The 57,671-nt window shown below is 56.1% G+C and carries 54 protein-coding genes and 1 other RNA gene (1 of these 55 running past the window's edge); 19 read left to right on the top strand and 36 right to left on the bottom strand.

Annotated features, from left to right (window positions below; genetic code table 11):
- The 3 genes from CIK74_RS11810 to CIK74_RS11800 all read right to left on the bottom strand — a co-directional run.
- On the bottom strand, window positions 1-186 hold the start of the coding sequence (locus CIK74_RS11810) for a metal ABC transporter ATP-binding protein (RefSeq protein WP_096256417.1). 648 nt of this gene lie to the left of the window's left edge; 186 of the gene's 834 nt are visible here — the first part of the coding sequence; its start codon is at window positions 184-186; its stop codon lies beyond the left edge, outside the window.
- Between the two features lie 116 nt (window positions 187-302).
- Window positions 303-1,373 (bottom strand): hemolysin family protein, encoded by a 1,071-nt coding sequence (locus tag CIK74_RS11805; RefSeq protein WP_170947859.1) that lies wholly within the window; start codon window positions 1,371-1,373, stop codon window positions 303-305.
- Window positions 1,366-2,688 carry a hemolysin family protein gene (locus CIK74_RS11800; protein ID WP_096256415.1) on the bottom strand — a complete coding sequence of 441 codons (1,323 nt, stop codon included), beginning with the start codon at window positions 2,686-2,688 and terminating at the stop codon, window positions 1,366-1,368. Before CIK74_RS11800 ends, CIK74_RS11805 begins: the two co-directional genes overlap by 8 nt.
- Window positions 2,689-3,118: 430 nt before the next feature.
- Between CIK74_RS11800 and CIK74_RS11795 the strand changes: the two genes are divergently transcribed.
- Entirely contained in the window at window positions 3,119-6,907 is a 3,789-nt protein-coding gene (locus CIK74_RS11795) for a multifunctional oxoglutarate decarboxylase/oxoglutarate dehydrogenase thiamine pyrophosphate-binding subunit/dihydrolipoyllysine-residue succinyltransferase subunit (protein WP_096256414.1), read from the top strand.
- Between the two features lie 167 nt (window positions 6,908-7,074).
- Window positions 7,075-7,680 (top strand): GDSL-type esterase/lipase family protein, encoded by a 606-nt coding sequence (locus CIK74_RS11790; RefSeq protein ID WP_096256413.1) that lies wholly within the window; start codon window positions 7,075-7,077, stop codon window positions 7,678-7,680.
- Window positions 7,681-7,961: 281 nt separating this feature from the next.
- Here CIK74_RS11790 and rsrA read toward each other — a convergent pair whose 3' ends face one another.
- Complete coding sequence (gene rsrA, locus CIK74_RS11785) at window positions 7,962-8,222, bottom strand: mycothiol system anti-sigma-R factor (RefSeq protein ID WP_096256412.1); 261 nt, start codon at window positions 8,220-8,222, stop codon at window positions 7,962-7,964.
- A gap of 2 nt (window positions 8,223-8,224) precedes the next feature.
- Complete coding sequence (locus tag CIK74_RS11780; RefSeq protein WP_170947860.1) at window positions 8,225-8,875, bottom strand: sigma-70 family RNA polymerase sigma factor; 651 nt, start codon at window positions 8,873-8,875, stop codon at window positions 8,225-8,227.
- A gap of 216 nt (window positions 8,876-9,091) precedes the next feature.
- Between CIK74_RS11780 and aroA the strand changes: the two genes are divergently transcribed.
- The 6 genes from aroA to CIK74_RS11750 are packed head-to-tail and all read left to right on the top strand — an operon-like array spanning window position 9,092 to window position 13,782.
- Window positions 9,092-10,459, top strand: coding sequence for a 3-phosphoshikimate 1-carboxyvinyltransferase (gene aroA, locus CIK74_RS11775; protein WP_240520532.1), 1,368 nt, complete (start codon window positions 9,092-9,094; stop codon window positions 10,457-10,459).
- Window positions 10,459-11,553, top strand: coding sequence for a GTPase RsgA (gene rsgA / locus CIK74_RS11770; RefSeq protein WP_096256409.1), 1,095 nt, complete (start codon window positions 10,459-10,461; stop codon window positions 11,551-11,553). Before aroA ends, rsgA begins: the two co-directional genes overlap by 1 nt.
- Before the next feature lie 12 nt (window positions 11,554-11,565).
- Window positions 11,566-12,360 carry an inositol monophosphatase family protein gene (locus CIK74_RS11765; RefSeq protein ID WP_096256408.1) on the top strand — a complete coding sequence of 265 codons (795 nt, stop codon included), beginning with the start codon at window positions 11,566-11,568 and terminating at the stop codon, window positions 12,358-12,360.
- Between the two features lie 2 nt (window positions 12,361-12,362).
- Window positions 12,363-12,986 (top strand): metal-dependent transcriptional regulator, encoded by a 624-nt coding sequence (locus tag CIK74_RS11760; RefSeq protein WP_096256407.1) that lies wholly within the window; start codon window positions 12,363-12,365, stop codon window positions 12,984-12,986.
- Window positions 12,983-13,375 (top strand): CrcB family protein, encoded by a 393-nt coding sequence (locus CIK74_RS11755; protein WP_096256406.1) that lies wholly within the window; start codon window positions 12,983-12,985, stop codon window positions 13,373-13,375. Before CIK74_RS11760 ends, CIK74_RS11755 begins: the two co-directional genes overlap by 4 nt.
- Window positions 13,372-13,782 (top strand): CrcB family protein, encoded by a 411-nt coding sequence (locus CIK74_RS11750; protein WP_096256405.1) that lies wholly within the window; start codon window positions 13,372-13,374, stop codon window positions 13,780-13,782. The genes CIK74_RS11755 and CIK74_RS11750 overlap by 4 nt, the downstream gene beginning before the upstream one ends.
- Window positions 13,783-13,846: 64 nt before the next feature.
- Here CIK74_RS11750 and CIK74_RS11745 read toward each other — a convergent pair whose 3' ends face one another.
- The 16 genes from CIK74_RS11745 to CIK74_RS11670 all read right to left on the bottom strand — a co-directional run bounded on the left by CIK74_RS11745 (window position 13,847) and on the right by CIK74_RS11670 (window position 27,740).
- Window positions 13,847-14,326, bottom strand: coding sequence for a DUF2568 domain-containing protein (locus CIK74_RS11745; RefSeq protein WP_096256404.1), 480 nt, complete (start codon window positions 14,324-14,326; stop codon window positions 13,847-13,849).
- Window positions 14,327-14,873: 547 nt separating this feature from the next.
- Window positions 14,874-15,242, bottom strand: a transfer-messenger RNA (tmRNA) gene (ssrA, locus tag CIK74_RS11740).
- A 106-nt stretch (window positions 15,243-15,348) separates the two neighbouring features.
- Entirely contained in the window at window positions 15,349-15,828 is a 480-nt protein-coding gene (gene smpB / locus CIK74_RS11735) for an SsrA-binding protein SmpB (RefSeq protein WP_096256403.1), read from the bottom strand.
- 54 nt (window positions 15,829-15,882) lie between these two features.
- Complete coding sequence (locus CIK74_RS11730; protein WP_096256402.1) at window positions 15,883-17,346, bottom strand: peptidoglycan DD-metalloendopeptidase family protein; 1,464 nt, start codon at window positions 17,344-17,346, stop codon at window positions 15,883-15,885.
- Between the two features lie 59 nt (window positions 17,347-17,405).
- Complete coding sequence (gene ftsX, locus CIK74_RS11725) at window positions 17,406-18,320, bottom strand: permease-like cell division protein FtsX (RefSeq protein ID WP_096256401.1); 915 nt, start codon at window positions 18,318-18,320, stop codon at window positions 17,406-17,408.
- Window positions 18,317-19,111 (bottom strand): cell division ATP-binding protein FtsE, encoded by a 795-nt coding sequence (ftsE, locus tag CIK74_RS11720; protein WP_096256400.1) that lies wholly within the window; start codon window positions 19,109-19,111, stop codon window positions 18,317-18,319. The genes ftsX and ftsE overlap by 4 nt, the downstream gene beginning before the upstream one ends.
- A gap of 349 nt (window positions 19,112-19,460) precedes the next feature.
- Window positions 19,461-19,586: a putative transporter small subunit gene (locus tag CIK74_RS19065; RefSeq protein WP_096256399.1), complete on the bottom strand. Its 126-nt coding sequence runs from the start codon at window positions 19,584-19,586 to the stop codon at window positions 19,461-19,463.
- Window positions 19,586-21,295 carry a sodium:solute symporter family protein gene (locus CIK74_RS11710; protein ID WP_096256398.1) on the bottom strand — a complete coding sequence of 570 codons (1,710 nt, stop codon included), beginning with the start codon at window positions 21,293-21,295 and terminating at the stop codon, window positions 19,586-19,588. Before CIK74_RS11710 ends, CIK74_RS19065 begins: the two co-directional genes overlap by 1 nt.
- A 658-nt stretch (window positions 21,296-21,953) precedes the next feature.
- The gene (gene prfB / locus CIK74_RS11705) at window positions 21,954-23,069 is read right to left on the bottom strand and encodes a peptide chain release factor 2 (protein WP_096256397.1); all 1,116 of its coding nucleotides are present in this window, start codon (window positions 23,067-23,069) and stop codon (window positions 21,954-21,956) included.
- 48 nt (window positions 23,070-23,117) lie between these two features.
- Window positions 23,118-23,519 (bottom strand): hypothetical protein, encoded by a 402-nt coding sequence (locus tag CIK74_RS11700; protein WP_096256396.1) that lies wholly within the window; start codon window positions 23,517-23,519, stop codon window positions 23,118-23,120.
- 55 nt (window positions 23,520-23,574) lie between these two features.
- Window positions 23,575-24,015 carry a hypothetical protein gene (locus CIK74_RS11695; protein ID WP_096256395.1) on the bottom strand — a complete coding sequence of 147 codons (441 nt, stop codon included), beginning with the start codon at window positions 24,013-24,015 and terminating at the stop codon, window positions 23,575-23,577.
- Complete coding sequence (locus tag CIK74_RS11690) at window positions 24,008-24,424, bottom strand: TadE family protein (protein ID WP_096256394.1); 417 nt, start codon at window positions 24,422-24,424, stop codon at window positions 24,008-24,010. Before CIK74_RS11690 ends, CIK74_RS11695 begins: the two co-directional genes overlap by 8 nt.
- Before the next feature lie 15 nt (window positions 24,425-24,439).
- Window positions 24,440-24,646, bottom strand: coding sequence for a hypothetical protein (locus CIK74_RS11685; protein ID WP_096256457.1), 207 nt, complete (start codon window positions 24,644-24,646; stop codon window positions 24,440-24,442).
- A gap of 81 nt (window positions 24,647-24,727) precedes the next feature.
- The gene (locus CIK74_RS11680; RefSeq protein ID WP_096256393.1) at window positions 24,728-25,669 is read right to left on the bottom strand and encodes a type II secretion system F family protein; all 942 of its coding nucleotides are present in this window, start codon (window positions 25,667-25,669) and stop codon (window positions 24,728-24,730) included.
- Entirely contained in the window at window positions 25,666-26,517 is an 852-nt protein-coding gene (locus CIK74_RS11675) for a type II secretion system F family protein (protein WP_096256392.1), read from the bottom strand. Before CIK74_RS11675 ends, CIK74_RS11680 begins: the two co-directional genes overlap by 4 nt.
- Window positions 26,514-27,740, bottom strand: coding sequence for an ATPase, T2SS/T4P/T4SS family (locus CIK74_RS11670; protein ID WP_096256391.1), 1,227 nt, complete (start codon window positions 27,738-27,740; stop codon window positions 26,514-26,516). The genes CIK74_RS11675 and CIK74_RS11670 overlap by 4 nt, the downstream gene beginning before the upstream one ends.
- A 284-nt stretch (window positions 27,741-28,024) precedes the next feature.
- Here CIK74_RS11670 and CIK74_RS11665 point away from each other — a divergent pair, with 284 nt between their 5' ends.
- Window positions 28,025-31,687, top strand: coding sequence for an FtsK/SpoIIIE domain-containing protein (locus CIK74_RS11665; RefSeq protein WP_096256390.1), 3,663 nt, complete (start codon window positions 28,025-28,027; stop codon window positions 31,685-31,687).
- Here the strand turns inward: CIK74_RS11665 and CIK74_RS11660 are convergent.
- Window positions 31,684-32,088, bottom strand: coding sequence for a hypothetical protein (locus tag CIK74_RS11660; protein WP_141392941.1), 405 nt, complete (start codon window positions 32,086-32,088; stop codon window positions 31,684-31,686). The genes CIK74_RS11665 and CIK74_RS11660 overlap by 4 nt on opposite strands.
- 356 nt (window positions 32,089-32,444) lie before the next feature.
- Here CIK74_RS11660 and CIK74_RS11655 point away from each other — a divergent pair, with 356 nt between their 5' ends.
- Together CIK74_RS11655 and CIK74_RS11650 are read left to right on the top strand one after the other, a co-directional pair.
- Window positions 32,445-32,693, top strand: a complete 249-nt coding sequence (locus tag CIK74_RS11655; RefSeq protein ID WP_096256388.1) for a WhiB family transcriptional regulator — start codon at window positions 32,445-32,447, stop codon at window positions 32,691-32,693.
- A 203-nt stretch (window positions 32,694-32,896) separates the two neighbouring features.
- On the top strand, window positions 32,897-35,149 hold the full coding sequence (locus tag CIK74_RS11650) for a Stk1 family PASTA domain-containing Ser/Thr kinase (RefSeq protein WP_141392940.1): 2,253 nt from the start codon (window positions 32,897-32,899) through the stop codon (window positions 35,147-35,149).
- A gap of 77 nt (window positions 35,150-35,226) precedes the next feature.
- Here CIK74_RS11650 and CIK74_RS11645 read toward each other — a convergent pair whose 3' ends face one another.
- Both CIK74_RS11645 and CIK74_RS11640 read right to left on the bottom strand, forming a co-directional pair.
- Window positions 35,227-36,618 carry a 3-deoxy-7-phosphoheptulonate synthase class II gene (locus CIK74_RS11645; RefSeq protein WP_170947857.1) on the bottom strand — a complete coding sequence of 464 codons (1,392 nt, stop codon included), beginning with the start codon at window positions 36,616-36,618 and terminating at the stop codon, window positions 35,227-35,229.
- A gap of 96 nt (window positions 36,619-36,714) precedes the next feature.
- Window positions 36,715-37,389, bottom strand: coding sequence for a lysophospholipid acyltransferase family protein (locus tag CIK74_RS11640; protein ID WP_096256386.1), 675 nt, complete (start codon window positions 37,387-37,389; stop codon window positions 36,715-36,717).
- A gap of 126 nt (window positions 37,390-37,515) precedes the next feature.
- Between CIK74_RS11640 and CIK74_RS11635 the strand changes: the two genes are divergently transcribed.
- The 3 genes from CIK74_RS11635 (at window position 37,516) to CIK74_RS11625 (ending at window position 40,620) form a co-directional block, all read left to right on the top strand.
- A complete protein-coding gene (locus tag CIK74_RS11635) occupies window positions 37,516-38,274 on the top strand; it encodes an alpha/beta fold hydrolase (protein WP_096256385.1) in 759 nt (252 codons plus the stop codon).
- Window positions 38,271-38,702, top strand: a complete 432-nt coding sequence (locus tag CIK74_RS11630; RefSeq protein ID WP_096256384.1) for a hypothetical protein — start codon at window positions 38,271-38,273, stop codon at window positions 38,700-38,702. Before CIK74_RS11635 ends, CIK74_RS11630 begins: the two co-directional genes overlap by 4 nt.
- Before the next feature lie 106 nt (window positions 38,703-38,808).
- Window positions 38,809-40,620: an AMP-dependent synthetase/ligase gene (locus CIK74_RS11625; RefSeq protein ID WP_096256383.1), complete on the top strand. Its 1,812-nt coding sequence runs from the start codon at window positions 38,809-38,811 to the stop codon at window positions 40,618-40,620.
- Here CIK74_RS11625 and CIK74_RS11620 read toward each other — a convergent pair.
- A complete protein-coding gene (locus CIK74_RS11620; protein ID WP_096256382.1) occupies window positions 40,593-41,138 on the bottom strand; it encodes a hypothetical protein in 546 nt (181 codons plus the stop codon). The genes CIK74_RS11625 and CIK74_RS11620 overlap by 28 nt on opposite strands.
- A 213-nt stretch (window positions 41,139-41,351) precedes the next feature.
- A complete protein-coding gene (locus CIK74_RS11615) occupies window positions 41,352-44,804 on the bottom strand; it encodes a pyruvate carboxylase (protein ID WP_096256381.1) in 3,453 nt (1,150 codons plus the stop codon).
- A gap of 348 nt (window positions 44,805-45,152) precedes the next feature.
- Here CIK74_RS11615 and CIK74_RS11610 point away from each other — a divergent pair, with 348 nt between their 5' ends.
- Window positions 45,153-45,968 (top strand): ParA family protein, encoded by an 816-nt coding sequence (locus CIK74_RS11610; RefSeq protein WP_096256455.1) that lies wholly within the window; start codon window positions 45,153-45,155, stop codon window positions 45,966-45,968.
- 75 nt (window positions 45,969-46,043) lie between these two features.
- Here CIK74_RS11610 and CIK74_RS11605 read toward each other — a convergent pair whose 3' ends face one another.
- From CIK74_RS11605 to CIK74_RS11590, 4 genes are all read right to left on the bottom strand, one after another.
- Window positions 46,044-46,634 carry a MerR family transcriptional regulator gene (locus CIK74_RS11605; protein ID WP_096256380.1) on the bottom strand — a complete coding sequence of 197 codons (591 nt, stop codon included), beginning with the start codon at window positions 46,632-46,634 and terminating at the stop codon, window positions 46,044-46,046.
- 200 nt (window positions 46,635-46,834) lie between these two features.
- Window positions 46,835-47,317 (bottom strand): bifunctional nuclease family protein, encoded by a 483-nt coding sequence (locus tag CIK74_RS11600; protein WP_096256379.1) that lies wholly within the window; start codon window positions 47,315-47,317, stop codon window positions 46,835-46,837.
- Window positions 47,318-47,357: 40 nt separating this feature from the next.
- Window positions 47,358-48,113, bottom strand: coding sequence for a MerR family transcriptional regulator (locus tag CIK74_RS11595; RefSeq protein ID WP_096256378.1), 756 nt, complete (start codon window positions 48,111-48,113; stop codon window positions 47,358-47,360).
- Window positions 48,114-48,190: 77 nt separating this feature from the next.
- Window positions 48,191-48,643 carry an FHA domain-containing protein gene (locus tag CIK74_RS11590; RefSeq protein ID WP_096256377.1) on the bottom strand — a complete coding sequence of 151 codons (453 nt, stop codon included), beginning with the start codon at window positions 48,641-48,643 and terminating at the stop codon, window positions 48,191-48,193.
- 175 nt (window positions 48,644-48,818) lie between these two features.
- Here CIK74_RS11590 and CIK74_RS11585 point away from each other — a divergent pair, with 175 nt between their 5' ends.
- Window positions 48,819-49,403: a permease gene (locus CIK74_RS11585; RefSeq protein WP_096256376.1), complete on the top strand. Its 585-nt coding sequence runs from the start codon at window positions 48,819-48,821 to the stop codon at window positions 49,401-49,403.
- Between the two features lie 14 nt (window positions 49,404-49,417).
- Complete coding sequence (locus CIK74_RS11580; protein WP_096256375.1) at window positions 49,418-49,777, top strand: DUF488 family protein; 360 nt, start codon at window positions 49,418-49,420, stop codon at window positions 49,775-49,777.
- Between the two features lie 220 nt (window positions 49,778-49,997).
- Here the strand turns inward: CIK74_RS11580 and CIK74_RS11575 are convergent, their stop codons facing one another.
- The 3 genes from CIK74_RS11575 to CIK74_RS11560 form a co-directional block, all read right to left on the bottom strand.
- Window positions 49,998-51,887: an FAD-binding monooxygenase gene (locus CIK74_RS11575; protein ID WP_096256374.1), complete on the bottom strand. Its 1,890-nt coding sequence runs from the start codon at window positions 51,885-51,887 to the stop codon at window positions 49,998-50,000.
- 1,032 nt (window positions 51,888-52,919) lie between these two features.
- Window positions 52,920-53,771 carry a PhzF family phenazine biosynthesis protein gene (locus tag CIK74_RS11565; RefSeq protein WP_096256372.1) on the bottom strand — a complete coding sequence of 284 codons (852 nt, stop codon included), beginning with the start codon at window positions 53,769-53,771 and terminating at the stop codon, window positions 52,920-52,922.
- Window positions 53,772-54,077: 306 nt separating this feature from the next.
- On the bottom strand, window positions 54,078-54,572 hold the full coding sequence (locus tag CIK74_RS11560) for an ImmA/IrrE family metallo-endopeptidase (protein ID WP_096256371.1): 495 nt from the start codon (window positions 54,570-54,572) through the stop codon (window positions 54,078-54,080).
- Window positions 54,573-55,113: 541 nt separating this feature from the next.
- On the opposite strand from CIK74_RS11560, the gene CIK74_RS11555 reads away from it, so the two are divergent.
- Window positions 55,114-55,332 (top strand): transcriptional regulator, encoded by a 219-nt coding sequence (locus CIK74_RS11555; RefSeq protein ID WP_096256370.1) that lies wholly within the window; start codon window positions 55,114-55,116, stop codon window positions 55,330-55,332.
- A gap of 55 nt (window positions 55,333-55,387) precedes the next feature.
- On the top strand, window positions 55,388-55,792 hold the full coding sequence (locus tag CIK74_RS11550) for a hypothetical protein (protein ID WP_096256369.1): 405 nt from the start codon (window positions 55,388-55,390) through the stop codon (window positions 55,790-55,792).
- A 54-nt stretch (window positions 55,793-55,846) separates the two neighbouring features.
- On the opposite strand, the gene CIK74_RS11545 is transcribed toward CIK74_RS11550, so the two are convergent.
- The 3 genes from CIK74_RS11545 to CIK74_RS11535 form a co-directional block, all read right to left on the bottom strand.
- Complete coding sequence (locus tag CIK74_RS11545; RefSeq protein ID WP_096256368.1) at window positions 55,847-56,197, bottom strand: hypothetical protein; 351 nt, start codon at window positions 56,195-56,197, stop codon at window positions 55,847-55,849.
- Window positions 56,198-56,363: 166 nt separating this feature from the next.
- On the bottom strand, window positions 56,364-56,720 hold the full coding sequence (locus CIK74_RS11540) for a hypothetical protein (RefSeq protein ID WP_096256367.1): 357 nt from the start codon (window positions 56,718-56,720) through the stop codon (window positions 56,364-56,366).
- 78 nt (window positions 56,721-56,798) lie between these two features.
- On the bottom strand, window positions 56,799-57,548 hold the full coding sequence (locus CIK74_RS11535; protein ID WP_141392938.1) for a peptidoglycan-binding domain-containing protein: 750 nt from the start codon (window positions 57,546-57,548) through the stop codon (window positions 56,799-56,801).
- Window positions 57,549-57,671 lie beyond the last annotated feature (123 nt).

The raw sequence follows: 57,671 nt of genomic DNA, 5'->3' as shown, positions 1-57,671 counted from the left end.
GGTCCCGGAATTCAGCGCGGTGGTGCCCAGCATGGTGTTGATAAAACTGGTTTTGCCCGAACCGTTGGGCCCGAGCACCGCCAAAAATTCCCCGGGCCGCACCTGCAGGTTCAGCTCTTGCCACAGCACCCGCGAGCCGAAGGCCAGGGTAGCTGCGTCGAAGGTGACGATCGGGGATGTACTCATGAACCGGCTTCCACATGTAAAGAAAAACTTAAAGAAAAACTGCGGCATCGTGGGCACGATGCCGCAGTTAACTCTACCAGTTGCGACTGGTTCGCAATACGCGTTTGTTTGTGAGGCTAGTTGCCCTGTTGCGAGCTCGGCGGGGCGTGACGCTTCTGCGTCGAATCGCTGATCTCGCCCACCAACACCTCGATAATGTCCTCCAAGAACAGCACACCGATGGTGGCACCGGCCTCGTTGACCACTGCCGAGAGGTGATTGCCCTCCTGACGCATGCTCTCCAGCGCCTCCTCGATTTCGGTATCCTGCTTCACCACACCCAGTGGGTGCAGCGGCAAATCCCGCAGCGGCGCGGTGGAGTGTGCATCGTCGATCAGCATCACGTCCTTCACATGCCAGTAGCCCACCGGCACGTCCTCGCGGGTGATCAGCATGCGCGAATAACCGGTCTTGCCGACCTTCTTTTCAAATTCGCGCGCCGTGGTCTGCCCCCACTCTAGGGTGAAAAGCTTGTCAACTTTCACCATGCAGGAGGCCGCCGAGACGGTGGAGAACTCCAGCGCCTTGGTCAGCCGCAGTGCGTGCTTGTTTTCTAGCGTGCCCTCCTGCGAGGAGGTATCGATAATCGAACGCACCTCGGCGGCGGTATAGGAGCTAGTCACCTCGTCCTGCGGTTCCACACCGAAGAGCTTCAGGAACAGGTTCGCCGCGCCGTTAAGCATCGAGATGATCGGCTTGAGCACCTTGGAGACGCCCACCAGCGGCATCGCCAACAGCATCACCGCCTTGTCCGCGACGGACACCGAAATGTTCTTCGGCACCATCTCGCCGAAGGTCACGTGCAAGAAGGTCACCAGGACCAGCGCGATCAGGAAGGCGGCGGTGTCCCCAACCTCGACCGGCATCCCCAGTGCCATCATCGGCACGCCGAGCAGGTGGTGCAGCGCAGGTTCGGAAATGTTCAGGATCAGCAACGAGCAGACGGTGATGCCCAATTGGCAGACCGCGAGCATGATCGAGACGTGCTCCATGGCGAACAGGGCAACCTTCGCGCGTTTATTTCCCTCATCGGCCAGCGGTTCAATCTGTGAGCGGCGCGCCGACATCACGGCAAATTCGCCGGCCACGAAAAACGCGTTGATCGCCAGCAGAATGAAGAGCCAGGCGATTCCCATTAGGTCACTCATGGGTGTCCTCCGCTACGGCCGGGGCAGGTTCAAAACGTACCTGCGCGATTCTTCGGCCATCAAGTTCGGTCACCGTGAAGGTGCCGGCCTCGGTGTGCACCGTGTCGTTCAATTCGGCCAGGCGTCCAAGCTGCGAAAGCATAAAGCCGCCGATGGTGTCGTAGGCCGAGTCATCGGGGATCACATCCGTGTCGAAGTGCTCGTTAATGTGGTCCGGGCGGTTCATCCCGGGGAACAGCCATTGGCCATCGGGCTGGGTGACCGCTTCTTCCTCGTCCTCGTCATGCTCATCGGAGACTTCCCCGACGATCTCTTCGACCAGGTCTTCCAGGGTCACCAGTCCGGCGGTGCCACCGTATTCATCCATCACGATCGCTACCTGGAATTCCGCGGCGCGAAGTTGTTCGAGCAATACATCGAGGTGAATGGTTTCCGGTACGTAGAGCGCGTCGCGCGCAAATTCGCCGACCTGCAGCGCCGCACGACGTTCGCGTGGCACCGAAACGACGGCTTTGACGTGGCAGATGCCCTGAATTTCGTCGCTGGAGCCCTCGGTGACCGGGAACCTGGAGAACCCGGTATCCGCGCTCATTGCGATCAGTTCGGACAGGTCCGCCTCGGATTCAATGGTGGCCATCGAGGTGCGCGGGGTCATCACATCGGCCGCGGTGCGTTCGGAAAATTCAATGGTTGATTCCACAAATCGCGCGGTCTGAATGTCGAGGGTGCCAAGTTCCGCGGAACGGCGAACCAGCGAGGCAAGTTCTTGGGCACTGCGGGCGGCGGAAATTTCTTCCTTCGCTTCGAGGCCGAAGAACCTGCGCAGGATCATATTCGAAAAACCGTTGAGCAGCACGATCGCGGGCTTAAAGATGGCGGTGAATACCAGTTGTGGGCGGGCCAGCATTTTGCCGACGGCCATCGCCTTGGCGATCGCCAGGTTCTTGGGTACCAACTCGCCGATCAGCATCGACAGCAGCGTGGCCACCACCATGGAGATGACTACGGCGACCGCGGTGGCGCTGCCGCCGCCAATGCCGAAGTTTTCAAGCACCGGGGCGAGCAGCTTACTCATCGCCGGTTCAAGTACATAACCGGTGAGCAGCGTGGTCAGCGTGATACCTAGCTGACAGCTGGATAGTTGTGTGGACAGCGAGGTCAGGCACTGCAGTAGTGGTTTTGCGCCTGCTTCGCCGCGATCGATGGCCTGCTGGACCGTGCTCTTATCGAGGGCGACGAGCGAAAACTCGACCGCCACAAAAAAGCCGGTGCCAAGAATAAGCAGTACACCGAAAAGTATGAAGATCCATTCCATGGGCGGTTAGCCACGCCCCTGGAATCGTTGGGTCAGAAGGCCTCTAGTTTGCTCTAAGCGGCAACTAGAAGGCTCCAATCGGGAGGCAGAATCTGCCAGGCGTTCGGTGTGATGGCCGGTGCTGCGCCCGCGGGCGACGGACCGGCTTGGAGAATGAGATTCCATAGTGCGATTTAGTCTAACGAAAGATCGCCGATCGCGCACAATATTCTCCGACGCGCGATATACGGTAGTTAGCTCAGGGTAAATGGTAGGTGTTTAGCGACACTTTCGTGATATTCCCGACGACTCGTGGCAAAACCTTGCAACATGTCACTAGACTGGAGCGCAGGTCTAGAAATCTTGTGAGTATCGGTGGCCATTTTCACGTCCTCGGGCTACCACCGGCTCAAGCTAGAACAACGTAGAAATCAGGGAAGAGGCGTTGCACGTGCCAGAGCAAGCACACCACCGACTTACTGAAGAGTTTGGTGGAAACGAGTGGCTAGTAGACGAGCTGTACCAGCAGTATCTCGTCGATAAGAACTCGGTCGATAAAAAATGGTGGGATATTTTCGAGTCCCTCACCACCGAAAACAATGCATCGGCTGCCCCCGCGGCACCTACGGCGAAGGCGGAGCCAAGCGCACCACCGGCGCCAGCACCCAAGACTGCCCCGGCAGCACCGGTAGCGTCGAGCAATGGTCAGGGTGCACCGCGCGCCGCGGCCGCGGCTCGCACCACCGAATCCGCGCCAGAAGCACCGGCACCGGCCAAGGCCGAAGCGGCTCCGGCGAAGGACGCAGCACCGAAAACCGCTCCGATCCCGGCACAGGCCCCGAAGCCTGCCCCGTCGACCGAGCTCTACGGCGAGGAAAAACGCACCCCATTGCGCGGGCCAATGAAGGCCATCGCCACCAATATGGATGCCTCGCTCACCGTGCCCACCGCGACTACCGTGCGTGCCGTACCGGCGAAGGTGATGATCGACAACCGCATCGTCATCAACAACCACCTCAAGCGTGCCCGCGGCGGCAAGATCTCCTTCACCCACCTGATCGGCTTCGCCGTGATCCGTGCGTTGAGCCAGATCCCATCGATGAACGTCACCTACGACGTGATCGACAAGAAGCCAACCGCGATCCAGCCGGCGCACGTGAACTTCGGAATCGCGATCGACATTCCCAAGCCTGACGGCTCGCGGATGCTCGCGGTACCAAATATTAAGGCCGCGGAGACCCTGAGCTTTAACGAGTTCTGGACCACCTACGAAGACCTGATCAAGCGCGCACGCAATAACAAGCTGACCGCCGACGATTACTCGGGCACCACCGTATCGCTGACCAACCCAGGCGGCATCGGCACCGTACACTCGGTACCTCGCCTTTCCAAGGGCCAGGCCGCCATCGTTGGCGTCGGCGCACTGGAATACCCAGCGGAATACCGTGGCTCCTCGGAAAAGACCGTCGCCAATTTGGGCATCGGCAAGCACATTACGCTGACCTCCACCTACGATCACCGCGTGATCCAGGGCGCGGGTTCCGGCGAATTCCTGAAGCTCATTGAATCCCTCTTGCTCGGCGAGCAGGGTTTCTACGACGAAATCTTCGAACAGCTGCGCATCCCTTACGAGCCGGTACGCTGGGCCATCGACAACCAGGTCGACGTCGACCTGGTAGTCAACAAGGTCGCGCGAATCCAGCACCTGATCAACTCCTACCGCGTGCGTGGCCACCTGATGGCGGACACCAACCCGCTGGAATACGTGCAGCGCAAGCACCCGGACCTGGACATCCAGACCTATGGGCTGACCCTGTGGGACCTGGATCGCGAATGGGTTGCCGGCGGATTGGGCGGTAAAAACCGTGCACTGCTCCGCGACATCCTAGGTATCCTGCGTGACGCGTACTGCCGTACCACCGGTACCGAGTACATGCACCTGCAGAACCCGGTGGAGCGCGAATGGTTCCAGTCGAAGCTGGAATCCGGGTACGCGAAGCCATCACGCGATGAGCAGCTGCGCATCCTTTCGAAGCTGAACGCCGCCGAAGCGTTTGAAACCTTCTTGCAGACCAAGTTCGTCGGCCAGAAGCGCTTCTCCCTTGAGGGTGGCGAATCGCTGATCCCACTGTTGGACGCGATCATTTCCGACGCCGCCGACGAGCAACTGGACGAGGTCGCCATCGGTATGGCGCACCGCGGCCGCTTGAACGTGCTGACAAACATCGCCGGCAAGACCTACGCACAGGTGTTCCGCGAATTTGAGGGCACCGCAACTCCGGGCTCGGTCCAGGGTTCGGGCGACGTGAAGTACCACCTGGGCACCGAGGGTTCCTACACCTCGGATGCCGGCAACCAGACCAAGGTCTACCTGGCTGCGAACCCATCTCACCTAGAAGCCGTGGATCCGGTGCTCGAGGGCATCACCCGCGCGAAGCTAGACCGCATGGATTCGAAGAACAACGTGCTGCCAATTCTGGTGCACGGCGACGCAGCATTCGCCGGCCAGGGCGTAGTTTCCGAGGTTCTGGCGATGAGCCAGCTGCCAGGTTACAAGACCGGCGGCACCGTGCACGTGATCGTGAACAACCAGATCGGTTTCACCACCGCTCCAAGTTCTTCGCGCTCTTCCGTGTACGCCACCGATGTGGCACGCACCGTGCAGGCTCCAATCTTCCACGTCAACGGGGATGACCCGGAGGCCGTCGTGCACGTAGGCCAGCTGGCCTTCGAGTACCGCCAGAAGTTCGGCAAGGACGTGGTCATCGACCTCATCTGCTACCGCCGCCGCGGCCACAACGAGGGCGACGATCCGTCGATGACCCAGCCGATCATGTACAACCTGATCGAGGCGAAGCGCTCCACCCGCAAGCTATACACCGAGGCCTTGGTGGGCCGCGGGGATATCACCGCGGAGGAAGCCGAGAACGTGTTGGCCGAGTACAAGGGGAACCTGGAACGGATCTTCTCCGAAACTCACGCCGCACAGACCTCGCCGATCCCGATCATCACCCCGGGATCGACCATCAACGACCTGGAGAAGCCTTTCGCTCAGGCCGCCGACGAGAACACCGTCGACGGCGCACGTGGCTCGGCGATCACCGAGTCCACGCTGGCGAAGATCGGCGCGGCCCACCTGGCCGTGCCAGAGGACTTCACCATGCACACCAAGCTCAAGGCTTTGCTGGAGCGCCGCGAGAAGATGTCCCGCGAAGGCGGCATTGACTGGGGCTTCGCCGAGCTGGCTGCGCTGGGATCGCTGTCCATGGAAGGTGTGCCGGTTCGTCTGGCAGGCCAGGATTCACGCCGCGGCACCTTCGTACAGCGTCACTCGGTCTTCCACGACCGGGAGAACGACAACGAGTGGTACCCGCTGCACCACCTGTCCGATGACCAGGCCCCACTGTGGATCTACGACTCGCTGCTCTCCGAATACGCGGCCCTAGGCTTCGAATACGGTTACTCGGTGGAACGCCCAGATGCACTGGTCATGTGGGAAGCGCAGTTCGGTGACTTCGTCAACGGCGCGCAGACCGTGATCGACGAGTTCATCTCCTCGGCCGAGCAGAAGTGGTCCCAATCCTCCTCGCTGGTCATGCTCTTGCCGCACGGCTACGAGGGTCAGGGTCCAGACCACTCCTCGGCACGCATCGAACGCTTCTTGCAGATGTGCGCGGAGAACAACATGGTGGTCGCTCAGCCTTCCAACGGTGCAAACCACTTCCACCTGCTGCGTCGCCAGGCTTACGCCCGTCCACGCAAGCCGCTGATCGTTTTCACCCCGAAGCAGCTGCTTCGTTTGAAGGCCGCGGCAACTCAGGTGGAGGACTTCACCACCGGTGGTTTCCAGGAGGTCATCGGCGATTCGACGATCACCAACAAGGATGCCGTCGAAAAGGTGCTGCTGGTTTCCGGTCGCCTGTATTACGACCTGATCGCTGCGCGCACCAAGGCGCAGGACGAGAAGGTCGCGATCGTGCGTGTTGAGCAGCTCTACCCGGCACCTGTGAAGCAGATTGCCGACGAGCTGGCCAAGTACCCGAACGCCAGTGTTTCGTGGGTTCAGGACGAACCTGCGAACCAGGGCCCATGGCCGTTCTTCGGTCTGTATGTGGCCCCTGAGCTCGATGCGAAGGTTAACCTCGTATCGCGTCCGGCCTCGGCTGCGACCTCCGCGGGTAACGCGAAGCGTCACGAAGCCGAAGCTGCGGTGCTGCTCAAGGCCGCGTTCGCACGCTAAGCGACACGCTCGTCTCTGCATAAACTACAGCCGGCGAACCTGATCCTCTCACCACGGAGTCAGGTTCGCCGGCTGTGGTCTTTAACCCGCTCTTACCTCCCCGATCTGGCAACTGGACACTGCTAAGGTTGACGAAGATTTAGTTTTACCAACGAAAGGTCGCCAAGTTGGAATTTCGCACCATCCGCATCACCGCCATCGGCGATGAGTTACTTGCAGGACACGGCGACCCGCGCGCACTGGGCTGGTTCGGCCGAGTGATGGCTCGAACCCAAGACCCCGCACTACGTTTGCAGTCCTTCGTGCTGGCCGCTCCGGCAGAAGGCTCCGAAGCACTAGCCGAACGCTGGATGGGCGAAGCCTCCCGGCGCTTTGGCGATCAGGTCGAGAACCGTCTGGTCATTGCCCTCTCCGATCGTGACGTGGACTTGGGACTGACCACCGCGCGCAGCCGCTTAAACCTGGCCAATATCCTCGATTCGGCCTCGCAGATGAGCATCAAAGCACTGTTGGTGGGTCCGGCTCCGGGGTTAGATGACGCACGCAATGAGCGCGTCGCCGAACTGAACCGGGTCTACTCTGATGTGGCGCTGCGGCGCAACCACCATTACATCGACACCTTCACTCCGCTGCGCGCCCACTCGCAGTGGCGCAGTGACCTGACCGCTTCCGGCGGCGTGCCGGGTCAGGCCGGTTATGGTTTGATGGCCTGGCTGGTGCTGCACCGCGGCTGGTATTCCTGGTTGGATCTGCCCGAACCAGACGCCAGCTAGAGCCTTAGAATCGTCGACTCACCACCGGCGCACCGGTTAGGCAATGGTGCCAAGGTATGAAAGACTATTAGCCGGCCCGAGCATTCGGGAAGGCAATTATTGATCCCGCAAAGGAGTCACCATGTCGAAGCGTTCACGTAAGCGTAAAGATCGTAAGCGTGGCGGTGCCAACCACGGCAAGCGCCCAAACAGCTAAGCGATTTGAGCACAAAGAACCCCGTACCATTCGAAGTAACTTCGAAGGATACGGGGTTTTCTTTTTGGGTCTTTGAACGCGTGGCTTAGTGCCCGGATTCGGTGCGGATCTGCGAGATGCGCGTAATAATATTCATCTTCAGCTGCTGCGGGGCAGCCTCCTGGCAGCTACGGCGCACCACCGATCGAATGATGCACTCCAGATCGTACTGCTCGGTGCATTCCGGGCAGTGATCAAGATGTGCTTTAACATCTTTTAGGTCGCCCAGCGTCAACGCGCCGTCGAGGTACTCATAAATGCGTACCATGCGGTCATCGGCGCAGTCCCCCAATGAGTTACAGTCCATCGCTACTTCTCCGCTTTCTTCGCTGTGGCCTTGGTGCCTGGCCCGGCGGCTTTGATGCCACGGTCTGCGGCGTAATCGGCCAGTAGTTCGCGCAACGACTTACGTCCGCGGTGCAACCGTGACATCACGGTTCCGATCGGCACCCCTAAAATTTCGGCGGCTTCCTTGTAGCTGAAACCCTCGACGTCCACGAAGTAAACCGCGAGCCTGAAATCCTCACCGATAGACTGCAAGGCAGCCTTCACATCGGAATCTGGCAGGTGATCAAGCGCCTGGACTTCCGCGGAGCGCAACCCGGTGGGACTATGTTCCATCGCCGCGGCCATCTGCCAATCCTCGATGGTGTCCGTCGAGGTGCGCAGCGGTTCGCGTTGGCGCTTGCGATACAGGTTGATGTAGGTGTTGGTCAGAATTCGGTACAGCCAAGCCTTCAGGTTAGTCCCGGGCTTGTACTGGTGGAATGCCGAGTAGGCCTTCGTGAAGGCCTCCTGCACCAGATCTTCGGCGTCGGCCGGGTTACGCGCCATGCGCAACGCCGCCGAGTACAGCTGGTCGACATAACCGAGTGCGTCGTGCTCAAAACGCGCACGACGTTCGTCCTCGGTCTCCTTGCTCACATCGGGCAAGTCCGTGTCCACGGTGTTATCAGTCATCACCGACGAGTCTACGCGCTTGACCCGGCTAGTGGACAGGGCGCGGCTCACACCGGGCCGAGCCTTGCATGGTGTCTGTGTCTGTGTCTGTGTCTGTTCCATCGTCGTCACACATATTTCAACCGCCGACTGCTGACGGTTATTCCCGGCGCGCTCTCGGCTAGAATTAGGCAAAGAGTTCAACGGCCGATTTAGACGGGAAGTGCGATTATCTCTGTGAGCGCTCATGGATGCGAACTGAACTGGTGGGAGGCACCTTTTGCCTCCGGTGCGCTGGATGCGACGGTGCACGTGCCGGCCTCAAAATCGCTGACCAACCGGTATCTGCTGTTGGCCGCGCTGGCCGACACGCCCTCCACGATCCACAACACGCTGATTAGTCGCGACACCGAGCTGATGCTGCGTGCCCTGCAAGCCTTTGGCGTGCAGATCAGCCGTGAGACTCAGGATGATGGGTCAACCACCGTGGTGCTGCGCCCCGCCGATGCGCAAGCGCGCAGCGCGGCCAGGGCACAGACCTTGCACGTCGACTGTGGGCTAGCCGGAACCGTGATGCGTTTTGTGCCGGCGCTGGCTGCGGTCACCGGGGCACGTGTGCACTTTGACGGTGATGAGGCCGCTCGGGCACGTCCGATGGCCCCGGTGCTTGATGCCCTGGCGGAGCTCGGGGTGGAGTTTAGCTTTGCTGATCAGCCAGGGCTAATGCCCTTTACGCTCGATGCGAGCTCGGTGAGCGTGCGCGATACCGTAAGCATCGATGCGTCGGCCAGTTCGCAGTTCATTTCTGCGATGCTGCTCATCGCCCATGCGCTGCCGGGCGGTTTGCACCTGCGTGCGGCGCCCGGGCATATCGCGAGCCCCGACCACATTGTGATGACCGTGGCGACGCTGCGCGAACTCGGTGTGCAGGTGGCTACGGACGCCGACGGCCGCGGCTGGAAGATCGCACCGGGCCGGTTGGACGGCTTCACCGTCACCGTCGAACCAGACCTTTCTAATGCCGGACCGTTTTTGGCTGCCGCGCTCGCCTCGCAGGGCACCGTGCGGGTACCGTTCTGGCCCGCGCAGACCACCCAGGTCGGCGGTAAATGGGTACAAATCCTTTCAGCCATGGGCGCTCACGTGTCCTTGGACGAGGACGGGGTGCTCACCGTAACGGGTACCGGCACCATTCGCGGGATCGATTATTCCGATGCCTCGGAACTCGCCCCGACGCTGGCGGCCCTGTGCGTGCTGGCCGATTCGCCGAGCACGCTGCGCGGCATCGGGCACCTGCGCGGACATGAAACCGATCGGCTGGCGGCGCTAGAAACCGAACTGAGCAAGGTCGGTGCCAGCGTGCGCGCCACCGGCGACGGGCTGCAGATTAACCCCGGCCAGTTGCGTGCCGCGGATCTGCACAGCTATGAAGATCACCGGATGGCGACCGCGGGAGCGCTATTGGGCCTCGCCATCGACGGGGTTCGGGTGGAGAATATTGCGACTACCGCTAAAACCATGCCCGATTTTCCCGCACTGTGGGAGCAGATGGCCGGAACCGCCAACATTTCAAGCACCTCAAGCACTCCAAGCCAGGCAGGCTAATGCGTTATAGCGACTACGACGAATCATCGGTGCGGGTACGCCCGAACAAGAAGGGCACCCGTCCGCGCACCAAGGACCGTCCCGCCTACGACAAGGCAGTGATCGGGCGCATTATTACCGTGGACCGCGGACGCTACACCGCAATTCTGGATGAGGATACCGCCCAAGAGCGCATCGTTATCGCCGCCCGTGCCCGCGAACTGCGCCGCCAGGCGATCGTGCCCGGGGATCTGGTAGCGCTGGTGGGTGACACCAGCGGCAAGCCCGACACGCTGGCGCGACTAGTGCGCATTCAGGAACGCAGCACACTGCTGCGGCGCAGCGCCGACGACACCGACGCGACCGAGCGGGTGGTGGTGGCCAACGTGGACAAATTGGTGATCGTGGTCGCCGCCGCGAACCCCGAACCACGCACCGGCTTTGTGGATCGTGCGCTGGTGGCCGCCTACGATGCGGGCATTTCCCCGGTACTGTGCGTGACCAAGGCCGATGTGAAAGACCCGGCCGAATTTTTGAAACACTATGAGGGGTTGCCGCTGGAAGTGGTGATCTCGCGGACCACCGACTCGGAAGCCACCGGCGTGGATGCGCGCGGTGCCGACGGCTCCAGCGCACGCCTAGCCGTCGGCGCATTAGATGAGCTCGAAGAACTCTTGGCCGGTGGTGTTTCGGTAGTCATCGGGCACTCCGGGGTGGGTAAATCCACGCTGGTTAATGCGCTCACCGGCTCCACCAGAGCCACCGGACAGGTGAACTCGGTAACCGGCCGCGGCCGGCACACCTCCTCCAGCGCGCTGGCCTTGCGCCTGGGCGAAGCACCCGGCGGCTGGCTGATCGACACCCCGGGTATCCGTTCCTTCGGGCTCGGGCTGGTTGACCCGGATAATATTCTGGGCGCCTTCGGCGAGCTGGCGCAGATCGCGACCGGCTGCCCACGCGGTTGCAACCATCAGGCCAACGCCGCTGGCTGCGCGTTGGAAGCCTGGGTGCAAGACCCCGAGACTCCACCGGCCGCAGCCTCCAGGCTCGCCTCGTACCGCCGACTGATCACCACCGAAGACCTCTCGCACGAAAAGGAGCTGGGCGCACTCTAGCGCCACTACCCCATGGCCGAATACACCTTGCAACAGGACCTCGACTTCGCCCTGATGATGGCGCAGCGGGTCGATGAACTGACCCTGGCCCGCTACGGAGCCAACGATCTGCGCGTGGATACCAAACCCGACATGACCCCGGTCACCGATGCTGACCGCGGGGCAGAAGAGCTGATCCTAGCGATGCTCGCCGAACATCGCCCGGAGGACTCGGTGCTTGGCGAAGAATTTGGGGTGCACGGCAGTGGATCGCGGCGCTGGGTGATCGACCCGATCGACGGAACAAAAAACTTTGTGCGCCACGTACCGGTCTGGGCGACACTGATCGCGCTGGTCATCGACGATGAACCGGTAGTGGGTGTGGTCTCGGCACCGGCGCTGTCCCGGCGCTGGCACGCCGCCACGTCGTTAGGCGCGTATGTCAGCGAACCAGGGCTCGATGCCCCACGCAGACTGCACGTTTCACAGGTCACCGAACTGGCTGATGCTTCGCTGTCCTACGCTTCACTCAACGGCTGGAAGGCGCTGGGCAAGCTCGATGATCTGCTCGAACTGCTCGATCAGGCCTGGCGCACCCGCGGCTACGGAGACTTCTTCTCCTACGCACTGCTCGCCGAGGGCGCGGTAGACGCGGCCTTCGAACCGGAACTAGAACTCTACGACATGGCTGCGCTGGTCCCACTGGTTCGTGAAGCCGGCGGAACTTTCACCTCGATCGCGGGCGTCGAAGGCTGCCACGGCGGTAATGCGCTGGCCAGCAATGGCGCGCTACACCCGCTGATCCTGCCCTACCTGAACCGCGGTTAACCATGCCAGGCCTGCACCCGCACAAGCTGACCACCAGCGAGGAAGACTACCTCAAGGCGCTCTACCTGCTCACCGAATGGGAAGATGAGCCAGTGGGCACCGGAGCGTTAGCCGATCAGCTGGGGCTCTCCCCCGCCTCGGCCACCTCGATGGTGCAAAAGCTTGCGGTTAAAGGTCTGGTCGATCATGTTCCGCGTGGCGCCATCTCGTTGAGCGACATCGGGCGACGCGAGGCGCTGCGCATGGTGCGCCGACACCGGATTTTAGAAACCTTCCTGCGCGATGAACTCGGATATGACTGGGACGAGGTGCACGATGAGGCTGAGGCGCTTGAACACACCGTCACCGACAGATTCATCGATGCCTTACACGCCCGGCTGGGACACCCCGAGGTCGATCCGCATGGCGACTCGATCCCCTCGGCCGCGGGGGTGCTAGCTACCCGCGATGCGCAGCGCCTCGATCGGTTCCACGGCGCGCAGGCGATCGTGTGTCGCGTGAGCGACGAAGACCCCGAGTTTCTGCGTCGCGCCAAGAAGTTAGGAATTGTGCCCGGGGCAATGATCGAGCTTCCACACCAGCTGAACTACATCGAAGCCTCGCTGGTCTGGGTCTGCGCTCCATGATCGATCGAGCTCAGCTCGCTAAATTCCTGGCGGTGGCACTCGGCGGAGCCTTGGGCGCGCTGGCCCGAGTAGCCATTGACATGCTCACCCCGGCCAACGTCTGGGCCGCCTCAACCTTGATCGTCAACGTCCTTGGTTGCGTCGCTTTGGCTGCGTTGAGCGCCTATGCTGCACGCAGGCCGCTGGCACCGCTGCTGCAGCTTTTTGCGGGCACCGGTTTTTGTGGTTCCTTCACCACCCTTTCGACGGTGCTGCTGTTATTTACTAGTTTGAGCGCTGCCGGATACATCGGCTACCTCTTACTCAGCGTGGTGCTCTGTCTAGCTGCCGTCTTCTTGACGCACACGTTGCTGGACCGACACCTAGCTCGCCCGCAGGAGCTGTCGTGATCTGGCTGCTGTTGCTCGCTGGCGCAATCGGCGCGATGATTCGTTACCTCTTGGACCGTTCGCTTCCTGCAACACACGATTTGGCGCAGGGCCTGTTCGCTGGCTGGCCGCGCGGAATCCTGCTTGCGAACATTCTCGGTAGCTTTGCGTTAGGCGTGGTGCTCGGTTACGCACGCAGCCACCAGTTGGATCTCACGCACGAAAACTTTGTGCACACCATACCTGCAGCCGATCGGCTCTGGCTGCTGGCCTCTGGGGTCTGTGGCTCACTGACTACCGCCAGTACCCTATTTGTCGGGTTCCGCCTGATTTATGAGGTCAACAAGGCCCGCGCAATCGTGTATCTATGCTCCACCTTCGTGATTGCCGGCGGCGCTGGTGCACTGGGTTGGCTGATGACTAGATAGTCCAACGTGGGAAAATTATGGGTACGACCAATTGGCCGTACCCATAATTTTTACTTTAAGTTTTTTAGCGTGCCGCGCGGCGTCCGCGAGGTGCATTGCGTGTCGCATCCTTAGACTGGCCTGGCGACTGCGGAGTTCTCTTTTCTCGGTCGTGTGGCACCACGTATCCGCCCGTGGCTAGAACCAGGATGGCGCTTATACCCGTCAGAGCAAGCATCGCGATCGCCCAGATCTGGGACTGATCGGTAAATGAGTGATCAACGCTCAGCCACAACACGTAGGCACCGACGAGGTAGATCAGGTGCAGTAGCGTCAACCTAATACGAAGACGCAGACGGAACTTGGCTTTAGGTGAGAAGAAGAGTGCCCAAATAATTAGTAGCGGCACTACCACCACGAGGATCGACGGGATAGTTGGCCATGGCACGAAGGCGATGGCGGCCAACGCTGCCGCGAAAATCAGACCAACTTCGAGGAGGAATGCGATCACAGCATAGATAGCCGAAATAGCCGGTGATACCCGCTGGGAACCGTTTTTACCCATCGTTTCTGATCTCACTCCGTTTCAGCAATCTGGCCGTCTGCTTAGCCGTTCAATTCCAGTCTATGTGGTAAACAGCGACCTCGCGACATGACTCGCGCGCAAGGCACCGTGTTACCTAGTGTGGCCATCATCTATCTACGCGCCAAGATCTGCCCTAGGCCGTCCATGCCCGGCCTTGACACTTCGGCCCGAGGTACGCACCACGCGCCAATGAGAACCCAGCTAAGAACCGGATTTACCAACGAACCGCTGTCTCTGCAACCTCGGTAGCGCTCCCCTGCATTCAACATCTGAAGTCCGTTCGGGCAGAGGCAACCGGATCACGCTCACGTACTCACTTCGGGTAAGCCCCAAGTCCCAAAGGATTGAGCAGACGACTAATTCAAGCAGAATCTCTATGTCCCAAGTGTCTGCCATTCGCCAACGCCCCGAAAGTTCTAGCGAATCTTTATCAGAAACTGGGATCGCTCAATGCGCAATAGGTCGTATACCGCACATAGGTTAACGACAGAACCCCCGAGATCATAAGGATCTCGAGGGTTCAAATACGTGGAGATGGGGAGAATTGAACTCCCGTCCGATGTGGTGTTGCCAGGTCTTCTCCGGGCGCAGTTTGCTGCGGAATTTCTCTGCCCCAACCATCACGCAAACATGTGGTTGATCCAGGCACAGTTACCTAAGTATGTGTTCGGTAGCGGTAACGTCCGCCGAACACAGGGGCTACCTAAATGACGTTAGGATCAGGGGCGATAGCATCCCCTGGCTAACGGACTGTCTGGCTGCTTAGGCAGCGAGAGCGAAGTCAGTGCGCTTTGATTCGGCACTTATTGTTTTGCAAAGAGCGTTTACGAGATAACTTTGCATCCTCGGCCCGCTTCATCTGTCGCGACTCACACCGTCGAAACCGATCATCCCCGTATTTTGTTGTCAGTCCCGGTTTCCCGGGTACAACCACACCAAAAGGCGTGTTGAATAATCATAGCGCAATCTGCTCTGCTAACCCAACGAGATTCACGCCACGCCTAGGCTTGTCCGCGATTACGTTCACGCATGGCACGCAGTGCCTCACGGTTATCCTGCTGCTCGCGCAACGTCTGACGCTTGTCATACTCACGCTTACCGCGAGCGACACCGATTTCAATTTTTACGCGACCTGACTTGAAGTAAATCTTCAGCGGAACAATAGTCAGGCCCGCTTCGGAGATCTTACGTTCAATTTTCAGCAGCTCTGCACGGTGCAGCAATAATTTACGACGACGACGAGCGGTGTGGTTGGTCCACGAACCGTTCAGGTACTCCGGGATGTAGCAATTCTCAATGAACAGTTCATTGCGGTAGAACTGACCAAAGCCATCCACTAACGAAGCCTTACCTTCACGTAGCGACTTAACTTCGGTCCCAGTCAGCACCATGCCCGCTTCGAAGGTATCTAGAATCTCAAAATCGTGGCGCGCCTTGCGGTTGCTCGCGATAATGCGATCTTCTTGGTTCTTCTTAGCCATGACACTCCTTGCATGTCGCGGGCGGATTCCCGCGCACAACTACCAAGTCTAGCGTTAGAGCAGTCCCAATGGATTCACATGCGAACCGTTGATGATCGTTTCGAAGTGAAGGTGGCAGCCAGTGGAGTTACCGGTGGTGCCCACATACCCGATGACCTGGCCCTGTTTTACGTGCTGGCCATTGCTCACAGCGATGCGTGACATGTGGTGGTAATTGGTTGCTAGTGCCTTGCCTTTTACGACGCCGTGCGACACGGTCACCTTGTTACCCGAGGAACCGCCCCAGCCGGCGAACCAAATTTCTCCGCTGGCAGCCGCACGAATCGGTGAGCCACACTGGCCGCCGAAGCCCCAGTCGACACCTGCGTGGACGTAGCCGCCCTGTCCCGAGTAGTCAATCGTTCCTGCAGGAGTTGGACGCCATCCAAAGCTGGAGGTAATTCGCGCGCTGCTCGTGGGCTTGACCAAGCCCCAGCTGCTTGGTTCCGAGTATGTTTCGGTCTTTGGCTTCGCTTTAGGAGCCACGTACTGCTTTTTCTTGTAAGTCTTCTGCTTGCGCTTGGCTTCCGCTGCCTGACGCTCCTGCTCGGCTTCGTAGGCGGCTTTTTCCTTGGCGACGCGCTGACGCTCCGCTTCGGCTTCCTTACGGGCCTTCTCCTCTGCCTTACGCTTACGTTCAGCGGCTTCTTTGATCAGGCGTTCTTGGCGTTCTTTGATCTGCTGGTTGATCGAAGCAGATTCCTGCTCTTGAACTTTTAGCTTCGCTTGAATCTGCGGCTTTTTTGCTTCCAATTCGGCGCTAAGAGATTCGGTGCTTGCAACCAAGGCATTCAACTCATCTTTGGCAGACTGGGCCGCATCACGGGCGCTTTGCTCTTGAGCTAAAGCTTCTTCAGCCTGGCCCTTGAGCGAAGAGATTTCATCCTCGACAGCAACCAAACGCAGTTTGTTGCTCTCGTCGGTGGCTTTTTCTTGAGCTAGATCGTTATATGCGGCGTTCTGTGAATCCATGGCACGGTTAGCCATGTCTAAGCCATCAGCCATTGCGGTCGCCGAATCCATATTCAAGATCATGTCTAACCCACTGGACACCCCTCCGCGCTTATACGCTTCGGAGGCGATCTGCGCCATGGTGTTTTCCGCTTCTGCAATCTTGGCGGCGTTCTCTTCGATTGCCTTAGCAACCTTGTCCCTCGTGGCTTGAGCGCTGATCAGCCGGTTCGTTAGATCCGCGACAGTAGCTTGTGCATTGGAGACACGGCTTTGGGCATCTGCGAGAGCTGCCTCGGCAGCTGGAACCTGAGCTTGTTGGGCCCGAAGTTTCTTATCTGTGGCAACAATATCCGAATCAAGAACTTCCATGTCCTGTTCCAAATTGTCGATGTTTTTCTCGACGTCAACCTTACGGTCATCGAGTTCATCGGCAATAACAATCCCCGCAGGCAAGGTAAGTGACAATGCTAGGGCTCCACCAATGGTGGCGCGCAGGAACTTACGTCGCACGGCGTTGGATAGCATACTGCTCCTTAAAGATTTTCGTGCTTCAGGCATAACCGAACACTCAAGATAACGATTGGCTATACCTTCAGGTAACGCTTCAACGTTACCACTGAAGAAATTGTGGCCAAAACGATACCAATAATCAAGAGCCCGGGTGCAACTAAGAGAACTTCATTGGTTGAAATGAAGGCCACGCCAACATTTTCGCTCGCCAATTTGTCTTGAACTAGGAACTTAACTAACAACCACAGTGTGCCTGATGCAAGGACACCACCGATAATGGATGCGATCACACCCTCGATGATAAATGGCAACTGAATAGTCGTTTTTGATGCGCCAACTAGTCTCATGATGGTGGTTTCTAGCCGTCGATGCATGGCCGAGAGTTGAATAGTTGTGCCTGTCAGCAACACGGCACAGGCAATCATCACAATTGCCACCACAGCTGCGGCGGCGGAGGCCACTCGCACTAGCTGGAAGACCTTCTCCAAGAGTTCGCGTTGGTCCACGACCGAATCAACGCCCGCTACGGTCGAAAAAGCTTCATTGATAACGGGATACTTCTCGGGGTCTACTAGACCGATACGGAACGATTCTGGTAGCTGATCTTCGGTAACCTGATCAACCAAGGAAGAATTCTTGTACTGTTCCTTAAAGTTTTTGAGTGCATCGGCTTTTGACTCATACGCGAATTCCTTGATGTATGGAGCCATCTCATCTGATTCGAGCAGTTGCTTGATGCTTGTGCGTTGCTCGTCGGTGACGCCTTCACCCGCGCAGTTTGGCGCAGCGGTGTTGTCGTCACAGAGAAAGACCGCAACTTCCATGCGGTCATACCAGTAGCCCTTCATCTGGTTGATCTGTAGTTGCAATAGTGCCGAAGCACCAACAAAGGTCAGCGATACGAAGGTCACCAAAACCACGGATACGACCATGATGATGTTTTGACGAAGGCCCTTCGCAGCCTCGCGGAGAATAAATCCTAATCTCACTGGCGCTCGTCCTTCTCTTCATTCATTGCAGCTTCACTAGATGCTTCCATGGCGGCCTCACCAGTTAGGAGCTCACGTGAACCGTCCTGATTGATCACGGTCGTCATTGCGGTGTACTGACCATCAGCTTCGTCGCGCACAACGCTGCCTTTGCTCAATTCAATGACTCGGTGGCGGAACTCGCTGACGAGTTCGTGAGCGTGAGTGGCCATCAGCACGGTGGTGCCGTTTTGGTTAATGCGATCGAGCACATTCATTACCTCGACGCTGTTCTTGCGGTCGAGGTTGCCGGTCGGCTCGTCGGCCAGCAGGATCGAAGGCTTGTTAACGATCGCTCGGGCGATGCCGACACGTTGCTGCTCGCCACCGGAAAGTTCGGTGGGCTTACGGCGGGCTTTATCTTCCAAGCCCACCATACGCAGCGCGTCAGGCACACGATCGCGAATCTGCGCGCGTGAAGCACCAATAACTTCCATTGCAAAAGCAACGTTGTCGAACACGGTACGTTCACGTAGCAGACGGAAATCTTGGAACACGAAACCTATATCACGACGCAGTTTTGGCACACGTCGGCTCGGTATACGGTTCAGGTTTTGCCCTGCGACGTAGACCGCACCATTTGTGGCGCGCTTTTCGCGCAGGATCAAGCTGAGAAAAGTAGACTTTCCAGAGCCAGATTCTCCGACTAAGAAGGCGAACTCGCCACGGTTTACCTCGATGCTTACGTCGTTCAAAGCAGCATTGCGCTGCTTTGGCTCGTAAACCATCGAGACATTTTCGAATTTAATCATGTCTTCAATCGCTAGTTGCCGTCGGGGCGCGACCCACGGAAACTCAGGTCGAGATCGAACGTTTTTTGATGCGCCAGTCTTCCAAACCTTATAGGGGCAACATGTACAACAGGTACCGATAGTGTGGTGTGTTGCCACATTCATGCCGTTTATACAGACTCGGCACTGAGCAAGGTTAGGCATTGACGTGCAAGATTTTGGCTACCCCAAAATCTCTTGGTGAGCTTTCGCACAGCAGTAAAAGCTTCTGCGGTCCGACAATCATTTCCGCGCGCTCAAGTCGATACCAAAGCCTGAATTCGAGGGTAAGCAGCGGCGCAAACCGGTGCTTACCCTCACAATTCATGACTTATATCAGTGGCTCACCATTGCGTTTCGCTTCCCGTGCTTCGGAAATGAACGCCCTGGCAATAAAGAAGGCAACGCCCGCGACAATGACGGGCCAGGCTAGTACATAGATGGTCAGCGCCAACATTATTCATTCCTCTCTGAGTTGTTCGAATTGTTGCTGTGAGCGGCACCCTTAGTCGCACTGGCGACAATTTCTTCAATGGGGTCAAAATCTCCGGCTCGTTCTGCGATGACTGAGAAGTCAAAGTCCATCTTTGAACGGAACGACATGAAGTAACAGATCAATGTACTGACCGAATAGGCGACAAGTGATGCTGATAGCGTCGTGTAGTCACGCAGGAATCCGAAGCAGAACGGTGCAGCTACCAGCGTGGCTACTGTGCCAACGATAAGTGCAACGCGAAGCCCGAAGAATCCGAATGACATCAGGCCCAATACGATTCCTATACCAAGAATTGCCAGCAGCTCGATGATTACCGCGGTAAAGCCGGTCATAGGGATCAGCTCGAAACGAACCGGAATGAACACAAGTAGAGCTACCAAGACAGCAGTCGTGAATGCCTTGTTCGTAACCTTTTTCCAATAGAAGCTTGCGAGCACTGGGAAAACTAGTGCCCCCCATAGGGCCCCGACGAAGACCAAAAGATCCAAGATGTTTAGTTGCAAACTGGCTAAGCAGACAGCAACCACGGTTGCGATGATCATGGTCATACGTCCGACCAGCAGCATGGTCTTTGGATTAACCTTCTTCTTGCCCGCAACGTTCTGGCCGTATACATCGGCCATCATGATGGAAGATAGCGCCGCAAGATCCGAGTCAGCGGTGGAGGAAAGCGCACCAATGATCATGATGAAGAACAACGCCAGCAGGATTCCAGGCAGGTAACTCATCGCCATCTCAGGGATGATGTTGTTCTGGTCCCCGCCTGTAGGTTCAAACCCGAGGTACAGGGCAAGTACGCCGATCATTCCTACACCGATCACCATGGCGCCGTAGCCAATGGTGGCGGTGATGAAGGTTGGCTTAATTAAGTCTTCACGGACCGCAAAGAGCCGCTGCGCGATGGTTTGGTTACCGATCGCGTAGGCCAAAACCGCGGCGATATATGGTGCACCCTGGTTCAAGAATGCGTCTGACGAGAAGAAATTCGACTGCTGGGCGGTAAGGTTCCCTGCTCCGGTTTCGAATGCGGCTGGGAAACCCGCTGCGAAGAAGATGAACGGAACAATAATTGCTACCGCTCCGAGCATTGCCATGACCTGCATGAAGTCAGTCAAGACCGAAGCCCGGAATCCCGACCAAAGGGTGTAGAGCAATACGCCACCGGCTACCGCCAGCACGCCCTGGATGAAATTGAATGGGGAGAGCATCGAGATAAGCACGCCACCGGCAATGAAGTTAGACATCAATGAGATGACGGAACCGACCACATTGGAGCCGGCCAGCATTAACTGGCTGGAACGTCCATGTCGCACGTGCATGACCTCTGCGAGGGTGTGCGCCTTCGGAGCAACTTTTCGGATTCTCTTACCGAATGGGTAAATGAACAGAATCATCAGTGCACCCCAGAGGCCGTAGTGGATAGGTCCACTGATGCCATAGGTGTAGCCCGAAGACGCCGAGGCGTACATTGATGAAGCCCAAATCCACGTTGCGGTCATACTGGCCGCGGAGATTCCGAATCCGATTTTGTTGCCAGCGGTCATGTAACCGTCAGCGTTTTCATTTTTCTGGCCGATCTTTGTGGACACAAAAAATGTTCCACCATAGAAAAGGACCAATAAAAGTATGATGACCAAGGCGCTGAAACCGACCGTTTCCGGGTTGTTCACACGCCACCTCCTTCAAACGACGTAGTTGAGAATTGGCATCGTCCAGGTCTAACCTGAAACTCTTGATGCGTGGTTCGCACGTCTCATCCCGGGGAATACTCCACGAGGATTCGTTTAGCCGACGTACCTAAGCTCTACGCCCATCAACCACTTCCTTCACTCCAGTTACGTATCGTTTTATCTAGGCCGCATTTATCTCCCGGCGTGCAAAGTGCTGCCCCTTCTTCAGGACAGCACCGCCGTATGAATGCGTTTTTTCATTGACGAACTGAATTTCCATGAAAAATTACATTTAGAAATTCACGATTACTTAAAGGTTCACGTTCGTTCATTTGCCGTCTTGTGATCATCAAAAGATGTATCTAATTTTCAAGCGAATTTACAGCTATAAGTCGTGTCATCGGCACAGCGGCAACAGAAAAATTGCCTACATCATGCGGGTCTGACACGGAATGATTCGCGAAAACTGGAGGGCACAGATCATCCAACGACTTAGTCATCCTAGCATGTACCCAGTTTTCGAGTCTATAAGTCCCTCGATTCGTACTCGAATTCAGGTACTCAATCGACGGTTTATGCTGCAAAATTATGATAAATTTGGCGTGAAAAAAGACCTGAAAACTTTCAGTTTTCAGGTCTTTTTGAGAGATTCTACGGATTAATTCGAGGGGCGCCGATTACCCGCGCGCCATCGAATTCCTGCATCAATAAAGTCGTCAATTTCTCCATCAAGCACGGCTTGCGTATTTCCAACTTCGTGGTCGGTGCGCAGATCTTTAACCATTTGGTACGGGTTAAGAACATAGGACCGCATTTGATCGCCCCAGGAAGCCTTAACATCCCCAGCGAATTCCTTCTTCTGTGCGCTCTCTGCTTCTTTCTTCAGCAAAAGCAGACGTGACTGCATAACGCGTAAGGCCGCGGCCCGGTTTTGAATCTGGGACTTCTCATTCTGCATCGAGACCACAGTGCCGGTAGGAATGTGTGTCATGCGAACAGCAGAGTCGGTGGTGTTCACGCTCTGTCCACCAGGTCCAGAGGATCGGAAGACGTCTACGCGCAATTCCGACTCGGGAATCTCGATGGTGTCGGTCTGCTCAATCAAAGGCACAACTTCCACGGCTGCGAACGAAGTTTGACGACGTCCTTGATTATCAAACGGTGAAATACGCACCAAACGGTGGGTGCCAGCTTCCACCGACAGCGTGCCGAAAACGTAAGGAACATCGATTTCGAAAGTTGCTGATTTTAAACCGGCTTCTTCAGCATAGGAAGTATCCATCACGGTAGCTTTATATCCGTGTTTTTCAGCCCATCGCAGGTACATGCGCAGCAACATTTCTGCGAAATCTGCCGCGTCTACGCCACCTGCACCGGAACGGATCGTCACGACGGCACCACGTGAGTCGAATTCACCATTGAGCAAGGTGACGATTTCCAACTCTGCGAGGGCCTTCCGAATGGAGATCAACTCCTTGTCAGCTTCGGCGAGGGTCTCATCATCGTTTTCCATCTCGGCTAGTTCCACCAGCACTTCAAGATCTTCGATTCGTGTACGGATCTTGTTCAAGCGTTCAAGTTCCGATTGTCGGTGAGACAATTTGCTGGTGACAATCTGCGCGCTGGCCGGGTCGTCCCATAGGTCCGGCACGCCGGCCTCTTCGGAGAGTACGGCGATGTCGGCCTTAATTTGAGCAACGTCGCTCACGTCCTCAATCGCGGAGAAAGTGGATCGGAGCGAACGGATTTCAGCGGGGAAGTCAGTTTTTGCCATGGTTATCTAAGCCTACGCCATGCAGCCTAACGGCTTAAGTTCACGAAGCTAGCGACTCAGTACGGTGCGAGCGGTTGAGTTCACCTGAATGCTCACCCCAGACGGCACGATCCAACCAATAATTGGTGGTTGCACCGAACCGGTGAGTAAGAGCGTCGCACCCTGACCGTCAGGCAGAATCTGGACGGAACCGATCCGGAGGTTATCAATACGCTGTCCGGCATCCACATCCTGCAGGTATCGCTGAACTGCGGCCTGAACCTGTGAATGATTCAATTCAATACGTGGTTGGCCTCCGTCGCCGACGAACTCGAATTCGTCTACTGCCGCGACGATAGCGCCATCGGCAACCGATAAGAGTTGGCGTGCTTTGAGGTTGACCGCGCTCGCTGCGAGAACGACCGAAATTGTCAGTAAGGTGATCGCACACAGCCCAATCGCAAGTACCAAAGACTGCCCGTCCTCGGAACAAAACTTGCGGATTAAACTCGCACACCGGTTTCCGCTAGCCAAAACGATCAATTCGTTGGGTCGACGAAGCATCGACGGTGAACACGGAGGCATCTAGATACTCTGAGATAAAAGGTAGCTGAACACGTAAGGAGACTCGGACCGTGACCACGCTGCCTGGGCTCAGGCAGGTTTTGTCACAGGAAATACTTGTGTTGGCTCCCGCTAATCCAAAGTTATTCATCGCTCGCTCGACGACTTGGTGGGCGTTCGAACGTGCTTGCACCGGATTTTCTGCTACCGCAAAAACCTTGGCTGCTTGGTCTGCGGCGCCGACAACTGCATATGATCCTGCTTGAAGCTGTCCGGCGGCAAGGATCAGATAGATCATGGGGATCAGCAACACCGTAGAGGCGAAAATGAATTCGACGATGGCACTGCCTTTTTCGGCTTCACCGGCTCTTGGCACTGCCCGTGCCTCAACAGTGTCAGTCATAGCGCACCGCATCACCATGCACAGTTAGGTCCCACCCGTTAGGTAGCAGTCCGATTAGCGGGACACGGGTGCTCACGGTGACGGAGACTAATTGCCCCTCCCCCGCAGCGCTAGTTGATACCTGCACATTGCGGGCAAACCCACTGTGCAAAGATTCGGTGATCAGTGTGCTGGTACGTCCGGCAGCGTCCCCGGGTGAACGGTTGGCTAACGCACCATAATGCGCTCCGTTGGCGGCGGCATCGATGAGGGTATTGCGCACATGAAGCACAAGCGTCAATTGAATCAAGGTCACCGCGATGACGATCAGCAAACTAGTGATCATGACAAATTCGGCCACAGCCGAGCCTGCCTCTTCTGGTCCCAGCTTCCAGAAGCGGCGGGCATTGGCGTGTGTAACCCGATTCATTTTGAGAACACCGGCTTAGCCTAGGCCGGATACTCGATCGATCGCCTGGTTGAACAGGTCTTGCAGACGCGGGCCGGCTATGGCCAACAGCGCTGCAACAAGCAATGCTGACATCAGTGTGATCATCACCCATCCGGGGACATCGCCACGTTCGTCACGCAGTTTCGTAGTGAGCTGCTGCCAGATTCTATGTCCTGCTTCGAGCAGGCTTAGGGCTGTCATCATGAACCAAGTGTGGATGCTGGACATCGGAATTCTTCCTAACTTTTGCGGAGTGCAGATATTGTGAAGGTGGGTTAGCTGTCAATAGCTCATCTCCAATAAGGCCAATCCAGGGAATACCGCAAAGACAATCGTCAGTGGAAGCACGCCGAAGACTATGGGCACGAGCATGCCAATTTCCCGTTTACCGGCTACTTCCATCAGCTCACGTTTTGAGGCGTCGCGGACATCTTGTGCTTGGTCACGGAGCACTTGAGCCAGTGGTGTACCACGTTCGGTGGCGACCACGATGGCATCAACAAAGCGCGTCATTGCACCGACTTGGATGCGATCGGACATATTCTGCATGGCTTGGATCATGGAATTTCCCGAGTGGATATCGTTCAGTGTTTCGGTAAATTCCTCGCCGATCACCCCGTGGCAGATGCGTGAAATGCGTTCGATTGCCCCGGTGGTTGACTCTCCAGCGCCCACCGTCAGCGCCAGAACCTCGGCGACTGTTGGAAATTGAGTCAGGACTCTGCGAGCGCGACGTTGAATTTGCTCGTTCAGCCACCAGCCCCGCGCAAGAAATCCGAAGATCCCGCAGCCAAGGACCACGATGAGGGCAAACGCGAAGTTCGTCGGGCGACCCAGTGCGAAGAGCGCCATCAGGCCAGCGCCAACAAGCAGTCCCAACAGCGCGCAGATGATCTCCTGGGAACGGTAGTCCACAACGTTTATTTTCAGTCCGGCCGCACGCAGGCGTTTGCGGACGGTCCCGGTGCCGGGGTTGTGCAAGCTGGCCAAGCGTTTGATCTGTTGCAGGACCGGGGCCGCAAACTGCACTAAGGCCGGACTGCGCGATTCGGCACGCCACGAATCTTCGAGCATCCGGGAGGAGCGTTTTCCTACCCGGATATGCGGGGCAACCCGTTCGGCAAAAGACAGCGGGCGCCACGCTGGAAGGTTCACCACGATCATCCACAATCCCAGACCCAGTCCGAAACCGCAGAGCACCGCCAAGGGGACCAATGAGTTCATGCCAACACCCGTTCTTCCACAGGCAAGTTCCCTAGGCGCAACATCACTCGGTAGCACAGCAACGAAATCACCAGACCGGCGGCAAGCACCACGACTCCTGCGGGGGTAAGGTAGGCATTTTTTGCGGCTTCTTGAGTCCCTAGGACGAGCAGCATAATCCAGGGTGCCGCCACCGCCAATCTGGCAGCGGAAACTATCCATGACTGGCGGGCCGCGAGTTCTCCACGAGTACGTACATCATCACGCAAAAATGCGGCCAGTGTGCTCAGCGTCTGGCCAAGGTCGGTGCCGCCAACTTCCCTGGTGATGCGCAGTGTTGCGAGGATCTTGTCGGAAACCGGGTCGGCGAGCCGGTCACCTAGTTGTTCGAGCGCCAACGAAAAGTTTGAAGTGGCCCGGTAATCCAGTGCAAAATCGCGAAAAGCAGGACGCAGCAGTTCCGGCCCCATACTAGAGAGCTGGCTTAGGGACTCTGGCAATGACAGTCCGGCTCGGATCGCGCTTCGCAGATGATCGACCACCTCGGGCCATTGCTCGTGCAAGGCGGCTTGGCGTTTAGCTGCTTGATGACGCAGATAAACCCACGGCGCCCAGAAGCCAAAGAGCAAAAATACGGAGGCAAATAACCATGAACCGGTCAAGGCCAGCGTGATCAGCACAAAAACTATTCCGCTGGCGGCACAGATAGCCACAAATTTTGCGGGGCTGAGATTCACGATGCCTGCGCGCAATAGCGATAGTCGAATGAGCGACTGCCGTTTGGGCTTTGGCGGACTGGGGTCAAAAAGCAGCCAATCCACCACGAGGGCAACGCCCAAGCCACCGAGTAAACCGCACAAAGCGATCATGACCGCTCCATGAGCAATTGTGCGACGTTGATACCGGCGAGCGCGAATTTGTCATGTGACCAATCGGCTCCTGGTGCTTGGCTCAGCTCACCATCGGTGTAGTCGAACAGCGTGGAGGTTTCGAACTGACCGTCTTCAACGCGTCCACGCACGCTGAGGATTTCTTGCACGTAGCGTTTTCCATTGGGGTCGCGAGTACAGTGGACCACCAGATCAATGCAGGCTGCCACGGTTCGCACGGTGAAATCACTGGTGATATTCGGGCCTGCCAGTAGCGGCAGCGTACAAATTTTGGTGATTGCGTCGCGAGCAGAGTTTGCATGGAGAGTACATAGGCCGGCGATTCCCGAGTTCAGGGCGATCAGCATGTCTAGCGATTCTGCTTCGCGTACCTCCCCGACGATGATCCGATCGGGCCGCATGCGCAGTGCTTCCTTGACTAACCGGCGCATCGTGATTTCTCCGGTACCTTCCAGATTTGGTAGCCGTGTTTGCATACTCACCACGTCGCGCAAGGCAAGGTTCAGTTCAAAAATTTCTTCAATCGTGATGATACGTTCGCGCGAACCGATGGAGGACGCCAAACAGTTGAGCATCGTCGTCTTGCCTGCCTGGGTGGGCCCGGTAACCACCACGTTGAGTCCCGCACCGATCGACCAACCTAAAAATGCTGCTGCATCCTCGCTGAGTGATCCTAGTTCTACAAGGTCTTCGAGTTTATTGGCGCGAGCGATAAATTTGCGGATATTCACCGCCCAATGTTCATGGGTGATATCTGGAATGACCACGTGTAACCGAGAGCCATCGGGAAGTTGGCAGTCCACGAAGGGCTGAGAAAGATCCAGTCTGCGTCCTGAGGATTTCAGCATCCGTTCAACCAGCGCTGCCACTTCAGCACTTTCAAGACGAATATGGGTGAGTTCACTTTGCCCGCCACGAGCGCAAAAAATCTGATGAGGCGAGTTGATCCACAATTCCTCGACGGTGGGGTCATCGAGCAATGGTTGTAATGGCCCAAACCCTGCCACGTTGTCATACACCTGACGGCGGGCTTCGTCTAACGGACCGATGGAAGGCACTGCGCCGAGTAATGCTCGTTCGTCGTAGTCGCGCAAGACATCGTCAATCAAAGAGCGTATGAGCACCGGTTGCTTGCCGGGGTCTAGCCCGCGTCGACGGACTAGCTCACGTACTTCGTCTTCCACGATGGATAGGGCGTCCACGTCAAGTCCTCAGCCGAAACTATGAAGATATTCCCGAATGATCGAGGTACACCGGCCACCGAAGCGCCAGCACAACATCGTGCCACCCATTTTTGCTCGTGTTCTGGGCGAAGTGGGTATGTGATGGGAGCCTAGCCCCAGAATCGTTGTCTTTCAATACCCAAGCGGAGATGTGGATAAGCCGAAGGCAACGTTCTCCACATCCGGTGAAGCACCCAGTTGCGCTGTGACCAGTAGATGCTGAAGTACTCATAAGTGGCGGGTCCGATTGAGGAGGAAACATCATGGTGCGTTATGAGCTGTTGCTTGTTTCGCGATCTTTTGCACAGCCGCGCCAGTTTCACCTGCAGGTTTCCGCTGCCCTCGATGGTCAGCAATTGTCCGAGATCTTAACCGCAAGTTTCGGTGCAACGCGCTGGTTCCTCGGACCACTCGCCTTGGAAGAATCTGCGGAGCTGAGCTCGCGCACACACTTGTTGCTAACAGACCTTCCGCGTCCGGTTCTACCGCGCGAGCACCAGATGCCTTCGGCCTTGCAGCTCTTTGTCGCTTCCGGGCCAGATGCAGGCGCGAGCTTACTACTGGTTCAAGGCACTCATGATGTAGGGCGTTGTGCTCCCTTATGGCTGCAAGACCCGCAGATCGCGCGGCGTCATGCGCGCATTCGAGTGGATCAATCCCAACTGTTGCTGACCTGCGAATCATCCAACACGCTGCGAATTTCTCCACAACGGCCCGCCAATGAGTCGCTGAGCGAACTATCTTTGGAACGCGGCACTCGTTTCTGGCTGGGTGATACCGAGTTATGTGTGGGTGATCCGGTGATGCTTGATAACGCACAGTCGATCAATGCCGAGCAACTTCACTGGGCACTACCGGATAAGCCCGAACTTCAACGCCTGATCGCCCTATGTTTAGCAGCCCTTCTGCCGATGCTTTCCGGAGTGATGCTGGCGGTATTCACCGGATCAATGTTGTTTCTACTACTCAGTGGCGCCTCAGCGCTACTTGGAATTTTCCCTGCTATCCAGTTGATTGGCGAACGTCGTCGGTGGAAGGCCAAAGCGGTGGTGTACCGCGAAAACATCATCAATGCCCGAGCAGCCTATGCCTCGCCCCTGGGAATTAGCACCCTGGCAGGATTGGCACGCGCCGAATTACAGATACCGACAGCCAGTTTGCCTCCTCTGGTCTTTGGCCAGGGACTGTGGGCCCCGGCCGCCGAAGAACCTTCAGCTAAGACTAAGCGACGTAGAAAGTCGCGTACTTCCTTGGACGCCCCGTGCCCGTCACCGGTGTTCTCCCCCAGTGTGCCGGGTGCTTGGCAGATCGTTGGCGCGCAGGACAAACCAAGCACCGAACTGCTCTTCGCGATCTTGGCCCGCTATCTCCCGGCGGTTTTATGTGGACGCTTAGAACTGGTACTCGATCCGAGATTGCAATGTCTCCCGGCGAGTCTACTTTTGTTACCCGGAGTCAGCACCGGACTGCCACCGTTGGCGGTCACTCCCACCATGCTGGAAACAAAATCAGACGGCTTGGTGCGTACCTTGTACGTGGTGTCTACCCCTGCACAGACTTGCGACCAGTCGTTAGTGATCGGCATGAGTCAAAACCCAGTACCAAACGGCACACGGTGGGTGAATCCGCGAACTCCCGAGGTCGCACTCGAAGATACACAGCTGACGCTGCACACTGCACTACGGCTCAGCGTGCAACGCTTCGTTCGGCTAATTGATCGCTGCCTCAGCTTGGCCGAATCCCAAGCAATGCGAGGCCGCACAGAATCCAACGAATTAGCACCCTGCGATCCAGCTCGTGCCTTAACGGCGCTTATTGGGGCTACCGATCAGCAGGATCCCATTGTTCTCGACTTCGGCGCTGACGGACCACACATGCTGATCTGTGGAACGACTGGTTCTGGAAAGTCTGAAGCACTTCGCCGGATCGTGAAGCAATTGGCCAGCGACTATTCGCCTGAGCAGGTGGCCTTTGCGCTCGTCGATTTTAAAGGCGGTGCAGGTCTATCCGTATTCGCACAGTTGCCCCACGTTCAGCTGTTCGCCAGTGATTTGGACTCAGCGGCCGCTCAACGCGCGTTGGCCCAGTTGGAAATTGAAGTGACCCGGCGTGAGGAGTTGTTAGCCGAATATCGTTGTAGCGACTTGCTCGAATACAGACAGCTAGTTCAGCCTGGTCCTGCGCTTCCGAGCCTCGTAGTGGTGATTGACGAATTTCGGGTGTTCAGTGAATCCATCCCCGAAGCCAACCCACGAATCGACCGTCTCGCTGCGGTTGGTCGGGCGTTGGGCATACACCTATTGCTCAGCACCCAGCGACCGGCCGGCACCTTAACCGGACAGACCAGAGCCAACCTCAATACTGTAATAGCCCTACGCGTCAATGACCCCGGCGAATCCATCGAGCTAGTCGGCATTCCTGACGCCGCAACACTGACAAGCCCAGGACAGGCAGTAATTCACTGTGCCACACGGTCTACCCGTAAATTTCAGTTTGCACTCGCCTATGATCCACCACCCCATGGCGAGTTAGCCGAACGTGGCCCGCGCGATCTCACCGCCAAGCAGGTGTGCACCTTTGGCAGGCATCCCACTGCGCACGAGAGTATGCAAGCACTGCACCGACAGATCGCTGTCTTGGCCTTAGAATGGCAGTCGTTCACCATGGGCCGCTCGCCGTTTGCTGAGGCGTTACCGCAAACCCCTACGCCCCCTAGAACACCATGGATGTCCGGCCAAACAGAAGAAATCTGGTGTGGGCTTGTGGATCGACTCGATTGTGGGACGTTGGAACCCTTACTTATCGGGGGGCAAGCCGGTCATAGCATTCTGGTGTGCGGACTGCCAGAAGCTGGCCCGCGACAGTTGCTTACCAACTTGTGCCAATTACCTAGAAAGGTTCTAAGTTTTGGCCCGGAATTACTCATCAACGCGGCGCAATTTCCTCACTTGCTGCAGGTCACTGGGCAAGATACTTACGACTTTCTTGACGCCGTCGATTATCTTAATGAACCACGTGAAGATGAGGAGTTGTTAGTACTCATCCACGGAGTCGGCCAATTGCAGTCGTCCCTGCACCCACAGCAATTTCAGCATTTTGATGAGGTCCTTGGTGCACTCCTGCGACGCGGTGGCTTTGGGCCAACCGTAGTCATAGCTGTCGATCGAGATCAAGCACTGCTCAAAGCTGCTGGTTTGTGCACCGAACAATGGTATTTTCCATTCCACGCCACCGACTCATTAAAAATGGCTTGGCCACGAATACCGGCCGTGGCCAACCACGTTGGACGTGGAATTCTGATGAGCGGAACCGACGTTGCACGCAGCATTCAACTAGGTGCTGCACAATCGCTCTCTATGACTGATCGTCCTTGGTCCGCGGGCAACTCAGATTCTCAGAACGCCAGCTCCCCTGGATTACTCCGACTAGGAACACGATCTTTGGAGGATACCGTCATTTCGTTGCCCGCCACCGCGATGTCCTTAGTAATTTGCGCCGACACCACAATGCGACAAGAACTGAGCCAGGTTTTGTGCCAGCGGTGGGGCATCGAGCGCGTGGAAAGAATCGAAGACCTCGAAGCGTTACTAAACCGTTCAACCAATCGAGGTGTCGGGCTGGTTCTCGAACATACGAATGACCCGAGGCTTGCCCCGTTGCTTAATTCCGCAGTGAGCCGTGCAGTGATTCCCGTGCTTTTCGTTCCACCTTCAAGCCGGCTCGCTTACGAAGTCGGTGCACCAGGGATGGCTCTCGACGATCGATGTGTGGTGGTAGTTGAGGCCCATCACCCACACGATCTACAACCAATGCCTTGGGAACCTTTGGGTCCTACTCAGACTCTGGATGCTAAAAACCAATGGCGCGCGATAGCAAATTCTCATGGACTACCACGCGCCGTTTTGATCGATAAAGAAAGTATTTAGGACTGTGGACGATCGCCGAGGAAAGCCGTTGTTTTCGGAGCAAATAACATCACGATAGTCACGGCGGCCACCACAATCGCAGCAATGGCGACGCCGGTAAATGGTCCTTGCATGAATGAGAACGAGAGGATTAGTTGGAAGAGTTGCCACACGATAAGGGGGGCGCGGGTGAAAGCTTTCCCCTTGAAGAAGTTCAGCGAAACACTAACCTGCCAGGCGCCTGCGGCTAGGCACAGCACGAGCATGAAAATACGCCCGCCCATATTGAGGTTTCCCTCGTCCGAAAGATGCAAAAGGTAGTTCGCTGCGTAGACCAGAACTGCTATTGCTTCGAGCATCGTTAGTGCTGCCACAGTTAAAACGCTGGTGGGACGGGGTACCGAAGATTCGTTGTTGCTCACGAGACCAATTTTCGTGCAAGTGTCTCAGGAACTCAAACGGGTGTTGTCCTAGGGAAAGATCAGCTCTGCCTAGCGTTCGTCAGATAGCGCAGAGGGCACCGGAAAGCCATGTGAGAAAGCACTCAGGGATTCAGCCACATTTCACTTCCATGACTCTTGTTTACTTTCTCGTAACATGAAAACCTAATGTGGTTGGTTAAATGAACATCTCAGTTCGTACCTGACCGACTCCTCGAAGATGATTTCAGTACTCACAACGTAACGCACCTGCTTTTCCAATTCGCAGTTGTTTTCTCTTTGTGACGTTTTCTGGAGGGCCTTCGTTTCCCCAAATATTTCAAGGAGCATCAATAAGCATGGATTGGCGTAGCCGCGCGGCGTGTCTGGAAAAGGACCCGGAACTTTTCTTCCCGGTGGGTAACACCGGTCCGGCCCTCTTGCAGATCGAAGAGGCCAAAAGCGTATGCCGTCGATGCGACGTCACCGAAACCTGTCTGCAGTGGGCCATCGAGTCCGGACAGGACGCTGGCGTATGGGGCGGTATGAGTGAAGATGAGCGTCGTGCCCTAAAGCGTCGTGCTGCTCGGGCTCGTCGCGCTTCTTAGAGTAAAAGCTGCACCCGAGGTAGATCTCGCAACCCGGGATGCTGTCTGAAATCCGCCAGTGGGAATCCTACTGGCGGATTTCGACTTTAACTCGTGAAACACTCAGGCCAGCTGGGTAACCTACACTTAGTATCTGTGTTCGAAAGGAGCCGTGCAGTGTCTCAGACCCTTCAACTGTGCTCCCCTGTGGCAGGAGTTTGTCCTTGATAACCCCTGAACGACCAGACCAGCTCGTAGGACAAGTGCTCGGTCACCGGTACCGGTTAGATACTCTCATCGCTTTAGGTGGAATGTCTCGGGTCTACCGGGCCATGGATCTCAATTTGCACCGTTCGGTGGCAGTGAAGGTGCTGGACGAAAACTTCGCTAGCGAATCACTCGTTCGCGAACGTTTTGAGTCTGAAGCCATTATCGCCGCGAATATATCTCACCCGAATGTGGTGTCCATTCGCGATCATGCAATTTCGGGCAGTCACGTGTATCTCGTAATGGAATATGTGCGTGGCCAGAATCTTGCCGAGGTCATCGAAGAACGCGGACGTTTCACTCCACGCCAGATGCTCAGCATTCTAGAGCGCATCTGCAGTGGACTTCGCGCGGCTCATCTCGAAGGCATCGTGCATAGAGATATGAAGCCCGCCAACGTTTTGCTCTCAGACAACGGCGAAATCAAAATCACCGACTTTGGCTTAGCCCGGGCAGCTAGTGCCCATACCCAGTCCGCCACACTGGTTGCGACACTTTCCCATGTGTCCCCCGAGCTGGTTTCTGGCGCTCCTTCCGACTCACGTAGCGATATCTACGCAGTGGGCATCATGATCTATCAAATGCTCACCGGACAATTGCCCTTCCCCATGACTAATCCGGCAGCCATGATGAAGCATCACCTCGATTCGCCCATGCCAATGCCTTCTAATTTGGTACCAGGGCTGAGTGAAGATCTGGACGAACTGGTGCGCTATTGCACCGAAAAGGATCCTGAACGGCGTCCCCAAAATGCTGGATTTTTACTTGATGATGTCATCCAGATCCGATCAACGTTAACTGACGACGAGCTGGATCTCGATGCCGAGTCCTTAGGTGACGTTTCAGATCTTGCGCCTCTCGCAGCGGCTGCAATGCCGACCACGGTCCAGCAGCGACTCGATGAGTGGCAGCGTCATCGCGATGAACAACGTCAACCTTGGTGGATGGACGAAGATACCCTCGGCGAAACCGCAGCGACATCGTCCGAAGATTACTCTGCCGTGCCAGAGGACGACGCCACCACAGTAATCAGCACCTCCGATGCCACCGAAGTACTGGACCTGCGTGAGGCCCACACCACGACGGTACCCCGCATGGCCAATGAACACGAAGCCCCGGAGCCCTCGTTTTCCTCGGCCACTGCTGCTTATTCGCGAGAAGACTTGGACCAATTCGAGGATTCAGCTCCCACAGCAACCGACCTTGCGGTCCCAACAGTTCAAGACAAAGTATCGGCCCGTGCACTGAAGCAAGAACAAAAGCGGGCGGCCAAGGAATGGCGCAAAACTGCGCAGGTTCCAACCCACCAGCTGGTGAGACCTAAAACTGGTGGGCGTCGGGCGATGATCACCGTGGTGCTAATCTTCGTCGTTGCCTTAGTCGCTGCCTGCGCATGGTTCTTCGGCCGTGGCCCGGGAACAATCATTCGTGTCCCGTCGCTCACCGGAATGCTGCAAACTCAGGCAGTCTCCCAGTTTGATAGTCAAGGTGTCCCGGTACGTGTGAACTCGGTCTACGACGATGAAATCGCCGTCGGCAGAGTTGTGCAGTCCAAGCCAAACACCGGCGAAAGTTTGATGAAATTTCAGGGCGTCAACCTGCTAGTTTCCCGTGGCCCTGAACTTTTTGAAATTCCTGCACTGCAAGGTTTGAGCCAAACTGAAGCAACTTCCCGCCTCGCCGATAAGGGTTTGACGAAGGTAAAGACGAGTCAGGAGTATTCATCCTCTGTTGAAGATGGCAAGGTTATTTCCAGCTCTCCTGCCGCGGGTGAAATGGCTAGCCGGAAAAACACCATCTCGCTGACTCTCTCCCGTGGCCCGGCCCCAGTCCAGGTGCCGAATGTTCTCGGACTGACCCATGAACAAGCAAAACAGAAATTTAACGATGTAGGACTGAAACTGGTTGTCGGCGAGAAGCAGTATTCTTCTGATATCGCCCCCGAATTGGTGGTAGCGCAAAGCACGCAGAATCAGACGGTCCCCTACGGCAGTTCCGTTACGGTGAACCTCTCCAAGGGGCCAGAACTCCTCCAGGTCCCCTCTGTCCTTGGCCAGAGTCTCACGGAAGCCACCGCCACTCTTGAAGCTGCCGGGTTTACCGTTTCTAATCGATCGATGCTCGGCGGCTTCTCAGATACCGTACGCATGCAAACCCCGCTGAATCAGCAGGCCGAGCGTGGTAGCGAGGTCAGTCTGTATACGTTCTAGTTTTTTGGTTTGTGGTAACAAAAAATCCTGGCTTCTCTCACTACGAGAGAAGCCAGGATTTTTGTGCGTTGGACGGGTTAGCGTCGGCCGCGGCTTTGCAGGGCACCAGAAACGAGGAACGCCATTTCCAGTGACTGCTTGTGGTTCAGTCGAGGGTCGCAGACCGACTCGTAGAGATCGTCGAACTGCTCTTGACGGATCGGATCGGCGCCACCGAGGCACTCTGCTACATCGTCACCGGTCATTTCCACGTGCAAGCCACCCGGGAAGGTGCCAAGCGAATCGTGGACTTCGAAGAAGCCGCGGACTTCGTCCATAACATCGTCGAACCTGCGGGTTTTGTAACCGTTTTCGCTGGTGACGGTGTTGCCGTGCATTGGGTCGGTGACCCAAAGTACCTGCGCACCGGAAGCGGTAACCTTCTCGACCAGGTTTGGCAGCTTCTCGCGAATGTTCTGCGCACCCATGCGGGTAATGAAGGTCAGGCGTCCTGGCTCGCGGTTCGGATCAAGTTTCTCGATCAATGCCAGCGCGTCTTCTGGCTTGGTATTCGGGCCAAGCTTCACGCCAATTGGGTTGCGTACGCGCGACAGGAAGTCCACGTGTGCGTGATCCAGCTGACGGGTACGCTCACCGATCCACAGGAAGTGTCCCGAGGTGTCATATGGCTGCCCGGTACGTGAATCAGTTCGCGTTAGTGCGCGTTCGTAATCCAGCAACAATGCTTCGTGGGAAGCAAAGAACTCGGTACGCTTCAGTGCTTCGAAGTCGGCTCCGCAGGCATCCATAAAACGGATCGCCGAGTCGATTTCTCCGGCAAGCTGCTCGTAAGCCGAGTGTGCTGGGTTCGCCATGAAACCTGCGTTCCACGAGTGAACGCTGCGCAGGTCAGCGAAACCACCCTGGGTGAACGCACGAATCAAGTTCAGCGTCGCCGAGGAGGTGTTGTAAGCCTGCACCAGACGCTTAGGATCGTGAGCACGGGTCTCTGGAGTGAAGTCATAACCGTTGACGATGTCGCCGCGGAATGCCGGCAGAGTCACGCCGTCTCGGGTCTCATCGTTAGAAGAACGTGGCTTGGCAAATTGCCCAGCCATGCGTCCCATCTTGATGACCGGCATCGAAGCGCCATAGGTCAGCACAACAGCCATCTGCAAAATCGTTTTCACACGCGAAGAGATCTTGTCTGCGGTCGCTCCGTCAAAGGTTTCGGCGCAGTCGCCACCCTGAAGGAGGAAGGCTTTGCCCTGTGCCGCGGCTGCAAGACGTTCACGCAAAATGTCCACTTCACCAGCAAAAACCAGTGGCGGACGTGAACCCAGTTCGGAAATTGAAGCGCTATAGTCCGGGTGCTCACGCCAGGTGGGCTGTTGGGCAATAGGCAGATCACGCCACGCATCAAGTTGAGGGTCGGTGGCGGGGCCGGCTACAGAGGAGCCAGGCAATGGGGTTCGGTTTTCTTCGCTCACCCTAAAGATTCTACGTGTGAGAGCCTCAAAGCACCGCGATGAATGTAACAACTGGGCGTAACACACCGAATCTGGACACTGCCGAGCATCTCTGTACTAGCTATTTTTAGTTTTTTTCGGAGCGTATACGTCTACGTAGTTCTGACCGGAGAGCTCGTTGATGGCCTTGCGAATATCATCGGCCACCAGGCGCAAGATCTGCGGGTCATCAGCTTGGCCAGCGTACTGGCTGAAATCCAAGGGGGTTCCCAGATGTATGCCGATCCGCCCAGGTTTGGGGATCCCTCGCCCAATGGGCTGGACTTTGTCGGTACCGATCATAGCGATAGGGATAACGGGCGCACCGGATTCAATGGCTAGTTTTGCGACACCAAGTTTGGCGCGGTAAAGCCGACCGTCTGGCGAACGTGTTCCTTCTGGGTAGATACCCAGTAACTTGCCTTCTTTTAATGCGCGGTTGGCGCTAGCTAGCGCTGCCGCTGAACCTTTACCGCCGGAACGGTCCATCGGCAGCTGATTAATGTTGCGGAAGAACCACGCGACCAATCGTCCTTTGGGTCCTTTGCCTTTAAAATAATCGTCCTTGGCCAAAAAGATCACCGGGCGTTCGAGGCTGGCCGGTAGGAATACCGAATCACTTACCGAGAGGTGGTTTGAGGCAAGAATCGCCGCGCCCTGTACGGGAATGTTGTCGATACCTTGAAGATCGATCTTGAAAAAGATACGCAACAAGGGCCGAACCGCGAACCGTTTGAGAAAGTCGTAGAGCACGGGGTGGCATTCCTTCGTTTTGTCTTCGAACGTTTATGCGTGGGTTCGCTGCTGCGTGCGTTGATTCCACTCCATACAATTGTGCACTACGCTCGACTATGAACCGTTAAATTATTAGGGGTGCACATGATGAAAGACGCTACTTCGATCTCAGGGACCACGTCGGACGTGGATTTTGCTGTGCTGTTAATCCATGGCTTTACCGGCTCCACTACAGCTATGCGCCCCTGGGCTGACTCCCTAGAAGAGCAGGGTGTGCCCACCAGCGTTCCGATACTTCCCGGTCATGAAACCCACTGGCAAGACATGATTGGACGTCCTTATCACCAGTGGATCCAACGCACCGAAGATGCCTACGATGAACTCGCAGCAACACATCGAAGAGTTTTTGTCGCCGGCCTGTCCATGGGTGGCGCTTTGGCGTTACACCTTGCCACACGCAGAAACGTCGCTGGTATGTCATTGGTTAATCCCGGATTGGTCATCGATTCACAGGTGGCACCTTACGCGGGATATTTGCGCCGAGTCGTTCGTTCGGTCGCTCCAATCAGCAATGACATTGCGCTGCCAGGAGCCGATGAAAATGCCTATCCTCGCACGCCGGTAGCCGCCGTACAAGAGTTGTATAAGCTCTTCGCACAAACCCGTGCCCGACTTCCCTTGGTGGGCGCACCGGTTCAATTATTTCGTTCCGCTGTGGACAACGTCGTTTCGGATGCATCCGTACACGAATTGCTCAAAGGACTGGAGCCGGGAATTCTTCGCGAACGTATCGCGTTGTCACGCAGTAGGCACGTGGCGACGTTGGATTATGATGCGCCGAAAATTTTCAAAGAATCACTGCGTTTTTTCACCGATGTGACAGCGCGGGAAGAGGCTAAGTGAATCCGGCAGAGCAAGAGCCATCAAACACCGAAGATCCCCGCTGGGATGAGTTGGTGGACAACTTTAGAAACCTAGAGGTGCCCGCTCCGCGTGAGCCGAGCGCAGAAGAGCGCGCTGCCGAATTAGCAAAATTGTTTAATACCGGACCGCTGGCACGCGGTCCGCGTGATTACGTGGCCGATGAAACACCGGAAGAGTTCATTCCCGAAGAACCTGCCGCCATAGGCAGCGGCGACCCGATGCTCAACCTAGCGTGGGTTGGCGCCGTGGGCGGTCCCTTTGGACTGCTTTTTTGTGTAATCTTCTTTCGAAGCGCTCCAGGCTTTATTTATCTTGGCCTAGCGGCCGCCGCGATCATCGGTATTTTTTACTTGCTGCGAAGACTTCCGACTCAGCGAGATCCGGGAGATGATGGGGCTAAGGTCTAACCAACTTGGAACACTTCCATAGCTACGTTACTATCAAGTAATATAGATGTGACACAGCTTACGTATTGTCATAGCCCGCACACTTAGCACAGGAGATGAGTACCAGATGCGCGAATACAGCTCGCCACTTCGCATCCACTCGCCGGAAAATTCGAACATTACCGATCTGCTCCTAAGGCATGCTAATTCAGCAGCCAATCCGGCGCTCTTCTCGGTACCCGCTGCTAATGGGGATTGGCAGGACATCACCGCTTCACAGTTTGCCGCCGATGTCTCGGCAATCGCACGTGGATTTATTGCTTCGGGTATTGAGCAAGGTTCGCGTATCTGCCTAATGGCGCGCACTCGCTATGAGTGGACCCTCGTTGACTTCGCAATCTGGTACGCCGGTTGCATCACCGTACCGATCTATGAAACTTCCTCCCCCAGCCAGGTTGCCTGGATCATTGCCGACTCTGGCGCGCGCGCGGTGGTAGTGGAATCTGCCAACCATGAAAATGTTGTCCGTCAGGCGGCCCATCAAGAATCCTTAGACGAGCTGGACGAGGTGTGGCAATTTGACGCTGGCCTTGATGAGCTGCGCGAGCTCGGGAAAAACGTGAGCGATGAGCAACTCGAAGCGCGTCGATCCGCGGCTACGCTCAATGACGTAGCCACGGTAATTTATACTTCCGGGACTACCGGGCGCCCCAAGGGCTGCGAATTGACCCACGGCAACTTCGTTGAGCTTTCTGACAACGCTGCCGCGGAACTTCCTGAATGTGTCTACCCCGGCGCAGCGACCATCATGTTCCTGCCACTAGCGCACATCTTCGCCCGCTATATCTCGATATTGGCCGTTTCCGTTGGCTGCCGTGTCGGCCATACCCCAGACGTCAAAAACCTGCTGCCTGACCTCCAGTCATTTCAACCAAGCTTCATTCTCGCCGTACCCCGTGTGTTCGAAAAGGTATACAACTCAGCCATGCTGAAGGCCGAAGACGGCGGTAAGGGCAAGATCTTCCACGCTGGTGTTGACGTCGCAGTTGCTTATTCTCGCGCGCTGGAGAACGGCAATGTTCCACTAGTACTCAAAGCCAAGCACAAACTCTTTGATGTGTTGCTCTATAACAAGTTGCGCACCGCTATGGGTGGAAAAATTCGCTATGCAGTCTCCGGCGGCGCACCCCTGGGCCAGCGTCTAGGACACTTCTTTAACGGAATTGGCGTGACAATTCTCGAAGGTTACGGCCTGACCGAAACCACAGCTCCAATCAGCGTAAACACCCCCGGCAAGATCAAGATCGGCACCGTCGGTCGCCCATTGCCTGGCAACGCAGTCCGTATTGCAGAAGACGGCGAGATCCTGACCAAGGGTATTTGCGTGATGCGCGGTTACCACAACCGGCCAGATCTCGAAGCAGAAACGTTCACCGATGGCTGGTTCCGTACCGGGGACGTTGGTGAGCTCGATTCTGACGGGTTCTTGAAAATCACCGGCCGTAAGAAGGAAATTATCGTTACCGCCAGCGGTAAGAACGTTATTCCAGCACTACTCGAAGATCAGATTCGTGCCGACGCATTAGTTTCACAGTGCGTCGTCCTAGGTGACGGTCGCCCGTTCATCTCGGCACTAGTCACGCTGGATTCCGAGTCACTACCGGGCTGGCTGGAACGCAACAAGTTAGATAAGTCATTGACTATCGAACAAGCTGGAGAACTCGACGTGGTCAAGACTCATATTCAGTCGCTGGTCGACAAAGCGAACAAATCTGTGAGCCGCGCCGAAGCGATCAAGGCGTTCCGCATTGTGCCCACGGATTTCACCGAGACCTCCGGTCATTTGACCCCTTCGATGAAGATCAAGCGTGCTGTGGTGTTCAAGGACTACGAACAGGTCATTGACGAAATCTATTCGGCAGCCAAGCCAGTCGCATAGGTTAGCACCGCATCAGCAAGTGCCCACTGATCGTGGGATGAAGCGGCCCAGGGAAACCTGCGGCCGCTTTGTTGTACCCGCTCAGCAAAATCTAAGGGTAGGATCACACGTTCAAAAACTGGTGCGACAGTCCCTGATTTAGTTGATCCCAACTGCGCGTAAAGTAAGTTTTCTGCCAAACTTGTTTGCCCATTGAGCAAGAGCCATTGCACTAGATCCATGAGCGCGGGTTCTGCTTTCGCGGAGGTATCACCCAACACAACCAGAACGTCTGCTTTGGTAAAGTGCCCGGTCAACGCCGCTTGAACTCGTTCGGGGCCTGCTGCCCGAACCTGCGAAGACAACGAGAGCTCTTGAAATTGGGCTTGCAGGAAACCCGCGAGTGTTTCTGCCGGCAACGATGAGTCTAGGGCGAAAACACTAACGTTCAGGGATGCTCGTATTTTTCCTGCGGCGAGAGCTTTCGCCCGTAGCATTGCTGGTTTAAGTGTTACGTCCTGCTTGCGTGATAAACGCATCGCTCTCCTTGCCCAAGATTTGAGTTTAAACCGTTTCCTTGACGATTTCGAGGCCACCAGTGAGCATCGTTCCATAGATGCCCCAAGTGTTCCAGTTTGCTAGCCCGCAAAGTTGTACAAACATTGATATGTCATAACAATGGCGTGGCACCTAGGGAGCAATCCCTAGGTGCCACGCCATTGCAGTTTGGTAAACGCTACCTATACCGGCGTTTACTTAGGTTCAATAACCAGGAGCAAATCTCCACCCTGAACCTGGCTGGTTCCCTCGAAAGTCACCTGAGAAACGACGCCTGACGCATTAGTAGTAATGCCAGCTTCCATCTTCATCGCTTCGATGGTGGCTACCGATTGTCCGGACTCGACCAAGTCTCCGACCTTAACATTGATCGTCACCGCGCCAGCGAATGGCGCTGCCACGTGACCGGAGTTCTTCGGATCGGCCTTTGGCGCGCTCTTTACCGTTGATTCAACGGATTCATCGCGAACCTTAATCTGACGAGACTGACCATTGAGCGAGAACACCACAGTGCGCAGGCCCTTTTCGTCGGCTTCAGAAACCGAAATCAGCTTGACCAGCAAGCGGACACCGGTGCCAAGCGAAACCACGCGCTCCACGTCCGGGCTCAGCCCGAAGAGGTAATCACGGGTGTGCAATACCGAGAGGTCGCCGTAGTTCTCCACCGACTTTTCGAAGTCGCGAGTTGGACCAGCAAACAATAAGCGGTTCAGCGTCGCGCGGATAGTCTCGTCGTCGCTAGTCAGCGCCGCCAAGTCCTCATCCGAGAGCGCCTCTACGTGATTGCGCACAGTACGACCCTGTAATGCCTTGGTGCGGAACGGTTCTGGCCAGCCTCCAGGAGGGTTACCCAATTCGCCCGAAAGGAACTGGATGACCGAATCTGGGATGTCGAAGTTCTGCGGGTTGGATTCGAATTCAGCAGCCGGCACGCTGGAGCCGACGAGCTGGAGCGCTAGATCGCCAACCACCTTGGATGATGGGGTCACCTTCACTACGTTACCCAGCATGTCGTTGACCGACGCGTACATGGACTCAATGGCTTCGAAGCGTTCACCCAGTCCCAATGCAATGGCCTGCTGGCGCAGGTTTGAGAGCTGACCCCCAGGGATTTCGTGCTGGTAAACGCGTCCGGTGGGAGCCGGTAGTCCGGATTCGAATGGCTTGTACATGGCGCGCACAGCTTCCCAGTAAGGCTCTAGGGAGGCAACTGCAGCCAGTGATAGGCCAGAATCGCGTTCGGTGTGCTCCAAGGCAGCGACCAATGCCGAAGCCGATGGCTGGCTGGTAGTGCCTGCCATCGCTGCCGAGGCAACGTCTACCGCATCCACGCCAGCCTCGATGGCTGCCGTAAGGGTAGCCATCTGGCCACCAGCAGTATCGTGGGTGTGCAGGTGAACCGGCACGTCGAAACGTGCTCGCAAGGCGGTGACAAGCTTCTTCGCCGCAGCAGGACGAAGCAGGCCGGCCATATCCTTGATGGCGATGATGTGTGCGCCAGCATCGATGATCTGCTGAGCTAGATTCAGGTAGTAATCCAGCGTGTATAGCTTCTCATTGGGATCAAGCAGGTTGCCGGTGTAGCACAAGGCCACTTCTGCGACCGCGGTTCCGGTTTCACGGACCGCCTTGATAGCCGGAGCCATCTGCTCCACGTCGTTCAGTGCATCGAAGATACGGAAGATATCGACGCCACTCTTAGCTGCCTGCTTCACAAAGGCATCGGTCACCTCAGTTGGGTACGGAGTGTAACCAACGGTGTTACGACCACGAAGAAGCATCTGCAATGGAATATTCGGCAGTTCGGCGCGCAGTAGCTCCAAACGCTTCCATGGATCTTCACCTAGGAATCGCAGCGATACATCGTAGGTTGCCCCGCCCCAGACCTCCATGGAGAACAACTGCGGCACGGTGTGTGCATACGCAGGAGCGGCCGCAAGCAGATCACGGGTACGAACACGTGTTGCTAGCAACGATTGATGGGCGTCACGGAAAGTGGTGTCGGTGATACCCACCGCGGTTGAATCGCGCAGCGCCTTGGCAAAGCCTTCAGGACCCAGGTCGATAAGTTTCTGGCGCCAGCCAGCTGGCGGTGTTACCGACTTCGAAGGGCCATCAAATGGCGAGCGCTCAGGCTCTGAGGCTTTGTCGCCTGGGAAACTTGGAAGCTTTTTACGAGGATCAATGCCATCGATGCGTTCGCCGTTGGGCTTATTGACAGTTACGTGCGCCAAGTAGTTAAGCGCCTTGGTACCGCGGTCCTGAGATTCATTACCGGTCAGCAGGTCCGGACGCGAGTCAATGAAGTCTGTGGCGACATCGCCGGCGATGAACTGCGGATCGTTCAAAACGTTCTGAATGAACGGGATGTTGGTCGCAACGCCACGTACGCGGAATTCAGCGAGAGCTCTGCGTGCACGTGCCACGGCAGTGGCGTAATCGCGGCCACGGCAGGTGAGCTTGACCAGCATCGAGTCAAAGTGCGGTGAAACTTCAGCACCGGTGTAAATCGTGCCGCCGTCTAGACGCACGCCAGAACCACCGGCAGAGCGGTAAACAGTAATTGTTCCAACGTCCGGGCGGAATCCATTAGCCGGATCCTCGGTAGTGATACGAGACTGGATGGCCCAACCACGAACTTGAATGGTGTCCTGGCTGATATCCAGGTCGCTCAGGGTTTCGCCTGCGGCAATGCGCATCTGGGCCTGGACCAAGTCAATATCGGTGACTTCTTCAGTCACCGTGTGCTCTACCTGGATACGTGGGTTCATTTCGATGAACACGTGCTGTCCGGCACGCTCACCGACGGTATCCACCAAGAATTCCACGGTACCGGCGTTCTGGTATCCCAGAGCCTTAGCGAACTTAACCGCATCGCGGAATAGAGCCTGCCGGATCGAATCATCGAGGTTTGGAGCGGGCGCAATCTCCACAACCTTCTGATGACGACGCTGCAAGGAGCAATCACGCTCATGCAGGTGGACCACGTTGCCCTGTTCGTCGGCGAGGATCTGAACTTCAATGTGACGCGGACGAAGTACTGCCTGCTCTAGGAAAACTGTGGGATCGCCGAAAGCCGTACCGGCTTCGCGCATTGCCGCGCCCATCAGCTCTGGTAAGTCTTCGCGCTTGTCCACACGGCGCATACCGCGCCCACCGCCACCGGCAACTGCCTTGACGAAGATTGGGAAACCAATACGGTCAGCTTCGGCTAATAGGAAGTCCACATCGTCGCTTGGCTCCGAGGATTCCAGCACGGGAATGCCTGCCTTGCGTGCAGCCTTCAGCGCTGCGACCTTATTACCAGCTAGCTCAAGAACGTCCGCCTTTGGACCAATGAACTTAATGCCGCTTTCTGCTGCCTTGCGTGCCAGGTCTGGGTTTTCCGAGAGGAAACCATAGCCTGGGTAAATAGCATCTGCGCCGGCTTCTTTGGCGACGCGAATGATTTCGTCAATGTCCAGGTAAGCGCGAACAGGGTGTCCCTCTTCGCCAATCTGGTAGGCCTCTCCAGCCTTCTGCCGGTGGATCGAGTTTCGGTCTTCATATGGGTAGACGGCAACCGTTTTAGCGCCGAGTTCGTATCCAGCGCGGAAAGCACGAATTGCAATCTCACCGCGGTTGGCGACCAAGATCTTCTCAAACATATTTTCCCTACATCGATTCAGCACACCCGTTTGGGTTCGGATTCGCGTCCACATATGGACGCTTCATCTCGTATTACCCGGGTGCGGGGCTTCGCATAACGGATATTTTTAACCGCTGCTGTGGATACCCTACCGTGATCGGGTACACAATTACCAAACATTTCGCCCTGTGGTCTGACCACAAACTTAACTAGACAATTTATGGATCTTTTTTGGCATAGGTACATTCGTGCTAAAAATCCCACGTTGCGGAGTCGGGGAATTACCGCTTGGCACACTATGATAAAGGGAGACTAAATATTCGGTGGGACACATAATCAGCGAACAGTGAAAGGCGTGGTCTGGTCCGTGCATGTAGTGAGCATCAGCAGCCTCAAGGGTGGCGTAGGAAAAACCTCCGTAACACTCGGATTGGCCTCAGCAGCACTCGCAGCCGGAATTCCGACGCTCGTGATCGACTTAGATCCGCACGCGGACGCGAGCACTGGCTTGGGAGTACGAGTAAACGGTAAGCAGCCAATTGGGCAAATGCTCAAGAACGTTCGCCGTGCACGCCTACAGGACAATGTCGCAGCAAGCGCATGGCAGTCCAAAGCGGCCGAAAAGAAATCGCGGACACGTATTCCTGTACTAGATGTTGCCGTCGGCGATGCCTTTACCGGAATTTATGACCGTCCGGATTTACGTACTCGTGACTTACGCCGTCTGTCCCAGTTATTGAGTCGCACTAGCGGTTACCAGCTTGTTCTTATCGACTGCCCACCTTCGCTAAACGGTCTAACCCGCATGGCATGGAGCGCGTCGGACCAACTATTGCTCGTTGCCGAGCCAAGCTTATTCTCCGTTGCGGGAACGGAACGAACCCAGCGTGCCTTGGAACTATTCCGCCGCGAATTCGCTCCATCGCTAGGCCCCGTCCGTGTTGTCGCGAACCGAGTGCGTAAAGACTCCGCAGAGCATACATTCCGTCTCAACGAAATGCGTCAAATGTTCGGCGACTCAATGGTGAAGCCGGAAATTCCTGAGCACCCTGAGTGGCAGCAGATCCAGGGCGCCGCTTATTCGGTGCATCAGTGGCCAAGTAAGGCCACTGCGCCCATGCTTGGCCAGTTCGATGCATTACTCAAGGAACTCATGTCGGCTGCACCCACGCCAAACAGCTAGAGACACCACTTATACATAAAAAGCTTCGGCTCTAACCNNGGTTAGAGCCGAAGCTTTTTGTTTCTAATTAAGTATTTAGCCGACGTTCCGAGCGGCCTTTGCCGCACGGCGAGCAGAGAGCTCGTCGGTAGCCAATTGATCACTGGTACTTTCGGACGGAAGCGCCGCCAATGATCCCTCGACCTCACGCCAGACTCGGCCCACAGCAATGCCGAAGACCCCTTGCCCAGCTTGAACCAGGTCAATTACTTCATCGGCACTGGTGCATTCGTAGACCGATGCTCCGTCACTCATCAAAGTAATTTGCGCCAGATCTTCAACTCCACGTTCACGAAGATGGCTGACTGCGGTCCGAATTTGTTGCAAAGAAACCCCGGTGTCCAAAAGTCGCTTGACTACTTTCAAGACCAGAATGTCGCGGAAGGAGTAGAGTCGCTGTGTGCCCGAGCCTTTGGCACCGCGCACTGCTGGTTCAACCAGACCTGTTCGGGCCCAGTAATCAAGCTGACGGTAGGTAATCCCGGCCGCCTTGCACACTACCGGTCCACGGTAACCAGCATGTTCATCGAGTTCAGGTAGATCATCGGTGAAGAGCAAGCCTTGAGTATTGGATCGCTGAACGCCACCGGTGGTCCCAAGACGAGGACCGGTCTGGCTAGACTCCATCCAAATACTCCTAGTGTGTAAGCAAAATCCATTGAGAGATGAGAGATTTCCAAGCGACTGATAGGTGCGAGTGATGGCGAACCATGGATCGGTCAACAGGAATTTTCCCTATGCTTCGACGGTACGGCCATAAGGGGCTTTGGTCAAAGACCTTCAAGCTTAACTTTAAGGCGTGTCGCTTTTGAGACTTGCATGCTGGGTTAGGCGGAGAAATCCTCAGGATCAATATTGTCCAGAAACTCCCTGAATTCACGCATTTGCGCTTCGGGCAGCTCTTCATCTTCCGACTCAATTTCAATGGCTACTCCCGCAGATTCCATGACCTCTTCGGTGCAAAGAATCGGGCACTGAGCGCGGACCGCTAAAGCAATGGCATCCGATGATCTAGAATCCACACGTTTGCCATTTGAGAGCACAAGTTCCGCCGTGAAAATCGCGTTTTGCACCGAGACGATTTCAACTCGCTGTAGGCTCACTTCGAGCGCTTCCAGTAAGTTGATCAGTAAATCATGTGTCATCGGCCTTGGCGGCGTTAAGCCCTGTTCAGACATGGCTATCGCAGAGGCTTCGGGTGCCCCGATCCACAGCGGAAGATAGAGATTCTGTTCATGACGCTTTAACAGCAGAAGCGGCTGGTTCGAAGGAAGTTGGATTCGAATCCCGGCAAACTCTAGTTCAAGCATGGACTCCCCCTAGTGTTGCGAACTCGTTGCTAAGCTCAGCCTAGCGATCAAGTTGTGAAATCGCACGCTGCACCAGCGCCTCATGCAATTCAAGGCACTGACGAGATATTTCTTGGGCCTCTTCAGCGGCTCTAGCACGCGCCGAAACTTCAGGCTTTTTCAAGTCCGCACCAATGATTGATTCGATGAGCGAGAATTCGCGCTCGGCAGCCGTACGGAACTGTCGCAGGTGACGTGGTTCAATTCCGTGATTTGAGAGCTCGACGGCAGACTTCGTGACTCGCACGCTATGCGAATCGAACCGACCCGATTCCGGCTCTATCAAGCCAAAATTAACTAGTTCGTTAACTAGTTCCTCGCTCGCAGCGGTCAGCCCGCACAACTCAGCTAGCGAAACCGGACGGGAATGCCGATCGATTGCTTCAGCCATCTCGCTGTTAACTGCCTGTGGTGCTGCTGGAGCGCCTCCTGGAAGCGCTGCAGGAGCTTCCCCGCGATCGATCGCGTCCAGGTGATCTTTGATGACCTTCAATGGCAGGTATTGATCCCGCTGGACCGAGAGGATAAAGCGCAGTCGGCTGACATCTGAAGCTATGTACTTACGGTATCCCGCCGAGGTGCGTTGCGGAATAATCAAACCTTTGTCCTCTAAGAAACGAATTTTGGAGGCAGTAACTCGAGGAAACTCATCTTTTAGCTCGGAGAGCACTTCGCCAATGTTCAGTGCTGCCGTTCTCACGTTCTCGTGGCGAACTGCCTCGAGTCGTGGGCTACGGGCTGCATCAAAGACTGGCAAAGGAGAGGCTCCTCAAATTGTTAGGTTGAAAGATAGCCCGAACCGCAGGCCACCAGGAAACTAGTTCAGTACCTAGCTTAAACGTTTGGCACGCTCTGGTAGAAATTGAGTCGGAATTTACCGATCTGCACCTGTACCGCATTGGCTAGAGTCACCGAATCAATACGATCACCATTGATGTAGGTTCCGTTTAGCGACCCAATGTCGCTGAGCGTAAATCCCTGGCCAACGCGCTCAAATTTTGCATGACGACGGGAAACAGTCACATCATCTAGAAAAATATCGGCATCCGGGTGACGACCAGCGATATTCGAATCCGTATCCAACAAGAAGCGCGCACCTTTGTTTGGCCCGGTATGGGCAATCAACAAGGCGGATCCCGCAGGAAGAGCTGCGACCGCAGTACGTTCATCATCCGACAATGGATAGATTACCGAGGGCTCTGCAGACTTGTGAGCCGCCGGCAAAGAGATATTGGTCGTTTCGGAGGCAGACTCGATATGCGGGTCAACCGGCCCATGTTCAGACATTTGGGGTCCTCCAAGAAAATTTGCTCTCAAGCTTGCGCTTGACGACCTTTAGGTAAACGGGTGATCAATGCTTTACACCAGACTATCTCCAGATTAGCCTACTCAGCGCCCAAGAGATAACACGATATTACAAATTTTTGAGGCTCGGCATGCTCAAACGTGCAATGATTCCTGCATGGAAGAGAAAACGCGCTCTGCGAGTGGCCCAACAAGCAATGAAGCCAAGACTCCTAGACCACGCTCAAATTGGAAAGTTCGATTGCTTCTAGGCGTAATTGCACTTGTCACCCTGCTAGTCATTTACGCGATCGCTACGATTTTCATGCCTGTTTGGTGGGCTACTAAAATTTCCAGCCATAATGCAGGTTCCGCGACCGGAGGCTGGATTTCAGGATTCTCCATCGGCTTCGTTTTTACGTTAATTCCAATTCTGGTACTTTGGCAGGTTCGTTACCGGAAGTTGAGCTGGCGGTGGCGCGGGGTAATCGCAATATTAGCGGTTGTTCTCGCTTTACCTAATTGGCTCACCCTTGGGATCTTCTGGAATCCCTCGGATGCGGCGCAGAAGGCACAGGCCATCTTGAATACCGGGGCAACTTGGTTCGGCGGCGCCACGCTCGTTGGTGCGATAAGCGCCGCGGTCATCGCTATGATCCTTGTCATTATCTGGCTGGTCTTCCGTCGACGAGGTGCACGCATCAGAGTTCTAGAAGCGCAACAGAAGTCACCGCTAGACTCCACAACTCATGACTACGACTAAGGAGAGGGACGACAATGACTGAAATTCGACTCAAACGTGCCTATGTAGCTGCTGAAGAAGCTGACGGCTACCGGATCTTGGTTGATCGCTTATGGCCACGAGGACAGACCAAAGAAGTACTCAAGTTGGACCGTTGGGCAAAAGGCATCGCACCTTCTAGCGAACTGCGTAAGGCGTGGCATCATGATGCAGACAGATTTCCGGAATTTGCGGAGCATTATCGTCAAGAGCTCAACCAGAATCCTGCTGTCGACGAGTTCTTAGAACTTGTCGAAGTGCAACCGATAGTCACCCTCGTCTATGCGGCCAAAAATGTAGAAATCAACCATGCGATGGTGCTTCGTGACTTTCTGCGTGAACAGCTGACTCAGTAGCTTCATCCGTTGTTTTCGTTAGCGGAACAAAACAGACTCCGTCAACGCAGGCCATCTCGGATTCCGAGACTTGTTGAAGATCAAATTTGAATTCCATGAGTTCTCCTCTAGGGCTACTTCCTACCCAAGTAGAACGACAAAATAGCCTCTGGTATTCCGCAAGCCAAACAATTACCCTGCCACAAGAATGCGTGACAGGGCAATTGAATAACGTTCGAGACTAGATTTGCGGGAGCAAGACTGCGTCAAAGAAAGTTGCCAGATCGGTGCGAGCATCTAATGGCAAAACATTAGCTACATACTGGTCTGGACGCACGATTACAATCGCACCGTTCCGCGAGATCTCACGCTGCTCGTAGATATCGTTACCGTCGAGCACGGCATAGACCTTTTCGTAGTCCATCAGTCCAAACGTGCCGTGGTTCGGGCGGAACACCTTCGGTGCGTCGTTGTGGTTGAAAGTGGTGTAGTCCTGCTGGTAAACGACCTTTACGTCGAAAAGCGAGTCAATGTCAGCGTCAGCCGGGGTGTATTTAACAACTGGCGACTCTGGCGATTCAAGTAACCACTTCGATAATTCGCTCACCTTAGATTCAGCGCCCGCTACAGACTGATCTGCGAAGACATAGATTCGGTAACGTCCGTCGGCACGGTGGTGGTGGCCCAAATGCACCGGATTATTGTCACCTAGACGCATGACCTCGGCGGACTTAAAGCGCTTGCCAATCGGGAAGCCCTTGGCCAAATGCTGGTGGTCCTTGGAACCGGTCAACTCAGACGGGGCGTATTCGGTCATGAAGCCTGCAGGGAATTCAGCGGTGCGCACGTAGAATTCCGCGACGCCTTCTTTGCCTTCGAGATCTTCAGGCATTGCGGCCATCAGCGAGGACCACTGCTTATCAAAGTCGATCAGGTTCTTTGCGATGACTTGGCGTTCCGACGAGTAGGTGCGCAGCAGGCTTTCGGGCGCCCGTCCGGACAGGACGTAGCCGATCTTCCATGCCAGGTTAAAACCGTCCTGCATGGAAACGTTCATTCCCTGACCGGCCTTGGCCGAGTGCGTATGGCAAGCATCGCCGGTAATGAAGACGCGTGGCTCGCGGGTGCCAATTTCCTCGACCGGCACATCGTCGAAACGGTCGGTCAGACGGTGGCCCACTTCGTAGACGCTGTGCCAGACAACGTTTTTCACGTCCAGCGTGTAGGGACGCAGGATTGCCTTGGCGTGCTCGATGATCGCTTCCAGCGGAGTCTCGCGGACCTTGCCGTTGTCACCTTCGGGAACTTCGCCCAGATCAACGTAGAGGCGGAAGAGCTGTCCGCCTTCACGCGGGATCAGCAGGATTGAGCCGGCGTTGGAGTGGATGGCGCTTTTGGTGCGCACGTCGGGGAAGTCGGTCAGTCCGAGGGTGTCCATGACGCCCCATGCGTGGTTGGCCTTGTCCCCGGTGAGCTTGGCGCCGATGGAGCGGCGCACATTGCTTCGGGCTCCGTCGGAGCCGACGACGTATTTCGCGCGGACGACGCGCTCGATGCCGCTGTTATTCTCGCCGCATCCGACCAAGGTGACCTTAACCGGATATTCTGCACCGTCTTCGACTTCCAGTACTTTGAAGTCCCATCCGTAGTCCGGGGTGATTCGTGCCGGTGAGTTCGCGGCGAACTCGGCGAAGTAGTCGATAACTCGCGCCTGGTTGACCACCAGGTGCGGGAATTCGCTGACGCCGCTGGGATCATCAGCGGTGCGGTCGGTGCGGATAGTGTTTTCCGGGTTCCGCGGATCAGGATTCCAGAAGGTGGTTTCCTTGATGATGTAGGCCTCAGCTGTGATGTGCTCAGCGAACCCGAAGGCCTGGAAGGTTTCGACGGTGCGCGACTGGATGCCGTCGGCCTGACCAATCTGAAGTCTGCCCGGGCGGCGGTCGATGATCCGGGTGTGAACGTCGGGGAACTGCGAAAGCTGGGCAGCAGTGATGATACCGGCTGGGCCTGCGCCAACAATCAACACGTCCATCACGTCAGGCAGTTCCTCGGGACGGCTTAGGCCGGTTCCGGCAGCTGGTTGGACCCGCGGATCCGCGGAAACATATCCATTGTGGTGAAACTGCACAGCTTCATCCTCACTTCTCTGTGAAACGCTTAGACTCAAAATTCATGTGTTCGATAATAGAACATCAGATTCGCATATCGCACACTAACTATAAGTGCATTGTGAACACCGACACAAGCCCGCATTGTTTGTGTCTCATCTTTTCCGAAGTCAGCATCCCAAAATCAAATAAATAGCACCACGGTGACTCTCAATGTTGCCCCAGGAGAAAGGCATATGCCTGCGCGTGTGCATCACTGATGCTTGTCAGCCCGTGGTCACTACACCGCCAGCGCTTACCGTGAGCCGTTAAACATGAGAGTGCTCCATGAGGTTCTGTTGCCAACGCCGATGGTGAGTTACCTTGATTACGGTTCAGGCATAATCCGTCAACGCGTCCTCCACCCGTTCCACCAGCTCCGGCGATAGAAGGTTTGTTGGTTCGTCTAATAGCAGCAGATCCGCACCGCTGGATAAGGCGACGGCCAATTCCAGCTTTCGCGGTTGACCTGCCGAGAGGCTTCCTGGGTGCCGAGTGAAATCCTGCGGTTCAAAAAGCCCCAGCTGCGCTAAACGCAGCTATGCGTGAGGCAGGTATGCGTCAGTTGCCAAGGCAAAAGATTCCACCAAACTGTCCCCTGGGAGAATTCGCAATTCCTGTCGAAGCCATCGCACACTCAGTTCCGGTGCGTAAAAAGTTATTCCGCCGTCCACCGCTGGCTCTCCGGCAAGTACCCTCCATAAGGTAGTTTTTCCGGCAGCGTTTGCTCCTGAAACCAGCCACCGTTCACCCACCCGAATAGTCAACTTGTTTATGCACGGTTTGGGAGAGTGCAACCGTGCCTAATTCCGTGTCGAGTTGTGCTGCGTGGACGGGTACAGAAACTCCTGGTGGCTCCATGCATATTTGGTGCCGATGCTGCGTGCCGATAGAAGTGTTGGCGATAACCGGTGAACCAGCGTCATGGTTGCAGTGGAAGGACGAGATCTTCATTTGACGCAAGCGCGGACCTAGCGCCGAAAGCACATCGGCCCGTGTTCTTAGCTGAGTGATCAGAGGTCGATCTGCCCCGCGATGGCCACGTGAGTTGCGCCGCCAACCCAGACTTTGCCGTCGGCGACGGAAATTTCGAGACGGCCACGTCGATCCATCGCAGTTCCCTGCCGAACCGAGTACGGTGCCCGAGCACGATCGGTATCCAGCATCCATGCGGCGGCTGCCGCGTTGAAACTTCCCGTCACCGGATCCTCCCGCATGTCGAAGCCGTCTTCGGTGAAGAAGGTGCGCACTTCAAAGTCCTCCCCGGTCGGACTCTCCCCCGGCTCCAAGGCGCCGATGACACCGATATTCCAATTCCCTGGATGGCCGGCAGCGTTGGGGGCCAGCTCCAAGACCGTTGCCGCGTCGGCGAGCTGCAGCCCTACCCAACCCGGGCCGTTGTCCATCCACTGGGCGGCGAGCACGCTATCGGCGGCGACGCCCAGGATCTCGATGACCTGGGCTAGGTAGCCGGGTTCAACGTCGCCGGTGCGGGTAGCGGGAGGAGAGACGAAACTGAGCAGGTCTTCCTCGATTCGGATCGGCACGAGACCGGCCTCGCATTCGGCAATAATCAGTCCCTCCTGGCGCGGCACACCGCCCTGGTCCAGCCACGCACGTGCGGTTCCCAACGTGGGGTGTCCAGCAAATGGAAGCTCGGTGCTCAGGCTGAAAATTCGGAAACGATAGTCGGCTTGCCCCGTGGAGGGCGGGTAGACAAAGGTGCACTCCGACAAATTTGACCACACCGAATAATCGCGCAGGTCATCGTCGCTCAATCCCATCGCGTCCAGAACGACGCCTACCGGATTGCCCTTATAGTGCTGTACGCCGAAAACATCGACCTGTCGAAAATTGCGCAGCATGAGTTGAGACCTTTCACCCGAGTATAAAAAATAGTAGCGAAAGCGGTACTCACCTGCGAATCGACATGACAAAACCCCGGCGAAAACGAATTTTTCGCCGGGGTTTTGAACTGGTCGGGCTAGCGGGATTTGAACCCGCTTTTGAAGGTCGATTTAGCCCCGAAATCTCGCGGTTTTCGCTTATTTCTGCGGAACAATAGGAACGACCGAAGCCATCAAAATCATCGGTTTAAAAAATCCGTGTCCAATGGACACACGCCTAATGCCCGTGCGGGTCTTGCCATTGAGTGAAGTCCTGCTTCGAAGTCACGTCGGGTTTATACTTAGTCGCTCAAGGCGCTTATTCATTGCTGGAACAGATACCCCGAATTCTCGGGCCATCTCTGGCGCAGATTTACCCATGTGTCTCATGTTTGCGATAGATGATTTTGGCATCAGCAGAGCGCCCGCAAATTCATCAGCGTAGAACTCGTGCAGGTCGTAGGATTTCCCGCGGGCATCTGCGAATGAGTAATCATCATCCTTGGCGATTGATGAACGTTCTACGACGTGCCCCAATTCGTGCGCCCAGGTGAACCGTCGGCGGGTTGCCGGGTCATTGATATTCAAAACAATTTCGGCGTTCGAGTGTGGTTTTTTTACCACAATTCCTGATAGTCCTGGGGCCATGATGGATTCGCGTTTGACGGCCTCTAGGGCCTCGGTGATTGGCCCTAGCTTGACTGGTAGGTATCCGTCCCAGTAGGCATTGAGGAGTTGGTCGGCTTCGCGGCGCGCCGCTTGCCATGCAAGTTCTGCCATGTATGCCACCTCCCGGCGGTTGTTTAATCAAGAGGAAAGTTACCCACAGGGCATGTGGATAAAGCTGTTGATACTTTCATTCTATGCCAACTTCATTTCAAAGCCTAGATGACATTACCGACATGCTAGCAACTTTTCGTAATTTGAGTCCCAGTCCGCGTGCAATTCATAAATATAGGTGCAAGGTTTGCACATTGGAATCTTAGCGTGTAGAATTAATATCAGAAAGGAGGTACAGAGTGGATCAAATTGGAGCACTCCTAGCAGGACTAGGAATCTTCCTCGGAGGACTTGCAAGACTGATAACAGCCACTAAGTCTAAGAAGAAGAAAAAGTAAAGGTGAACCCCGGCTAGATGAAGTAGCCGGGGGTCACCCTCCAATCCACTTTGACACATTATGGACAAAACAGGAATCGCACTCGTTGCGATAGCAGTAATCGTTTTCTTCCTACCGGTAGCCGCGCTAGTGAAGCTCCTACTGGGAGTTGGCGCGCTTCTCATTGGCGTTTCGATGATCATTCGGGCGGTGAAGACAAAGAAATGACCATCCGTTACCTAACAATTGCGGGCATCGCGAACCGGCTCGGCATCTCTCCTACGACGGCCAAGAAGTATGCAGACGAGGGGAGGTTGCCGGACCCGGACGCGGTGACCGGAGATGGGCCAAAGAGTGTGCGAGGCTGGCTCCCTGAGACTATCGAAGCTTGGAACGCCGCCCGCCCTGGCCATGGTGGACGGCCTCCGAAAGCGACCGCCTAGCAAACTGTCTGATTGCCCCGCTACACTTTGTATAAATACCGTTTGGAGATTCCTTGTGAAACGTCTTGCCCCGCTCGCTCTTATTGCCGCACTCGCGCTCACTGGGTGTGCTCCAAAGGCTTTAGAGGTTACGCCCGGCCCGTCGGTCATGCCAGCGACAAAAGAGATTAGCGGGGAAGACGCTAGACAGGCCTGGGCAGACGAACAAATCACCGATTGGCTGAGTGCAAACGGCGCACGAAGCATTGACGCACTATTTTCCCCCTATAGTCACGTCGATTCATGGGAATCATTAGAAAATGGTGAACTGATCGTTCACACCAAGGACGGCGCGCATGACGAGGTTGCGCTAGGAATGATCGCGTCTGACATTCTCCACGGAACCAGCGAAAACATGCGAAAAGTAACCGTTATAAATGAATTCGGAAAACTTGACGCAAGCTACGAGCGCATTGACTAGTTAAACGCAAAAGTCGCCCCTAAGTGATCCAGCAATCACTTAGGGGCGAATTTTTTAGCGTACCGAGTTCATCCAACGCTGGATTACTTTAGTCATTCCTGAAGTAGGCCATGACAAGGGTGGATGGATGTAGTGCCAGCCTGTCGCCGCATGGATGTACGACGTTAGTGCACCCCAGGTCCGCTCTCCGGCGTTGCCGTCAACCGCGTAGGTGTAGTAACCCTTATTCTTCAGGAAGTACTGCAACGCAAGGGCGGTGTAGTAGCCCCAGATCCCATCACAGGAGCGCTGGTAAAGTCCACCAGCCTTATATTTCAAAAAGTACTGCATTGCATAGATGGTGAACTTGCCGAACTTTCCATCAATTAGCAAGGCTTTCTTTGGGTAATCTGTCATTGAAGCCATGATTGTTGCTCCTTTCTGCCCGTTTTTGGGCGGTAAAAAGCCCTGCGCCACGTTGACGCAGGGCATGAAAAAACCTTGCGAGCGTGTGGCTTGCGAGGTGGATTTAGAGCTAAGTGATAGTAAGGAATCGCCTTACTATCACTTAGGGTCGGCCATTGCCGAGAAACTAGATGATCTTCCAGCGCTTATCGTCTGGCCCTTCGCCCTCGTTGTAGCGGGCGGGGTCGGCGGTCGTGGCCTCATGTGCAGGCGCGACCGGATAAGCGGTCTTGGCCTCGCGGGCTGCGCGCTGCAGCGTCTGTTCGAACGTCTTGGAAACGTCCACATTGCCCGCAGCGACGAAACCGAACGCACCACCGATCACGCCGAGTACAGCACCGCCACCAACAGCCCAAAGCGGGGCGGGTGCTTGGACAGCAGCGCTGTAGGCGAGGATTGCCGACTGTGCCAGCGACAGCACGCCGAAGCCGATGTACAGCGCGTTGCGGATCTGCGCAGGAATGAGTTGAGTCCAGTTCTTCATTGGGAAATCCAATCTGTTTGTGGGTATGGAAACGCCGCCCGTGAATGGCCACGGGCGGCGGAGGAAGGGCAGAGCGACCTACTGGCCGTTCTGCTGGTTCAAATAGCGCTGGAACGCTTCGACCGTGGCCGGTCCAAACTTGCCGTCAATCAGCCACTTCGAAGCCGGGTAAAGCCCCTTCTTACGGAGGAACTGCTGCAGGGCAAGATAGGTGTAGTAACCCGGCTTGCCGTCGATGGCACGCTTGTAATAGCCATGACCGTGGAGCCAGGTCTGCACGGCCTTCCAGGTCATTGGACCGGCCTTGCCGTCCACGATGCCGGGGTAGGTGCCAATGGCACGCATGACGATTTGCACGGCTTCAATGGTTCGCTTGCCCATGACGCCATCCAGTGCCAAGTCTTTGTAATCGGTTGGCTGCTTGGTGTGCACTGGCTTGGAATTCGAGCCGGTAGGCTTCACGTCGCCGTAGCCCCACGCGTGGCCGGATTCGGCTGCGTTGGTGTGCTTGATAGAAACGTGAATATGCTGCCGGTGCATGTTCGAACCCGTGTACTTGCGCCAGCGGGTGCCGCCCCAGATCCGGCCTTCGTAGATCACGTAGGAAACGCGGGGGTCCTTGGTGACGATGGCCAGCAGTGCCGCGGTGTCGATGCCGTCTTCGTCAATGTCGATAGCGCGGACCACTCCCCCATCTGCATAATCGGGGTTGTGGTCGGACACGCGGGCGTTGTGCGCGGCATCGCCGATCCAGCCATCGCTGGACTTGTCGCGATTCGGGTAAGCATCGTTGATTTCATCGCGCAGCTGCTTTAAAGATGGTGCCAAGTAATACGACACTTTGAACTCGCTTTCCGCCCAGTTTTGGGCGTAGAAAAAGCCCCGGCGCGTTTGCGCTAGGGCATAAAAAAACCGCCTCGGGGGCGGTCTAGTGAACTGGTCCCCGAAAGT

Source organism: Glutamicibacter sp. BW77, from assembly GCF_002332285.1.
In the GTDB taxonomy this organism is placed as follows: Bacteria; Actinomycetota; Actinomycetes; order Actinomycetales; family Micrococcaceae; genus Glutamicibacter; species Glutamicibacter bergerei.
This window is presented reverse-complemented; position numbering and strand designations above follow the sequence as displayed.

Bases quoted from the DNA above. Each gene is read 5' to 3' on its own strand.
- CIK74_RS11805 (WP_170947859.1), bottom strand. From the start codon at position 1,373: ATGAGTGACCTAATGGGAATCGCCTGGCTCTTCATTCTGCTGGCGATC.
- CIK74_RS11800 (WP_096256415.1), bottom strand. From the start codon at position 2,688: ATGGAATGGATCTTCATACTTTTCGGTGTACTGCTTATTCTTGGCACC.
- rsrA (WP_096256412.1), bottom strand. From the start codon at position 8,222: ATGGACTGTAACTCATTGGGGGACTGCGCCGATGACCGCATGGTACGC.
- CIK74_RS11780 (WP_170947860.1), bottom strand. From the start codon at position 8,875: ATGACTGATAACACCGTGGACACGGACTTGCCCGATGTGAGCAAGGAG.
- rsgA (WP_096256409.1), top strand. From the start codon at position 10,459: ATGCGTTATAGCGACTACGACGAATCATCGGTGCGGGTACGCCCGAAC.
- CIK74_RS11765 (WP_096256408.1), top strand. From the start codon at position 11,566: ATGGCCGAATACACCTTGCAACAGGACCTCGACTTCGCCCTGATGATG.
- CIK74_RS11760 (WP_096256407.1), top strand. From the start codon at position 12,363: ATGCCAGGCCTGCACCCGCACAAGCTGACCACCAGCGAGGAAGACTAC.
- CIK74_RS11755 (WP_096256406.1), top strand. From the start codon at position 12,983: ATGATCGATCGAGCTCAGCTCGCTAAATTCCTGGCGGTGGCACTCGGC.
- CIK74_RS11745 (WP_096256404.1), bottom strand. From the start codon at position 14,326: ATGGGTAAAAACGGTTCCCAGCGGGTATCACCGGCTATTTCGGCTATC.
- smpB (WP_096256403.1), bottom strand. From the start codon at position 15,828: ATGGCTAAGAAGAACCAAGAAGATCGCATTATCGCGAGCAACCGCAAG.
- CIK74_RS11730 (WP_096256402.1), bottom strand. From the start codon at position 17,346: ATGCTATCCAACGCCGTGCGACGTAAGTTCCTGCGCGCCACCATTGGT.
- ftsE (WP_096256400.1), bottom strand. From the start codon at position 19,111: ATGATTAAATTCGAAAATGTCTCGATGGTTTACGAGCCAAAGCAGCGC.
- CIK74_RS19065 (WP_096256399.1), bottom strand. From the start codon at position 19,586: ATGTTGGCGCTGACCATCTATGTACTAGCCTGGCCCGTCATTGTCGCG.
- prfB (WP_096256397.1), bottom strand. From the start codon at position 23,069: ATGGCAAAAACTGACTTCCCCGCTGAAATCCGTTCGCTCCGATCCACT.
- CIK74_RS11695 (WP_096256395.1), bottom strand. From the start codon at position 24,015: ATGACTGACACTGTTGAGGCACGGGCAGTGCCAAGAGCCGGTGAAGCC.
- CIK74_RS11690 (WP_096256394.1), bottom strand. From the start codon at position 24,424: ATGAATCGGGTTACACACGCCAATGCCCGCCGCTTCTGGAAGCTGGGA.
- CIK74_RS11685 (WP_096256457.1), bottom strand. From the start codon at position 24,646: ATGACAGCCCTAAGCCTGCTCGAAGCAGGACATAGAATCTGGCAGCAG.
- CIK74_RS11680 (WP_096256393.1), bottom strand. From the start codon at position 25,669: ATGAACTCATTGGTCCCCTTGGCGGTGCTCTGCGGTTTCGGACTGGGT.
- CIK74_RS11675 (WP_096256392.1), bottom strand. From the start codon at position 26,517: ATGATCGCTTTGTGCGGTTTACTCGGTGGCTTGGGCGTTGCCCTCGTG.
- CIK74_RS11665 (WP_096256390.1), top strand. From the start codon at position 28,025: ATGGTGCGTTATGAGCTGTTGCTTGTTTCGCGATCTTTTGCACAGCCG.
- CIK74_RS11655 (WP_096256388.1), top strand. From the start codon at position 32,445: ATGGATTGGCGTAGCCGCGCGGCGTGTCTGGAAAAGGACCCGGAACTT.
- CIK74_RS11635 (WP_096256385.1), top strand. From the start codon at position 37,516: ATGATGAAAGACGCTACTTCGATCTCAGGGACCACGTCGGACGTGGAT.
- CIK74_RS11625 (WP_096256383.1), top strand. From the start codon at position 38,809: ATGCGCGAATACAGCTCGCCACTTCGCATCCACTCGCCGGAAAATTCG.
- CIK74_RS11620 (WP_096256382.1), bottom strand. From the start codon at position 41,138: ATGCGTTTATCACGCAAGCAGGACGTAACACTTAAACCAGCAATGCTA.
- CIK74_RS11615 (WP_096256381.1), bottom strand. From the start codon at position 44,804: ATGTTTGAGAAGATCTTGGTCGCCAACCGCGGTGAGATTGCAATTCGT.
- CIK74_RS11605 (WP_096256380.1), bottom strand. From the start codon at position 46,634: ATGGAGTCTAGCCAGACCGGTCCTCGTCTTGGGACCACCGGTGGCGTT.
- CIK74_RS11600 (WP_096256379.1), bottom strand. From the start codon at position 47,317: ATGCTTGAACTAGAGTTTGCCGGGATTCGAATCCAACTTCCTTCGAAC.
- CIK74_RS11590 (WP_096256377.1), bottom strand. From the start codon at position 48,643: ATGTCTGAACATGGGCCGGTTGACCCGCATATCGAGTCTGCCTCCGAA.
- CIK74_RS11585 (WP_096256376.1), top strand. From the start codon at position 48,819: ATGGAAGAGAAAACGCGCTCTGCGAGTGGCCCAACAAGCAATGAAGCC.
- CIK74_RS11580 (WP_096256375.1), top strand. From the start codon at position 49,418: ATGACTGAAATTCGACTCAAACGTGCCTATGTAGCTGCTGAAGAAGCT.
- CIK74_RS11565 (WP_096256372.1), bottom strand. From the start codon at position 53,771: ATGCTGCGCAATTTTCGACAGGTCGATGTTTTCGGCGTACAGCACTAT.
- CIK74_RS11560 (WP_096256371.1), bottom strand. From the start codon at position 54,572: ATGGCAGAACTTGCATGGCAAGCGGCGCGCCGCGAAGCCGACCAACTC.
- CIK74_RS11555 (WP_096256370.1), top strand. From the start codon at position 55,114: ATGACCATCCGTTACCTAACAATTGCGGGCATCGCGAACCGGCTCGGC.
- CIK74_RS11545 (WP_096256368.1), bottom strand. From the start codon at position 56,197: ATGGCTTCAATGACAGATTACCCAAAGAAAGCCTTGCTAATTGATGGA.
- CIK74_RS11540 (WP_096256367.1), bottom strand. From the start codon at position 56,720: ATGAAGAACTGGACTCAACTCATTCCTGCGCAGATCCGCAACGCGCTG.